Genomic DNA, 43,025 nt, shown 5'->3' on the forward strand with positions numbered 1-43,025 from the left:
AGCTCGCCCTTCACGCACCCCGCGCCTGTTCCCGCACCGGTTGCAGAGGGTGCGGGAGCGTGCACGGGGTGCGGCGTGGGGGCAGGGGTGCGATGGGGCGGGTTCGGGTGTGGCTGTCCTGCAATCTTATTGCGTTGTGATCGGTATCGGGTGGGTGTAATCGGGGCCGGTCGAGTGGCGATATGGGGGCAATGGGGATCGCGACCGGAGGTCGACTGCGATGCGGATGTGCAGGGCGCTGCAGGTGGTGCTGGTGGGTGGCGCGATGGTGGTCGTGGCCGCCTGTGGGGCGAACGGGTCGGAGTCGGTGGGCGGTCGGTCGTCGGCGGCCACCGGGATTTCCCGGACGAGTCTGGAGGCGCACGACGGGGTGACGGTGAGCGGGCTCGCGGTGCCGCCGACTCCCCGGACGGGCGGGCCGATCTCTGTGCGGCCCGCCCCTCCGGGGGAGCCGCCCGCGCCGCCGGATCGGTCCGGCACGGTGATCCTCCGGACGGTCACGCTGTCGGGGATCGCGGTGCCGTATGTTCCCGTCGACCTGCGGCTGGTGCGGCCGTGCGATCCGGCCGGGCACGACATCGCGGAGGGCACGCCGGAGGTGCGTCGCTGGGATGCGACGACGGATGCCAACGGACAGGCCGTCTTCGCGGTTCCGACCGGTTGCTTCCGCTTCGGGATGGATCCGCCGGCGGGCACGAACCCGGTGCCGGAGGGGCTGCACAGCCTGTTCGTCGAGTCACCGCGGCAGACGGTGTACGGGCTGTTGCGATTCCAGGATCCGGCCCCCGACCCGGTCTGCGCCCCGCAGACGATCGTGCACGATCTGGGCGTGGGGCCGCCCTTGGACCGGGCGCCCGCGACGGTCGGTGAATGCGACGGCTACTGGGCGGTCATCGCGTGGGACGTCCCGGGCGACAGTCAGCGCATCGTGCGCCACGGCGACGGCGGCTGGACCACCTACGTCGTCTTCCCCCACGACAGATGCTGGCGCACAGCCGAATCCGATGGTGCACCCGCCGTCCTGCGCAAATACTTCCAAGCCTGCTGAGCGGAACCCACCGTCGCTGTAGATTCCGGCCGAGAGCGTGCCGGAATGACGATGTGGCGTCGGAGGATTATGCCCGGATGGTCAGGCGTTCGACGGCGTCGTGCATGTGGTCGACCAGGAGTTTGCGGGCGCGGCCGGGGGCGCCGGAGCCGATGGCCTCGCGCAGGTCGGTGTGTTCCTGCACCTGGACGAAGACGTCCGGGTACGTGGTTTCCAAGGCGCCCAGGCACATTCGGGTCTCGATGAACAGGGTGCGCGCGGCGCGGGCGAGGCGGGGGCTCCCGGCGCTGTCCACCAGCGCCTCGTGAAAGGCGTGGTCGGCATCGGAAACACCCGCCGGGTCGCCGTTTTCGGCGCAGGCGCGCATCGCGGAGACGCTGGGTTCCAGTGCGTCATAGGCGATCTCGCGACGGCCGTCGAGGATGAGCTCGAGCGCGCCGCCCTCGAGCGCGGTGCGCGACCGGTAGACGTCGAGCACGTCGTCGAGGGTGAGCTCGATGACGAAGATCCCGCGGTGCCGGATGCTGTGCAGCAGCCCCTCGGACACCAGCCGCTGCATCGCCTCGCGCACCGGCCCGCGCGACACGTCGAATTGCGTTGCGAGATCGGCCTCCACCAGCTGGGCACCCGGTTCCAGGGTGCCGCGCATGATGGCCGTGCGCAGCCGGTCGGCAATCATCTCCGCGGTGGATTGCCGATTCACCGGCTCGAATTCAATGACCGGCATGAATCAGCCTTTCCGAGAACAGCTTACCGAGCGCGTCCGAAATCGGCTCGGCCCCGGGCGAATACCCGGCGATCCGGATGCCCTCCCAGATGGTGACCTGGTTCGCGGTGAGCACCGGCTTGCCGAGCGTAGCCTCCAGCTCCGGCAGCACCGATACGGTGTGCATCGCGGTGTCGGGGATCAGCAGCGCCTCGGCGTCCGGATGATCGTTGGCGGCAGCCAGTTTCAGCACCTGCTCGTCGGTCAGCGTGCCCACCTCGGCCGCGGTGTCGATATCCGCTGCCGACATCGACAGCACCCGGATGCCTTCGGCACCGAGGAAATCGACGAACAGCCCCGAGACGTCGTCGGGATAGCTGGCACACACCGCCACCGACGAGATGCCCAGTGCCCGAGCGGCATTGACGAAGGCGAAGCTGGTGCTCGACGCGGGCACCCCGGCCGCCTCGCCCAGCCCGCGCACCTGCTCGCGCGCCCCTTCCGGCCCGTACACGAAGCTGCCCGAGGTGCAGGCCCACACCACCGCGCTCGGCCGGTGCTCGGCGAGCAGTTCGGCGCCGTGGCGCAGCTTCTCGGGGCTGCCGAGGTCGAGCAGTTCGGGGACGGCGTGCAGGTCGGTGCCGTAGATGTGGGCGACCCGCAGGTCCGCGCCGAGCAGCTCGGCCGCACGCGGGAAGTCGTCCTCGGCGGCGTGGTCCGGGTAGATGAAACCGATGGCGGGTGTCTGCATGGTGATTCCCCTAGAAGACGTCCTGGAGCCACTTTCCGGGCCCCATCATGGGTAGTTTCATGCGGCCCAGGCACGCCCACATGGTGAGCTGGTTCGCGGTGAGCACCGGCTTGCCGAGGGCCTGTTCGAGCGGTTCCACGAGGTCGTAGGTGGGCAGGTTGGTGCAGCTGACGAAGATCGCCTGGGACTGCGGGTCGTCGGCGTTGATGATGCGCTCGGCGATGGTGCGGTAGCTGACCTTCCAGATGCCGCCGCCGAGCCCCAGGTGGTCGGAGCGGATGACCTCGCAGCCGACCTCGCCGAGAAATTCGTGCAACTTGCGGGTGAGGATCTCGTCGTAGGGCGTGAGGACCGAGATCCGGCTCAGCTCCAGCTTGCGGATCGCCTCGACCAGCGCGCCGGAGGTGGTCACCGCGTCCGGGGCGCCCGCCGCGCAGATCGCGTCGACCAGTGACTGTTCGTAGTCCAGCCCCTTGATGAAGCTGCCGGAGGAGCACAGGTAGGCGATCACCTCCGGGTCGACGTGCAGCACGTCGCGGGTGGCGGCGGTGAGGTGTGCCGCGTTCGACACCAGCTCCGCCATCGCCACCGAGACCGGCACCGGCTCGTAAGGCGTGCGGGCCAGGTGCAGGCTCACCTCCAGCGGCGCCCATCGCCACAGTTCACGCTCCAGGGCCAGGTCGAACGGCGCGATGATCCCGATGCCCCGCTGTGCCACGGGCCCGTCGATATCGGGAAAATTCAGGTCCACCACGACGGCCCCTCTCGCGTTCAGCCAGGCAATCCTCCGCACACGATCGGATTGTTGACAATCATACGATGCGTTTCTAGCCTGTCAATGTGGTTGAGGGCCAAATAGTCACCGTCCTTCACGATGGCACCAGGCCCGATGCGGGGCTCATGCGACCGGTGGCCGAGCGGGCAACCGTCCGCTACGCCGACTCGCAGGAGCTCCCCGATGCGTTGCGTGGTGCCGACGTGTTGTTCGTGTACGACTTCACCAGTACAGCTGTCCCCGGGGCATGGCCGGCGGCGGACCGGTTGCGTTGGGTGCATGTGGGTGCCACGGGTGTGGACTCGGTGATGTTCGACGAGCTGATCGACAGCGACGTCGTCGTCACCAACACCCGCGGCATCTTCGACATGCCGATCGCCGAGTACGTGCTCGCGCAGATCCTGAACTTCGCCAAGGATCTGCCCGAATCGTGGCGGCTGCAGCAGGAGCATCGGTGGCAGCACCGGGAGTCCGAGCGGCTCGCCCGCGCCACGGTACTCGTCGTGGGCACCGGATCCATCGGCCGGGCCATCGCCCGCATGCTGCGGGCGGTCGGGATGGACGTGCGCGGACTGGGGCGGCGCCCGAGCGCCGACGACCCGGACTTCGGCACGATAGGTACCGATCTGCACGCCGAGCTGCCGGGCGCCGACTATGTCGTCGCCGTGGCGCCGCTCACACCGCAGACGCGCCACCTGTTCGACGCGCGGGCATTTGCCGCCATGAAGCCGCATTCCCGTTTCGTCAATGTCGGTCGTGGGGAACTAGTAGTGACAGACGATCTCGTCGCCGCGCTGCGCAACGGCAGCATCGCGGGTGCGGCGCTCGATGTCGTCGATCCCGAGCCGCTGCCGCCGGGGCACGCGCTGTGGGATCTGCCGAACGTCCAACTCACCCCCCACAATTCCGGTGATGTCGTCGGATGGCGCGGTGATCTCGTCGCCGCGTTCGCCGAAAATTTCCGGAAGTGGATCGACGGTCGGCCACTGGAGAACGTGGTCGACAAGAGGCTGGGGTACGTCCCCAGCTGAAAGGGAATTCAGCCATGGCCCACCCAGATATCGATATCCCCACCGAACCGGCCGCGATGACCGCGGTCGAGCTGGTCACCGCCTATTCGGCCGGCGCGTTGTCGCCCGTCGAGGCGACGCAGGCCGTGCTCGACGCGATCGCCGAGCGCGACGGTGAGCTGAACGCATTCTGTCTGGTGGATCCCGAACGCGCGCTGATGCAGGCCAAGGAGTCCGAGGCGCGCTGGCACTCGGGTCACGTGCAGGGACTGCTGGACGGCGTGCCGATTTCGATCAAGGACATCTTCCTCACCGAGGGCTGGCCGACGCGCCGCGGATCCACCTCCATCGAGCCCGATGTGCCGTGGCCGCTGGACAGTCCGGTCACCGCCCGGCTGCGCGAGGACGGACTGGTGTTCCTGGGCAAGACGACCACGCCGGAGCTGGCGTGGAAGGCGGTCACCGACAGCCCGCTCGCCGGTATCACGCGCAATCCGGTGGACCCGTCCAAGACCTGCGGCGGCTCCTCGGGCGGCAGCGCGGTGGCGGTGGCGGCCGGGATGGGACCGCTCTCCGTCGGCACCGACGGCGGTGGCAGCGTGCGCATTCCGGCGTCGTTCTGCGGTGTCGTCGGATTCAAGCCGACGCACGGGCGGATTCCGCTGTACCCGGCCAGCCCGTTCGGGCCGCTGGCGCATGCGGGGCCGCTGACCCGCACCGTCGAGGACGCGGCGCTGCTGATGGACATTCTGTCGCTGCAGGATCCGCGCGATCCCACGGCGCTGGCGCCCACCATCACCACCTTCCGCGGCCAGCTGCAGCGCGATGTACGCGGGGCGACCGTCGCGTACTCGGCCACCCTCGGCTACGTCGACGTCGATCCCGAGGTGGCGGCCGTGGTGGAGGACGCGGTGCGGCAGCTGGGCGACGCGGGGCTGCGGGTGGTGACCGCCGATCCGGGCTTCAGCGATCCGCTCGAGGCGTTCGAGGACATGTGGGCGGCGGGGGCGGCGACGATGCTGTCCAAGTTCCCCGAGGGCAGCCGCGAGCGTGTCGATCCGGGGCTGGGGGAGGTCTGGGACCGGGGCGCGAGCCTCGATGCCGTCTCGTATCTGGACGCGCGCGGCGTCGCGGCGGAGGTCGGCATCGTGATGGGCGCCTTCCACACCGCCTACGACGTCCTGATCACGCCGACCATGCCGATCCGGCCGTTCGAGGCCGGGCACGACGTGCCCCCGGGCAGCGGGCTGCGCAGTTGGCCGCAGTGGACCCCGTTCACCTACCCGTTCAACCTGACCCAGCAGCCCGCGATCAGCATTCCGGTCGGGACCACGAAGGACGGGCTGCCGGTGGGCCTGCAGATCGTGGGCCCGCGCCACTCCGACGACCTGGTCCTCGCACTGGCCCGGTTCGCGGAAACGGTTCTGGCGGGCTGAGTCCGGCGAGCGCGGCCTACGGCAATGCGTTGGCGATGGTGACCTGGATGTCGCAGATCGTGTTGGGGAGCCAGTCGTAGGCCGCGGCCGAACCGCCGCCCAGCGGTCGATCCGCCTGGTTGCAGACATACCTGCCGCGCTTGTCGTACTGGCTGCAGTAGTTGGCCGTGCATTGCGTGGACAGGCCCTGGTAAACGGGCGTCACGGACGGAGCAGCTTCCGGCGTGCCCTGCGGTGTCATCTCGATGGCGTTCCCGGCCGCGAGGTCGGTCGTGATATCGGCGGTGGCGGCGCCGGTGCCGACGGCGAGCGCTGCCGCGGCGGCGACCGAGACGAATGCGGGTGCGACGAAGCGACGGGCGAGCCGGTGTGCGCGGCGTGAACGGTCGAGAGGGCGTATGTGCATGGCGATTCCACCTCCTGCCGGGCGGCACCCGGCGGCCGAGCCAGTGATCATCGCCGTCCGACTCTAGCCGCCGGAGCGCGTCCGAGGGTGCCTCGAAAACTATTGCGGCCCAATTTGTTCAGAGTCACAGTTGCGCCATGCGCTTCCGGAAATAGTTGGGGGATCCGTGCCGGAAATAGGTGAGGCCTCACCGGGGTGACGGTGAGGCCTCACTGGGAGCAGCTGCGGGTTCAGTCGGATTCCCGTGCGAAGGAGAGGGTTTCGCCCTCCACTCCGCGCAGCCACAGCGTGTTGCAGGCTGCGGCGATATCGGTGAGGCCGTCTTCGATGGTGGCGAAGACGTTGCCGGGGACCCAGCCCTGGTCCCCGTTGATCAGGAGATTGTTGCGGCCGTAGAACAGCGCGAGATCCGTTGCGCCCTGGGCGTGGTGGGCCTCGGAACCGGGCTCGTAGCCGTAGGCCGGGTTGCCGATCTCCCACGGTTCGAAGTCGAACAGGCATACGTCACCGGGAATCGGTGTGACGGTGGGGTTTTCGCGGTGCGGTGCCGCGACGATGCGCGGCACCAGCGTGTATACCTCGTTGCGGGCGTACTTGGCGTGGAAGGCATCGCCCTCCTGCGGCAGCGCGTCCCAGACCGCCGCGCAGGTGAGCGGCGCCTCGGCCTCCAGCAGGCGGGCGCGGCAGCGCACCCCGGCCTTGGTGAGGGTGATCGTGATGTAGCGGGCCATCGGCGTCTCCCTACAGTTCGTCCAGCACGGTGGACCAGATGCCGAGCGCCTCGTCGACCTGGTCGGCGGTCACGATCAGCGGCGGAATCATCCGCACCACATTGCTGTAGGCGCCGCAGGTGAGCAGCAGCAGGCCCTTCTCGTGCGCGAGCCGCTGGGCGGCCGCCGCGGTCGCGGTGTCGGGTTCGCCTGTCGGCGTGGTGAATTCGGTGCCGACCAGCAGGCCCAGGCCGCGCACGTCGCCGACTGCCTTGGTGGCGCGCTCGCGCGCACCGGCGAGCAACTGCCGCCCGCGCTCGGCGGCATTGTCGACGAGCCCTTCGGATTCGATGACGTCGATGGTCGCCAGCGCCGCGGCGCAGGCCACGGCATTGCCGCCGTAGGTGCCGCCCTGCGAGCCCGGCCAGGCCTTCTCCATCAGCTCGCGGGAGGCGGCGATGCCCGACAGCGGGAAGCCGCTGGCCAGGCCCTTCGCGATGGTGATGATGTCCGGGCGGACGTCGAAGTGCTGGTGGCCGAAGAACTTTCCGGTGCGTCCGAAGCCGGTCTGGATCTCGTCGAACACCAGCAGAATGCCGTGCCGGTCCGCGCGCTCGCGCAGGCCCTGGAAGAACCGGGTGTTGCCGGGGATGTACCCGCCCTCGCCGAGCACCGGCTCGACGAAGAACGCCGCGGTCTCGGCGGGGGAGGACATCGTGGTCAGCAGGTAGTCCAGCTCGCGCAGCGCGAAGTCGGTGGCCTGCTCCTCGCTCCAGCCGTACCGGTAGGCGGTCGGGAACGGGGCGACATGCACACCGGCCATCAGCGGGCTGAAGCCCGCGGAGAACCGGGTGCCCGAGGTGGTCATGGTCGCGGCGGCGACGGTGCGGCCGTGGAAACCGCCGTGGAACACCACGACATTCGGCCTGCCGGTGGCCTGGCGGACCAGCCGCAGCGCCGCCTCGATCGCCTCGCTGCCGGAATTGGAGAAGAACAGCGAATCCAGCCCGTCCGGCAGCACATCGCCCAGGCGCTCGGTCAGCGCCAGCAGCGGCTTGTGCATGACGGTCGTGTACTGCGCGTGGATGACGCTGGCGATCTGCTGCTGCGCGGCCTCGACCACGCGCGGGTGGCAGTGCCCGGTGCTGGTGACACCGATACCGGCGGTGAAGTCGAGGTAGCGCCGACCGTCGGTGGCGTAGAGGTAACAGCCCTCGCCGTGGTCGACGGTGATCGGGGTGGCCTGCTTGAGGACGGGGGAGAGTGCCGTCATCGTGATCCGCCTTCCGGAGCGTGGAGGGTGCCGCGATCGGGTCCCGCGCGGATTGTCTATTGTCGGATTGTCGACAATATGAATAACATGGCGGGCGGGCCCACAGCAATGGGCGCCGCGCTCGCGGCGCCCCGGCATCGAGGCGGGGCCGATCACGAACCGACCGCCGGAGCCGGCGGCGACCAAGGTGAGGAGCAGGCGGTGACGCAGATCGACGCGGGCCTGAATCGGGCCGAGACGGACCTGAACCCGGCCGAGCGGGCCGCCATCGACAGCGTGCCCACCGGCCTTTACATCGGCGGGCAGTGGCGCGAGACGGCCGCGACCATGCCGGTCACCGATCCGGCCACGGGGCAGGTGCTGCGCACGGTCGCCGACGCCGGGCCGGAGGACGGCCTCGCCGCGCTGGATGCCGCGGCGGCCGCGCAGGCCGACTGGGCCCGCACCTCGCCCCGCGAGCGCAGCGACATTCTGATGCGCGCGCACCGGATGCTGCTGGAGGAGGCCGACCGGCTGGCGCTGATCGCCACCCTCGAGATGGGCAAGCCGCTCGCAGAGGCGCGGGGCGAAGTGGCCTATGCCGCAGAGTTTTTCCGCTGGTTCGCCGAGGAGGCGGTGCGGCTCGACGGCGGTTACATGACGGCCCCGGCGGGCGGATCGCGGTTCCTGGTGGCCCGGCAGCCCGTGGGCCCGAGCCTGCTGATCACGCCGTGGAACTTCCCGATGGCCATGGCCACCCGCAAGATCGGCCCGGCGCTCGCCGCGGGCTGCACCTGCGTGGTCAAGCCCGCCGAACAGACTCCGCTGTGCACGCTGGCGATCGCCGACATCCTGGGCGCGGCCGGGGTGCCCGCCGGTGTGGTGAACGTGGTCACCACCTCCGACCCGGGCGCGGTGATGACGCCGATGATTCTCGACGAACGCTCGCGCAAGCTGTCGTTCACCGGATCCACCGCCGTCGGCAAGAAGCTGCTCGAGCAGTGCGCGCAGACGGTCATGCGCGCCTCGATGGAGCTGGGTGGCAACGCGCCGTTCATCGTGTTCGACGACGCCGATCTCGACGCCGCGGTCGAGGGCGCGCTGGCGGCGAAGATGCGCAACATCGGACAGGCGTGCACCGCCGCGAACCGGATCTTCGTGCAGCGCAACGTCATCGACGACTTCGCGGAGCGGCTGGCCGGGCGGATGGCGGAGCTGCCGATCGGCCGCGGCACCGAACCCGGCGTGGTCGTCGGGCCGCTGATCGACGACGCCGCCGTGGCGAAGGTGACCGAGCTGGTGGCCGACGCCCGAGCCCGCGGCGCGCGCGTGCTGCTGGGCGGCGAGGCGCTCGACGGACCCGGGAACTTCTACCCCGCAACGGTTCTCGTCGACGTCCCCGACGATGCGCAGATGTGCCACACCGAGATCTTCGGCCCCGTCGCGAGCCTCACCCCCTTCGACACCGAGGACGAGGTGGTCACGCGCGCCAACGACACCCCGTACGGTCTCGTCGGCTACGTCTACACCGAGGGACTGCGCCGCGGACTGCGGGTGTGTGAGGCGCTCGACAGCGGCATGGTCGGCCTGAATCAGGGCGTGGTGTCGAATCCTGCCGCACCGTTCGGCGGTGTGAAGGAGTCCGGACTCGGCCGTGAAGGCGGGCTCACCGGCATCGATGAGTTCCTCGAGTCCAAGTACATCGGCGTGCAGATGTGAGATCGGCAGCGGGCGGCCGGGGCGGCTATCGCTCCGGCTGTTTCGCGCGGGTGGCAACAGCAACAACAGTCGGGGTACGAGGAGTACAGGTGAGCACCTACCGCATAGCGACCATTCCGGGTGACGGCATCGGGGTCGACGTGACCGCGGAGGCGGTCAAGGTGGTGGATGCCGTGCTGCCGGGGGTCGAATGGACCGAATTCGACTGGTCCTGTGAGCAATACCTGCGCACCGGCGCCATGATGCCGCCGGACGGAGTGCGGCAGCTCGCCGGATTCGATGCGATTCTGCTGGGCGCCGTGGGCTTTCCGGGTGTGCCCGACCATATCTCGCTGTGGGGCTTGCTGATTCCGCTGCGGCGGGCCTTCGGACAGTACGTGAATCTGCGTCCGGTGCGGCTGCTGCCGGGCACCGAATCCGCGCTGCGCGGCCGCACCGCCGACGATCTGGACATCCTGATCGTGCGGGAGAACTCCGAGGGTGAGTACTCCGAACTCGGCGGCACCCACAACCCGGGGCGGCCCGAGGAATTCGTGCTCCAGGAATCGGTGTTCACCCGCGTCGGCTGCGAGCGCATCATCCGGTACGCGTTCGAGCGGGCCCGCGAGCGCCACCGCCGCCTGTGCTCGGCCACCAAGTCCAACGGGCTGATCCACTCGATGCCCTACTGGGACAGCATCTTCGAGAGTGTCGCCACCGAGTATCCGGACGTGGAGACGCGCCAGATGCACGTGGACGCGCTGGCGGCCGAGATCGTGCTGCATCCGGAACGGCTGGATGTGATCGTCGGCTCGAACCTGTTCGGCGACATCCTCTCCGACCTCGCCGCCGCGGTCACCGGCGGACTGGGCCTAGCGCCGTCGGGAAATATCAACCCGGCGGGCGACGCCCCCTCGATGTTCGAGGCCGTCCACGGCAGCGCCCCCGATATCGCGGGACAGGGCATCGCCAACCCCGTGGCCCAAATCCTCGCCGCCGCAATGATGCTGGAGCAACTGGGCGAACGCGACGCGGCCGCCGCCGTCGACCGCGCCGTCTGCGAGATCCTCGCGGAAGGCGACGTCCGCACTCCGGATCTCGACGGCACCGGCACCACCACCGAACTCGGCACCGCCATCGCCAAACGCGCCACCGAACTCGCGGGCAACTGAGAATTGCGCCGCCGTTGCCCTTCCCGCGCCCGGGAATGGCCAAGTATGGGTGTGACGCTGAAGAACACTGCGAGCAAGGTGGACTCGGAATGCAGGGTGCAGAGGACTGGATGCCCGACGACGTCGCCGCGATGATGCGGCGAGTTCGGGCGGACGCGGAGAGCTTGCTGTCGGGCGAGGCGCCGTCACCGATGGAGACGGATCTGGCGGTGCTGGTCCGGAGCCTGGCGCACGACTTCGCGGCGAAGACCAGACTGGCCGGTGGGTGGCTGATGCTGCACGACAGCGCCGTATCGCGTGGGAGATCGGCGTCCACGTCGAACGGAACCGTGCTGGACGCGGCGGTGCTCGACGTAGCCGATCTGCTCACGGCCGTCCGCGTCGCGCTCGGGGACACGATCGACGAGGCACAGATCCGCGTGATGCTGCTGTGGTCGAATGCGGACGGCACCTATCAATTCCACTACTGCACCGTCTCGATGCACGACGAGCACGCGGCCGATCTCATGCACCCGGGCGACTCGAAAACCGCGTGGGTCGCCAGGGCGGCACATCACGGCGTCGACATCCACACGATCGAGGGAAGCCTGTTCGACTGACCCCGCGCCCTGGTTCCCGCACCCCGTGCAAGCTCACGCACTCGCTGCGGGCATCGCAGGGGGTGCGGGGATGAACAGGGGGTGCGGGAATTTGGGCCTTGCCGACCGGTGTGGGGTCAGCGAACGGGTTCCTCGATGGGCGAGGTGGGGGCGGGACGGGGGATGAGGATGGTGGCGGCCAGGGCTACGGCGAGGAGGGCGGCGCAGGCGTAGCTGCAGAACTCCAGCCCGGCGGCCATGGCCTCGCGGGCGGCCGTTGCGGCCGAGGCGGTTTCGGGTGCGGAGGCCAGGGCCGGGATGACCGATCCGGCGGTCTCGGTGACGGCGTCGCCGAGGCGGTCCGCGTCCGGGCCGGGCGTTCCGGCGTCGGCGAGGCGGTCGCGCACGCCCGTGCCGAGAGTGCTGAAGAACAGTGTCGTCAGCATCGCGATGCCCAGGGCAGAGCCCAATTCCCGCATGGCGCTCTGGATTCCGGCGGCCTGCCCGGCCGCCGATACCGGCACGTCGGCGAGTACGACGTTGGTGACCTGCGCGGTCGCGAACCCCACGCCGACGCCGTAGACGAACAGTGCGATCGCGATGGCCCACCAGGCGCTGTCGGTCGCCGCGATCACGCCGAGCAGCGCGAGACCGGCCGCCTCCAATACCAGGCCGATCCGCACCTGCCCCATCGCCGACACCGATGCCGCCAGCGGGAAGCTCGCACCGCTCGCGCAGAAACTGCCGACCGCCAGCGCCACGAGTGCCAGGCCGGACTGAAAAGCGCTGTAGCCCAATGCGAATTGCAGCCACAGCGGCAGCACCGCGATGATGCCGAACTCCCCGATGCCGACGATCAGGGTCACCGCATTGCCGTTGCGGAACGACGGGAGCGCGAAGAGCCGGACATCCATCAGCGGTTCGCCGCCGGTGCGCGCCAGTGTCGCCTGCCGCCGCCAGAACAACAGCAGTGCGGCCAGGGAAACTACGAATGCGGCGAGTACGGGCGAAGGGCCAGTGCCCCAAGAGAATCCGCCCAGCTCGAGCGGTCCGGTGGTGAGCAGCCAGCCGTAGTGGCGTCCCTCGATGAGGGCGAACGACAGCAGCCCGAGTCCGATCGCCGACAGCACGGTGCCGACCCCGTCGATCCGGCCCGGCGTGCGCGATGTGGCGGGCAGAAACGCCAGTACGCCCGCCATGATCACCGCGACCAGCGGGATATTGATGCTGAACGCCCACCGCCAGGAGAAGTCGGCGAGCCAGCCGCCCAGCAGCGGGCCCACGGCCGCCGCCGCACCGATGGTCGACCCCCACACGGCGAACGCCTGCCCCCGCGCCTTACCGGTGAACGTGGCGTTCACCAGGGCCAGCGAGGTCGGCAGCAGCATGGCGCCGCCGATGCCCTGCAGAAAGCGCGCCGCGATCAGCACGCCGCCGTTCGGGGCGGCCGCCGCGAGCAGGCTGGTCGCGCCGAAGACGATCAGGCCGAGGACGAACAGCCGCCGCGCCCCGTAGAGATCGGTGAGCCGCCCGGTGAGCAGCAGCAGGGCGGCGAAGACGATCGCATAGGATTCCTGAATCCATTGCGCCTCAACGGATGTGATCGACAGATCGCCGATGATCGGCGCGATGATCACGTTCACGATCGTGATGTCCACGACGATCAGCGCCACGCCGAGCGATACGGCGACGAGCCCGAACCACCGCCACCGCGCAGGTGTATCCACCTCGGAATGCAATGTACCTCCATTGTAAAGTAACTTCATGGTGAAGGTAAATTGGATCGGGGTAAGTTGTCAATCCGGATCGGGCCGGAACGAAGTGGTGGAGACAGTGACGAAGGAGGCGGCGATGCGGAGGGGCGCGCTATGACCGAGCGCGGGCACGAGGTTGCGGCGCGGCGGGAGCGCCTGGTCGAGGAGCTGCGGGCCTACGGCGCGAGCTTCACCGAACTGGGCCGCCGCTTCGCGGAGGTGCTGGGCGTGCACCCCACCGACGCCTTCGCGCTGCTGGAGATCGCCTCGGCCGAGAGTCGCGGCACCCCGCTGTCACCCGCGCTGCTGGGCCGCCGCATCGCGCTCTCGTCGGGCGCGATGACCGCCTCGCTCAACCGCCTCGAGCGGGCCGGATTGGTGTCGCGGACAAGGGAACACAGCGATCGGCGGATCGTCACGCTGCGGGCCGCCGCGAAGGTGGGTCGGGTGGGCGAGGAGTTCTTCGGCCCGATCAACCGGCGGCAGGACGCGGTGCTCGCGGAATACCCGCCCGAGTTGCTCGAGCAGTTCGAAACCTTCGTCGCGCGACTGCGTGAGACGGTCGACGACCACCTCGCGGAGCCCGGTACGGACTGACGGCTCAGTGAATGAGCCAGATGGCATCCGCGGCCGGGCTGCCCAGATCGATGGTGCGGTCGCCGATCCGGATGGCGATGGTGCCCGCGAAATCGCGGCGCTCCACCACCGAGATCGGGGTGTCCAGGGCGATGCCGACCGAGTCGAAGTAGCGCAGCATGGCCGGGTCGAAGTCGGAAATCCTTGCCACGCGACCGGATTCACCGGCCTGGAAGTGACTGAGCTGACGGGCGGGCGGGGTGGGGACGGCCCCGTCGGCCGAGGGGATTGGGTCGCCGTGCGGATCGCGGTCCGGGTGGCCGAGCTTGGCGTCGATGCGCGCCATCAGGGTCTCCGAGACCGCGTGCTCGAGCACCTCGGCCTCGTCGTGCACCTCGTCCCAGCCGTAGCCGAGCTCGTTGACCAGGAACGTCTCGATCAGGCGATGCCTGCGCACCATCGCGACGGCGGCGCGGCGGCCCAGGTCGGTGAGGGTGATCGAACCGTAGCGGGCGTGCTCGACCAGCCCCTGGTCGGCGAGCTTGCGCACCGCCTCGGACACCGTGGACGCCGAGACGCCGATGCGCTCGGCGAGCAGCTTCGTCGACACCTTCTCCTGGGACCACTCCTGGGCGGTCCAGATGACCTTCAGATAGTCCTGGGCGACGGAGGAGAGCACCGGGGCCAGCGTGTCCTCGCTGCTGGTGTCGGCCGCCTCGCTGCCGTTCTCGCCGTCGGATTCCTGTGTCGCGGAGGGATCGACCAGCTCGCGGCGGGTGGCGATGTCTCGTTTTCCGGGCACGTTTCCGAGCTTATGCATACCTTGCCCGCTTTCCCACATCGGCACGCAGGAGGGACAGGGGTGCCGCGCCGACGACCAACGAGTGAACAACCCCACCGCCGGATACTGTCCGTGACCCGGTTTGCGTAGGCTGCCGGGTGTGCAGAGATGGCGAAGTCTCGAGGACATTCCCCCGGACTGGGGCCGGTGCGTGCTCACGATCGGAGTGTTCGACGGAGTGCACCGCGGTCACGCCCAGTTGATCGGCCGCGCCGTGAAATCCGCCGCCGTACGCGGCGTGCCCTCGGTGCTGATGACCTTCGATCCGCATCCCATGGAGGTGGTGCGGCCCGGTTCGCACCCCGCGCAGCTGACCACCCTGACCCGGCGCGCGGACCTGGTCGAGGAACTGGGCGTCGATGTGTTCTGCGTGATGCCGTTCACCCACGAATTCATGAAGCTGACGCCGACCCGCTACGTGCACGACCTGCTGGTCGAGAAGCTGCACGTCACCGAGGTCGTGATCGGCGACAACTTCACCTTCGGCAAGAAGGCCGCGGGCACCGTCGACACCATGCGCGAGCTGGGTGGCCGGTTCGGGTTCGAGGTCGACGGGGTGAAGTTGGTCGGCGAGCACGCGGTCACGTTCTCCTCCACCTACATTCGCGCCTGCGTCGACGCCGGGGATATGGCCGCGGCCGCCGACGCGCTGGGCCGCCCGCACCGGGTGGAGGGCGTGGTCGTGCACGGCGACGGCCGCGGTCGCGAACTCGGCTTCCCGACCGCGAACGTGGCGCCGCCGATGCACGCGGCCATTCCCGCCGACGGCGTCTACGCGGGCTGGTTCACGGTGCTGAGCCCGGGCCAGACCGTCGGCACCACGGTCCCGGGCAAGCGGGCCATGGCGGCCATCTCGGTGGGAACGAACCCGACCTTCTCCGGCCGCACCCGCACCGTCGAGGCCTACGTCCTCGACACCGACATAGACCTCTACGGCCAGCACGTGGCCGTCGACTTCGTCGAGCACGTCCGCGGCATGCGCAAATTCGACTCGATCGACGATTTGATCACCGCGATGGGCCGCGACGTAGACCAGACCCGCAAGATCCTGGCCTCACGGCCCTAGGGGGCCGTGAGGCCAGGAATGCTGAGGTGGCCCCTGCATGCCCGGTCGTCTCAGTACTCCCCGCGCCGGTCGTCTCTGTATTTCCCCGCCTCACGGCCCCTAGGGCCGTGAGGCGGGGATCGCCCTGCATGCCCGGCAATCGCGGTATTCCACGCCTCGGTCGCCACACATTCCGCCTTGGCCGTCCCAGCATTCCCCGCCTCACGGCCCCCTGGGGCCGTGAGGCGGGGATGACGTACCGGGACAATGACCGCGAAGTTGGGGCGTTTTCGCTTGTCCGGGGCGGTCCGGTAGACTCGCTCGTCGGGTTTGCTGCGGTCCGCGGTGGCGCCCGCCCGGGGCTTCCCGGTTCTTCCGAGCGCGGACTGGAAAACAGGAGTGAATTCGTGGCGCTGACCACCGAGCAGAAGAAGGCGATTCTCGCCGACTACGGGGTGCACGAGAAGGACACCGGTTCGCCGGAGGCCCAGATCGCGATGCTGACCAAGCGCATCTCCGATATCACCGAGCACCTGAAGAAGCACAAGCACGATCACCACACCCGCCACGGCTTGATGCAGCTCATCGGTCGTCGCAAGCGCCTGTCGAAGTACCTGCAGGACAAGGACATCGAGCGTTACCGTGCACTGATCGAGCGGCTCGGACTGCGTCGCTGATCTGCTAGCGACACACGATCTGCACAGGCAGTTCGCATGGCAGCCGACGGGGAAGCATAGAATCTCCCCGTCGGCTAGTCGTGTATAGGGGCAGAGGTCCCACACACGACACGACACAGCCGTACGCACCCGTCGCGTGGCGTCGGTCTTCGGTAGTGGCTTTTCGGCACGACTGCCCGGAAGGCTTCGATCGATGACCGCCTCCGCGTCGCCGCTTCCAAGGGGAATTCGGCCGGGTGTGCGCGCTGGTACGCGCCCAAACCGGGTACGGCTGACGACAGCCGGATCGCGCAGACCTGCGCTGGATCCGGCGAGACGAGAGGTTGAGAAGAGTAAATGTCCGACACAGTGAACAGTTCCGCCGTCGAGGTCGAACCCGGCGTATTCGAGTCGGTAGCCCTGATCGATAACGGCAGCTACGGCACCCGCACCATCCGCTTCGAGACCGGCCGCCTGGCCAAGCAGGCCGCCGGTTCCGTCGTCGCCTACCTCGATGACGAGACCATGCTGCTGTCGGCCACCACGGCCCGCAAGCACCCCAAGGATCAGTTCGACTTCTTCCCGCTGACGGTGGACGTCGAGGAGCGCATGTACGCCGCGGGCCGCATCCCCGGCTCGTTCTTCCGGCGCGAGGGCCGCCCCTCCACCGACGCGATCCTGACCTGCCGCCTGATCGACCGCCCGCTGCGCCCGTCCTTCGTCGACGGCCTGCGCAACGAGATCCAGGTCGTGGTGACCGTGATGAGCCTGGATCCGAAGGATCTCTATGACGTGGTCGCCATCAACGCGGCCTCGGCGTCGACGCAGATCTCGGGTCTGCCGTTCTCCGGCCCGATCGGCGGCGTGCGCGTGGCCCTGATCGAGGGCCAGTGGGTGGCGTACCCGACCGTCGAGCAGCTCGAGTCGGCCGTATTCGACATGGTGGTCGCCGGTCGCGTGGTCGACGGTGACGTCGCGATCATGATGGTCGAGGCGGAGGCCACCGACAATGTGATCGCGCTGGTCGAGGGCGGCGCGTCGGCGCCGACGGAAACCGTTGTGGCCGAGGGCCTCGAGGCCGCCAAGCCGTTCATCGCCCGGCTGTGCAAGGCGCAGCAGGACCTGGCGGACAAGGCGGCGAAGCCGACCGAGGAATTCCCGCTGTTCCCGCCCTACCAGGACGACGTGTACACCGCCGTCGAGGGCACCGCGAAGAACCCGCTCGGCGAGGCGCTGTCCATCCCGGGCAAGCAGGAGCGCGAGGAGAAGATCGACGAGATCAAGCTCGAGGTCCTCTCCAGCCTGGCCGAGGACTTCGAGGGCCGCGAGAAGGAGATCGGCGCGGCGTTCCGCTCGGTCACCAAGAAGCTGGTGCGCCAGCGCATCCTGTCCGACGGCTTCCGCATCGACGGCCGCGGCCTGGCCGACATCCGCGCGCTGTCGGCCGAGGTGGCCGTGGTGCCGCGGGCGCACGGTTCGGCGCTGTTCGAGCGCGGCGAGACCCAGATCATGGGCGTCACCACCCTCGACATGGTGAAGATGGCGCAGCAGGTCGACTCGCTCGGCCCGGAGACCTCCAAGCGCTACATGCACCACTACAACTTCCCGCCGTTCTCCACCGGTGAGACCGGCCGCGTCGGCTCGCCGAAGCGGCGCGAGATCGGCCACGGCGCCCTCGCCGAGCGCGCGCTGATCCCGGTGCTGCCCTCGCAGGACGACTTCCCGTACGCCATCCGCCAGGTGTCGGAGGCGCTGGGCTCCAACGGTTCCACCTCGATGGGCTCGGTGTGTGCCTCCACCCTGTCGCTGCTGAATGCCGGTGTGCCGCTGAAGGCTCCGGTGGCCGGTATCGCCATGGGCCTGGTGTCCGACACCGTGGGCGACGAGGTCCGCTACGTGGCGCTGACCGACATCCTCGGCGCCGAGGATGCCTTCGGCGATATGGACTTCAAGGTCGCGGGCACCCCGGAGTTCGTCACCGCGCTGCAGCTGGACACCAAGCTCGACGGCATCCCGTCGAAGGTGCTCGCGGGTGCGCTGAACCAGGCCCGCGACGCGCGCCTGACCATCCTGGACGTGATGGCCGAGGCCATCGCCACCCCGGACGAGATGAGCCCGTACGCGCCGCGCGTCACCGCGATCAAGATCCCGGTCGACAAGATCGGTGAGGTCATCGGACCCAAGGGCAAGATGATCAACCAGATCACCGAGGACACCGGCGCCAACATCTCGATCGAGGACGACGGCACCGTGTTCGTGGGCGCCACCGACGGCCCGTCGGCGCAGGCCGCGATCGACGCCATCAACGCGATCGCCAACCCGCAGATGCCGAAGGTCGGCGAGCGCTTCCTGGGCACGGTCGTCAAGACCACTGCCTTCGGCGCGTTCGTCTCGCTGCTGCCGGGCCGCGACGGCCTGGTGCACATCTCGAAGCTGGGCAACGGCAAGCGGGTCGGCAAGGTCGAGGACGTGGTCAACGTCGGCGACAAGATCCGCGTCGAGATCGCCGATATCGACAACCGGGGCAAGATCTCGCTGGTTCCGGTCGAGGAAGAGGACGCGGCGGCCGCATCGACATCCGATAACACTGCTGCGGTAGAGGCCGGTGCCGAGTAATCATTTCGGTGTGACGAAGAAGAAGTCTGCGCCCCCCTCGCTCCTGACCGAGCAGGGGGGTTCTTCTCTCCGACTTGCTCCCACGGACGCCCCGCTGGCCGATACCGGCGTGCGGCGCACCGTGCTCCCCGGCGGGCTGCGAGTCGTGACCGAGCATGTGCCGGGAGTACGGTCGGCCTCCATCGGGGTGTGGGTCGGCGTGGGATCTCGCGACGAGGGCCCGACGGTGGCCGGTGCCGCGCATTTCCTCGAACATCTGCTGTTCAAGCAGACCCCGACGCGGTCGGCGCTGGATATCGCCCAGGCCATGGACGCGGTCGGCGGCGAGCTGAACGCGTTCACCGCCAAGGAGCAGACCTGCTACTACGCGCACGTGCTGGACGAGGATCTGCCGCTGGCGGTGGACCTGGTGTCGGACGTGGTGCTCAACGGACTGTGCCGGGCCGAGGACGTCGCCGTGGAGCGGCAGGTGGTGCTCGAGGAGATCTCGATGCGCGACGACGATCCGGAGGACATGGTCGGCGACGCGTTCCTCGGCGCGCTGTTCGGTGATCATCCGGTCGGGCGGCCGGTGATCGGGACCGTCGAATCCATCGAGGAGATGACCGCGGCGCAGCTGCGCGGCTTCCATCTGCGGCGGTATCGGCCGGACCGGATGGTGGTCGCGGTGGCGGGCAATGTCGAACACGAGCACACGGTGGAGCTGATCCATCGCGCCTTCGCCGGGCGGCTCGATCCGGCGCGAGACCCGGCACCGCGGCGCGAGGGGCACTTCCGCACGCGCACCCAGCCGCAGCTGCAGCGGATCTACCGCGACAGCGAGCAGGCGCACCTGGTGTTCGGCGTGCGGGCGTTCGGGCGGCACGAGGGCGAGAAGCGCTGGCCGCTGTCGGTGCTGAACACGGTGCTCGGCGGCGGGCTCAGTTCCCGTCTGTTCCAGCGCATCCGGGAGGAGCGGGGGCTGGCGTACTCGGTGTACTCCGGCGTCGACACCTTCGCCGATACGGGCGCGTTCTCGGTGTATCTGGGGTGCCAGCCCGAAAACCTCGGGGAGGTCACCAGTTTGGCGCGCGGGGTGCTGGAAGAGGTTGCCGCGGGCGGGATCACCGATGCCGAATGCGCGCGGGCGAAGGGCTCGCTGCGCGGGGGACTGGTGCTGGGACTGGAGGATTCCGGTTCCCGCATGAACCGCATCGGCCGCAGCGAACTCAGCTACGGCAACCACCGCAGCGTCTCCGACACCCTGACCCGCATCGACGCCGTGACCACCGCCGAGGTGTCGGCCGTGGCACGACGCCTCCTCGCCCGCCCGTTCGCCGCCTCGGTGGCGGGCCCGTACCGCCGCACCCGGGACCTGCCCTCATCAGTGCGGAGGCTGGTGCGCGACTGACCTGTTCGCTTACCTCGAGGTAGGCATCCGACAGGAAAGTGCGTACTTGTCGCGATCCCGGCGTCATCCGAGACTGGCTGTCGTACCAGGCAGAACATCTCGGAAGGGCGGCAGATGACGGAACTCGCACGGACACCGGTGACGGTGCTCGGACTGGGCTCGATGGGGCGGGCGTTCGCGGAAGCGTTTGTCGCGGCGGGGCATTCGACGACGGTGTGGAACCGGACGGCAGCGAAGGCGGAGCCGTTGGTGGCCGCCGGTGCCACGTATCGGGAGTCGATCGCCGATGCCGTGGCGGCGAGTCCGCTGATCATCGCCTGCCTCACCACATTTCGTGCGACGGCCGACAGTCTCGCGCCGGTGGAGACGCTGGCGGGGCGGACGCTTGTCACCCTCAACAGCGGAACACCCGGTGCGGCACGGGAAATGGCGGAGTGGGCCGCCGCTCGCGGCGGCCGTTTCCTCGGCGGCGCGATCAAGAATGTGCCCACGGCCGTCGGGAAGCCGGACACGCTGCTCTACTACGGCGGCGACCGCGCGGTCTTCGACGAGCACGAGCCGACGCTGCGCGTACTCGGCGGCGACACCAGGCATCTCGGCGAGGAACCGGATCTGGCGGCGCTCTACGAATCGGCGGTCGGGGCGACGCTGCTGCCCGCGCTACTGGGATTCCTGCAGGGAGCGGCGGTACTCGCGGCCCGTGGCTACAAGGCGAGCACCATGGTCGACCACGAGGTCAAATGGCTGCAGATGATCGAATCCATCCTCCCCGTCCTCGCCGACGAGATCGACACCGTCGACTACACCAAGCTGGGCTCCTCGGTGAACCTCTTCCACGCGGCCATCGACGACGAGGCCGAGATCGGCGCCGAAACAGCCATCGACATGTCCTGGCACGCCCCGATGCACGACCTACTACGCCGAGCGGTAGCGGAAGGCTATGGGGAGCAGAGCATTACGTCCCTGATCGAACTGCTCCGCAAGCCTGCGTAACCCCCGGCCCCGCATGGCAGTTCCGGCACGCTTGCGGCCGGAATCCACCGCGACCTATGCGGGGATCGGGGTTTCGTGGACGGATCGCCAGAAATAGAGTTGGCCGTCGGTGATCAGGGTTGCGGTTACGCGGCGGCGGGTTGTGGTGTCGGCGTAGCGGTTTTCGGCGACGAAGCGGAGTATCACCAGGGTTGAGGCGCGGGCGATCTCCTCGACATCCGAGATGTCGATCTCCAGGCCGGGCTGGGCATTGCGGGATTTCCAGACGCCGCTCAACAGGGTGTCGCGGTCCACGGCGTCGCCGGTGGTGACCACGGCCGAGAACTTGTCGTCCAGGGCGTTGGCGAACCGGTCGAACACCTTGGGCGGCGCGTCGGTGCCCAGCCATTCGGCGAGGTCGGAGTGCAGCGCCACGACCACGTCGGTCAGCTCGGAGATCGGCGACATCTGGGCAGGCTAAGCGTTCTCGGACCGATTCGCCGCACCCACGACCGCATCGAGCAGGCCGGGCAGCTCCCGATCGACCTCCTCGGCGCGCAGCCGGGCGTAGGTCTGGCCGTCCTCGATGATCTTCTCGGTGAGCCCGGCGTAGCGCAGCGTCTTGAGGTGATGGGTCGCGGTCGACTTGTTGATCGTGTCGTAGAGCAGGCCGCAGCGCATCGCCGTACCGGCATTGGCCAGGCGGCGCACCATCTCCAGGCGCACCGGGTCGTGCAGTGCGTCGAGCACGGCCTGCACCGAGCCGACCGGGAATGCCTCCACGGTGCGTTTGGTTTCCGTCATGATCTACCTCACCGACGGTTTGATGGGAATCGTACCGGCGTTAGGGTTGTTGGGTTCGATCGTAATCAAACCTACCTGATGGAGAGCGAGCGATGGCAGCGACTGTGGCTGTTTCCCCGGTCGAGCGGACGACACAATCCTGGGCCTACGCCTTGATTCTGGTGGCCAGTGGCGTCGCGCTCGGAGTGTCCGGCGCGCCGGCGCCCCTGTACGGCCTCTACCAGCAGGAGTGGCACTTCACACCGCTGACGACCACGATCGTGTTCGCCGTGTACGCGATCGCCGCGCTGGGCGCGGTGCTGGTATCGGGGAAGATCTCCGACGTGGTGGGCCGCAAGCCGGTGCTGCTGGGCGCCCTGGCCACCATGATCGTCGGCCTGGTGGTGTTCCTGCTGGCCGACAATGTCGCGATGTTGCTGGTGGCCAGGGCGCTGCACGGCATAGCGGTCGGTGCGACCGTGGTGTCCGGCGCCGCGGCTCTGTTGGACTTGCGGCCCAAGAACGGCGCGCGCTCCGGGCAGTTGACGGGTGTGGCGTTCAACGTCGGTATGGCCGTGGCGATTCTGGGCTCGGCGCTGCTGGCGCAGTACGTTCCGCACCCGCTGCGCACCCCGTACCTGGTGATCACGGTGCTGTGCGTGCTGATCGGGGTCGGCGTGGTGGTGATGGAGGAGACCCACACCAAGCGCGTCGCCGGGCCCATCCGGATCGCCAAACCGGCTGTGCCGCCGGAGATCCGCGCCGACTTCTGGTTCTCGGCGCTGGGCGTGATGGCGGCCTGGTCGGTGCTGGGCGTGCTGTTGTCGCTGTATCCGACGCTGGCCGCGGAGAAGACCGGCGTGCACAACCTGGTGTTCGGCGGCGCGGTCGTCGCGTCCACCGCGACCGCGGGTGCGCTGGCGCAGCTGTTCGCCACCGGAATTCCGGCCCGGCGCGCGGCCATCGGCGGCGATACCGGCATGGCGGTCGCGCTGGTGCTGACCATTCCGGCGCTGTCGACCCACAACTGGGTGGTGGTGCTGATCGCCGGTGTGCTGCTGGGCGGCACCTTCGGGCTCGGCTTCGGCGGATCGCTGCGCCACCTGTCCAACGTTGTGCCGCAACACAAGCGGGGCGAGACCATGTCGGCGTACTACCTGCTCGCCTACACCTCGATGGCACTGCCGACCATCGTGGCCGGGTGGGCGGCGACCACGTGGGGGATGGGGACGGTGTTCCCGTGGTTCGTGGCGGTGGTCGCCGCGGCGTGCCTGGTGGCTGCGGGTATCGGGGTGCGGGGGAGTCGCGCGGCAGCCCGGGCGAGCGTGGCTGCCTGAAAAGGCCGGGTGGCTGCGGGTATCGGGTGCGGGGGAGTCGGGCCGCGGCGCGGGCGAGCCCGCCCGCCTGAAAAGTTAGGTGGCGTAAGGGAAATCGCCGCCCACCCTGCGGTGGGTGGCGATTTGCCGCTACCATGCGGCTATGTGGCGGCGGGGGCGGTTCGGTCGGCGACTGAGCCAGCGGATGAGACGATCGGCGCTGCTGCTGTCGGTGGTGACGGCAGTGGTGGGCGGTCTGGTGATTGCCGGGTTCGCCTGGTGGGCACTGTGGTTGCTGCTCGGGGCGAAATCCGAGACACCGAATCAGGTCGACCTGACCAAGATCGCGCTGTCGGTGACGGCGGGGATCGGCGGCGCGGTGGCGCTCGTGGTCGCGTATCGCCGCCAGCGTGACAACGAGCGCGGCCGGTTCGCCGAGCTGTTCGGGGCGGCGGCGAAACAATTGGGCGATCCGGATGTGGCGGTGCGGATCGCCGGTGTGTACGCGATGGCCGGTGTCGCAGACGAATTCAGCGCGCGCGGGCGGCGGCAGCAGTGCATCGATGTGCTGTGCGGATATCTGCGGCTGCCCTACGATCCGCGCGAGGGGATGAACCACCTGGTATCGCGGAAGGAGGTTCGGCCGGTGGCCGGGCCCGAACGATCCGCGACCCCGCTCGAGCACAGGGGCGGCATCGAGGTCGAGCGGGCCTATCAGTTCCGGCAGAACGACAGCGAGGTGCGCCGCACGATCGTCGCCGTGATCGTGTCGCATCTGCGGCAGTCGGCCGAAATATCGTGGTCCACCTACAATTTCAACTTCGACGACGCCGTGCTGGAGGATGTCGACTTCCGGTACGCGGTCTTCGCGGGGGCGCATACGCATTTCCGCGGGGCGGTATTCACCGGGACCAGGACCGCGAACTTCGAGCAGGTCGAATTTCTCGGCAAGCACGTCACCTTCCACGCCGCCACCTTCGCCGATGCGGCACTGTTCCGGGGCGCCAAGTTCACCGGGGCCCGCGCGGAGGCGTCGAATCTCGGCCGGGCCGGAACGAGCTTCGCCAACGTGAGCTTCGGCGGGCGGGTGTCGTTCGAGGGCGCCGAATTCGGCGGCCCCCGTCTCCGATTCGACGGCGCGACCTTCTCCGGCGAGCACACCACCTTCGCCGATGCCCGTTTCCACGCCGAGACCACCACCTTCGACGGCGCCACCTTCGACGGCGCCCGGGTCCGGCTCGACGGCGCCGAATTCGATTGTGCCCGTCTCTCGTTCGCCGGAACCCGTTTCTACGGTGCGCGCGCCAGCTTCGACGGCGCCCGGTTGGGCATCCGGGCCCGCTGGCGTCGTACCGGTACCGAGGTGGTCGATTTCTCCGGCGCCGAGTACCACGGCGCCGTCTCCTTCGCCGACGCCTGGTTCGACGGCGGCCGGAGCGATTTCTCCGGCGGCGACTTCTTCGGGGAGATATCCTTCCGCCGCACCAAGTTCGCCGCGCAGGAGACCCGGTTCGATCGGCCCAAGGCATGGGTGGGCGTCGGCGTCGACTGGGACGAGAATCCGCTGCAGCGTCCGCCCCGGGTGACTCCGCTGGCCTGGCCTCCGGTCCCGGCGGAGCTGCCGCCGGTCGCCGCGGACTGATTCCTCAGCTTTCCTTTAGTTTTACGCGGTAACTATTCCGCTACGATCGGCAGCCGTGGCTGACACTGTGGTGCGGGCGGGGAAGCCGTCTGTCGAAGCGCCCGATCGCGGGACGGGGCAACCGAAACTTGCCGGGGGCCGGGCGCGGACGGTCGCGATGCTCTCCGGTCTGCTCGCCGTGGTGCTGGCGGTGCTGGTGCCGTTCCTTCCGGTGCGCATGGAATCCGCATCGGTGACCTGGCCGCAGGCCGGGACCGCGGGCAGCATCGAGTCGCCGCTGACTTCGTATGCGCCGCAGCAGCTGTCGGCCCGGATACCGTGTGCGGCGCTGACCGAGCTGGCCGACGCCGGTGGCGTCGCCGTGTCGACCGTTCCGCGCCAGTCGCCGGATGCCGAGCGCTACGGATTCGTCGTCAAGGTCGTCCCCGATACCGCCGACCGCCCGGGCCGGGTGGATGTGGTCTCCCGCAACACCCTGCTGTGGTCGGCGCCGGTCGAGGCGATTCGCGGGCAGGGGTGTGCGCTGGCGGTCGAGATGTCCGCGGCCGGAACGACGGTCGCGGTCGATGGGGCGACGGTTGCGGCGAACGGGGCGACGGACGCGGCGAACGGGGCGACGGACGCGGCGAATGGGCCCACGGTCGCGGGGAACACCTCCGCTTCCGATCTGCGCCCGCAGGTGGTCGGCGTGTTCACCGACCTCACCGGGGCGGTGCCGGACGGCATGCGGGTGAATATCGACGTCGACTCGCGCTTCTCCACCTCGCCCACCCCGCTGAAGCTCCTCGTGATCGCGCTGTGCCTGCTCGCGACGCTGATCTCGCTGCTGGCGCTGCATCGCCTGGACGGCACGGACGGCCGGGCCACGAGACGCTTTCTGCCGCAGCGGTGGTGGCGGCTGCGGCCCGTCGACGGCGTGGTGTTCGCGGTGCTGCTGGTGTGGCATTTCATCGGCGCGAACACCTCCGACGACGGGTACATCCTCGGAATGGCCCGCGGCGCACGGAGTTCGGGGTTCATGTCGAACTACTACCGGTGGTTCAGCGTCGACGAGGGACCGTTCTACACCCCGTACACCGATGTGATCGCGTGGATGACGCACGTATCGACGGTGAGCCCGTGGGTGCGGCTGCCCACGCTCGCGGTGGCCGTGGTCGCGTGGTGGGTCATCAGCCGCGAGGTGCTGCCCCGGCTCGGCGCGGCGGTGCACACCCGCGCGGTCGTCGTGTGGACCAGCGCGCTGGTGTTCCTGGCGTTCTGGCTGCCCTACAACAACGGCCTGCGTGCGGAACCGTATGTGGCGCTGGGGGTTCTGCTCACCTGGGTGTCGGTCGAACGCGCCCTGGCCACCCGGCGGCTGCTGCCCGCGGCCTTCGCGGTCATCGTCGCGGCGTTCACGCTGACGGTCGCCCCGTCGGGGCTGATCTGTATCGGTGCGCTGCTGGCCGGGGCGCGGGGCATCACCGCGATTCTGATGCAGCGGGCCCGGAGCGTGGGCTATCTGTCGCTGCTGCTGCCGGGCGCCGCGGCCGGGCTGGTGGTGCTGACGGTGGTCTTCGCCGATCGGACCCTGGCGGCGGCGCTGGAGATGTTCCACGTGCACGGGCTGATCGGCCCCGGGGAGTCGTGGTTCTTCGAGTTCCTGCGCTACCAGTATCTGCTGCAGATCAATACGGACGGCTGGCTCACCCGCAGGTTCGGCATGTTCATGATGCTGCTCGGGCTGGTGGTGTGCGTGGCGACCATGCTGCGCCGCGGCGGGCATATCCCCGGAACCGCGGCGGGGCCGTCGCGGCGCATCGTCGGGATCACCTTCGCGGCAATGGTTCTGATGATGTTCTCGCCGACCAAGTGGACCCACCAGTTCGGCGTGTTCGCCGGGCTCGCCGCCTGCGTCGCGGCGTTGACCGCGGTGGCGATCGGTCCCCGAGTCATGGGTCCGCTGCGTAATCGGGCGCTGTTCGCCGCCGCGGTCTTCTTCGCGCTGGCGTTGACGTTCGTGGGCGCCAACGGCTACTGGTATGTCTCGTCGTGGGGAGTTCCCTGGTGGGACAAGGCGCCTACGATCGCGGGTAAGGGATTGTCCACCGCCGCAGCCGGTTTGGCGGTGCTGGCGCTGGCCGCCGCCGGGTGGTTCCACATCCGGCCGCCGCGGCCGCCGCGTGCCGGTTCGGCATCCGATCGGGTGGCGCGGATACCCGTGCTGGCGCTGGTTGCGGCGGGGATGGTGCTGTTCGAGGTGTTGTCGTTCGCCAAAGCGGCGGTGGCGCAGTACCCCTCGTACTCCTTGGCGCAGTCGAACCTGGCCGCGACCTTCTCCGGCGGCTGCGGCATGGCCGACGACGTGCTGGTGGAAACCGATCCGAACGCCTCCATGCTGCGCCCGCTCGACGGTGACGCCGCGACCGCGCTGGCCGGTGCCGGGGCGAGCGGGTTCGACCCGAACGGCGTCGCGCCGGTACTGACCTCCGACGAGGTCGAATCCACCACGGGCAGGGCGAATTCGGTGTCCGACGATCCGGACGAGCTGCGCGACGCCGCCAAATCGGCGGGCTCGCAATCGGATACCTCGCGCGGCACCGGAATCAACGGCAGCGGCGTATCCCTGCCCTTCGGGCTCGATCCCGCCACCACGCCCGTTCTCGGCAGTTACCGCGACGGCAGCCAGGTCCCGGCGGCGCTGACCACCGGCTGGTACCGGCTGCCGGGAGCGAATGACCCGGCGCGCGGGCCGATCCTCTCCGTCGCGGTCGCCGGGCGGATCCGCTCGGTCGATGCCGACGGCGTCGAACATCCCGGCCAGCGCGTGGAAGTCGAATACGGCAGTACACAGCCGGGCGGGGACGTCGTATCCCGCGGCAGTGTGGTGCCGATCGATATCGGGCCCTCGCCGATGTGGCGGAACCTCCGTGTGCCGCTGGATCAATTGCCGGGCGACGCCGATGTGGTGCGGCTGGTGGCCGACGACAAGGACCTCGGCAAGGACCAGTGGCTCGCGGTGACGCCGCCACGCGTTCCCCGGACGCAGACCCTGAGCACGGTGCTGGGCACACAGACGCCGGTGCTGCTCGACTGGTCGGTCGGGTTGAATTTCCCCTGCCAGAACCACCTGCCCACCCACGCGGGCGTCTCCACGCTGCCCGAATACCGGATCCTGCCGGACCGCAACGGCGCCACCATCACCAATATGTGGCAGGGCCACGACGGCGGGGGACCGCTCGGCTGGACTCAGCTGCTGTTCACCGCGCGCGACGTCCCGGCCTACCTGAACAACGACTGGGACCGGGACTGGGGTTCGCTCGAGCGGTTCGTTCCCCTGGTCCCCGGTGCCCAACCTGCCCGGGTCGGCATCGACCATGTCCAACGTTGGGGCACATGGACTCCCGGCCACATAATCACCTCGTACTGAAGGTGAATCACCGGGCCGGGAATCGCAGTATGCGGTCGTCTCCCTCGCGAATGTCGCCGCGGCCGTCGGTATTGGAGGTGGTGAGCCAGAGGGAGCCGTCGGGGGCGACCTCGACAGTGCGGAGGCGGCCGTAGTCTCGAAGTTCCGCCGTGGGCTCGCCCAGCTTGCCGTCCCGCAGTGGCACCGTCCAGAGCCGTTCGCCCCGTAATGCCGCGGCGTACAACGTGTTTGCGGTGATGGCGATGCCGGAGGGGGAGGCTTCCTGCGTCGTCCAGGTGACCAGCGGATTGGTGAAGCGGCCGCCATCGGTGTCGCCGGTGCCCTCGACCTCGGGCCAGCCGTAGTTGCGGCCCGGCTCGATGAGGTTGATCTCGTCGAAGTCGTTCTGGCCGAATTCGGCGGCGTACAGGCGGCCCGCCGGATCCCACGCGAGCCCCTGCACGTTACGGTGGCCGAGGCTGTAGACGGGTGAGCCGGGGATCGGATTGCCCGGCGCCGGAAGGCCGTCGGGTGTGAGGCGCAGGATCTTGCCGTTGGGGCTCGCGGGATCCTGGGAACGGTCCTCCCGTCCGGCGTCGCCGGTCCCGGCGTACAGCATGCCGTCCGGGCCGAAGGCTATCCGGCCCCCATTGTGATTGCCGGACTTGGCGATTCCGCTGAAGATCACCTCCGGCGGGCCGTCGAGCCGGAACCGCACGATCCGGTTGTCGTTCGCGGCGGTGAAATAGGCATAAACATAGCGGTTCTCGGCATGGTCCGGAGGAACCGCCACCCCGAGCAGCCCGCCCTCGCCGCGCGCCACCACATCCGGCATCCGGTACACCTGCTGCGGCGCGGAACCGGGCGAAACCCGCAGGATCGCACCGGAATTGCGCTCCGCCACGAGCGCCGCCCCGTCCGGAAGGAACGCCAGGCCCCAGGGCACCTGGATCCCGCGCGCGATCTCCTCGCCCGCAGTCAGATCCGGAATACCGGACGGACTGCTGGGCCGAGTGGTGGAGACCACAGTCGAATCGGGCCCCTGCTGCGCCGTATCGCCGCACGCCGCGAGACCGGCGAACAGGACCGCGGCGATCACGGTCCGGACGAGGCGATGCCCGCGGACCATCCGAACCGGCTCCGCCGGGCCGACTACGGCACCCGGCCCCTCAACATGTGTCATACCCAATCGTCACCGTCCTGCTCACGGCCGTATGCGGGAATGGCCCGAACTGCGCCTTCGCTCGGCGTCCGAGAATTCTCTCAGAAGGGCGACCCGAGAAGCGCTCGAACGTACGGGTCGGTCGATCGGGCCAGTTGCGCGGTTGAGCCCGCCGCGCGGACCCGGCCCTCGTCCACGATCACCATTCGGTCGGCGAAACCACCGGCCGCCAGCATCCGCACCTCGTTACTGACGACGAGTACCGCCGCACCGGAGTCGGCATAGTCGCGCAACGATTTCCACACCGCGCAAGCCGTTCCCGCGTCGAGGGAATTGGTGGGTCCGTCCGCGATCAGGATGGGTGGCGCGGGCAGCAGCGCCGCGGCGAGGGCCGCGCGCTGGATCTGGCCCGCGGAGTTCTGGCTCGGGAGCAGGTCCGCGGCGTCGGCCGGGTAATACGCTGCGGCGCATGCTCGCTCGACACTCCACGCTCGGTGGTGCCGTGCCAGAGCGCGCAGCTGCGCGCCCACCGTCTCTTCGGATCCGAAGGCGGTCACACCGTCTTGCGGCACGTATCCGACGACGCGGCCACGCAGCGTCTGCCACTGCCGATCGTGGACGACCTCATCGTTGATCCGGACCTGGCCCCGATGTTTCGCCGCGGCGGGCAATTGTCCCGTGAGCGCCGAGGCGATCATGGATTTTCCCGCGCCCGGCGCACCGAGCACCGCGGTGATCCGGCCGGGGCGCACGACGAGATCCACCGCCTCGAGCACCGTTCCGCTCCATCGTCCGGTGTCTATATGGACGGTGAGAGCACGCAGTTCGGCAGTCATGAGTCACCTCTCGTCCGCGAGTCGCGTTCCGGCCGGTGCCGAGGTGTCGACCGGTTCGGTTCCCGCTCGCCTCGAGTGCGGCCGGGTCTTCCGACATGGTGCCAGGACCTCGGTGAGGTGTTGCCTGCCGTCGTGGTAAGGGCCGGTTGCTCGTGTCCGGCAATCCACCGTGGTTGACTGGGCGCATGGGGTCGATCGAGCCGGAATCCACGGGTAGCGGCGGAGTGCGCAGGCGGGTCAGGCGGGCGGTCATGCATCGGCTGCTGCGCCCCGTCGGCGGCACGCGCGTGCGGGGTGGGAAACCGGTTGCGGGCAAACGGATTCTGCTCACCGGGGCGTCGGCCGGGGTCGGGCGGGCGACCGCGGTGCGGCTGGCCGGTGCGGGTGCGGAGCTGATCCTGGTCGCGCGCCGGGGTGACGAACTCGAACAGTTGCGCGACGAGATCGCTTCGTCCGGAGGCAAGGCCGAGATTCGCGTCTGCGATATGTCCGACACCGACCAGGTCGGCGAACTGGTGCGCTGGGTGACCGATACCTATGGCGGCGTGGACGTCCTGATCAACAACGCGGCCCGCTCGATCCGGCGCCCGCTGACCGAATCCCTCGACCGGCTGCACGATTTCCACCGCACCATGGCCGTCAACTACTTCGGCGCTGTGCAGCTCACCCTCGGGCTGCTGCCGGAGATGCTGGCGCGGGGTGCGGGGCATGTCGTCAACGTCGGAACGTGGACGATCGCCGCCGACACGTCGCCGCGGCTGGCGGCCTATCACGCGTCGAAGGCCGCGCTGGCCGGATTCGGCCGCAGCGCCGACGGGGAACTCGCCGCCGACGGCATCGCCTTCACCTCGATCCACTACCCGCTCGTGCACACCGCGATGAGCTCGCCGACCGCCAAATACCGCGCCATGCCGGGTCTCACGACCGAGCAGGCGGCGGAGTGGATGGTAAAGGCGATCGCCGAGCGCCCGGTGCGGATGGTCCCCCGATACGCGGCGATGCTGCGCATCATCGGCCTGTTCTCCCCGCGCACGGTCGACCGCACACTGATGACCCGCGCCTGAACGGCCTGCTCAGCGCAGCCGTCCCCAGCGTCGCACCTGCGGCGGAGGTGCGCCTAGAGCTTGCGGCCCACGGTGATTACGTCCGGAATCAGCCAGCGCGGCAGGGGGCGGTGGATGCGCCGCTGGTCTACGATCTCGAATCCGGCCTCGCGCACCATCTTTCGCACCTCCGACGGTGACGGCGCGTGGTACGGGCTGCGCGTGGTGCGGGTGAGCTGCGCCACCGGACGGTTCACGCGACCGGCGGGATTCACCGTGGACACCGCGACGAGACCGCCGGCCGCGAGCACGCGGGCGAACTCGGCGAGTGCGGCGGGCTGGTCGAAGAAGTGAAAGGCACTGGTCGTGACCACGGCGTCGAGGGTCTCGTCGCCGAAGGGCAGGCGCTCGGCGGGAGCGGACAGCCACGTCACCCGGGCGGAGCGCGCCCGGGCCTGCGCGAGCATCCCGGGGGAGGCGTCGACGCCGAATATCTGGTCCGGTCGCAGTTCGCGCTCGATGCGAGTGGTGAGAATGCCGGTGCCGCAGCCGATATCGGCGATGCGACGGGATCCGGCGGCGCGCAGTTCGCCGATCACCTGATCCTGCGGCGGACGGTAGACGATGTGCTGCAGCAGCGGGCTGTCGTAGGTGCGGGCGATCCGGCCGAAGGAGCCGGTGATCAGGGCGTTGAATCCGCGCGTGGGGGAGGTTGTCTTCATGGGCTCGCCTCATCGATCGGTCTCGGCGTCTGGAGCGATTATGCGCCGGTCGGTGCCGATTCGCGACGGTCTCGGGGAACCGTCCGGGACACCGGGCGGCCCGCAGGCGGTAGCGTCTGACGAATGAGGATTCGCGGTGCTGTGCTGGAACGAATCGGCGATGCGACGCCGTATGCCGAGTCGAAGCCGCTCGTCGTCGACGAGCTGGACCTCGGCGAGCCCGGTCCGGGCGAGCTGCTGGTGCGGATCGAGGCCGCCGGGCTGTGCCACTCGGACCTCTCGGTCGTGGACGGAAACCGGGTGCGGCCGGTGCCGATGCTGCTCGGGCACGAGGCCGCCGGGCGGGTCGAGCAGGTCGGACCCGGCGGCGGCGATATCGAGGTGGGGCAGCGAGTCGTCATGACCTTCCTGCCGCGGTGTGGCGACTGCGAGGGCTGCGCCACCAACGGCCGCACCCCCTGCATCACCGGCAGCATGTCCAACAACACCGGTGAACTGCTCGGCGGCGGGCGACGGCTGCTGCGCCGCGGCGAGCCGGTGCACCACCATCTCGGCGTCTCCGGCTTCGCCACCCACGCCGTGGTGGACCGCCGCTCGGTGGTCCCGGTCGACGACGACGTGCCGCCGGACGTGGCGGCGGTGCTCGGCTGCGCGGTGCTGACCGGCGGTGGGGCGCTGCTGAATTCGGCGCGGCCCGGCCCGGGCGACCGCATCATGGTGGTGGGCCTCGGCGGGGTCGGAATGGCGGCGGTGCTGGTGGCGGCGTCGCTGCGCAAGGACCTCGGCTGCGAGGTGATCGCCGTGGACACCCTGCCCGAGAAGCTGTCGCTGGCAACCGAACTCGGCGCCACGCAGGTCTACACTCCCGCGCAGCTGGCCGAGCAGGGTATTCAGGCGGACGTCGTGGTGGAGGCCGCGGGAAACGTACGGGCCTTCGAAACGGCCGTGGCCGCGACCGGGCCCGGCGGCACGACGGTCACCGTCGGACTGCCCAATCCCGAAGCGCGGGCCAGTATTTCGCCCCTCGGCCTGGTGGCACAGGGCCGGTCCATCGTCGGCAGCTATCTCGGTTCGGCGGTGCCCGCGCGCGATATCCCGGAGTATGTGCGGATGTGGCGCGAGGGCGGACTGCCGGTGGAACGGCTGGTGTCGTCGCGCATCCGGCTCGAGGACATCAACCACGCCATGGACGAACTGGCCGCCGGGCACGGGCTGCGCCAGGTCATCGTCTTCGACTGACCGCGCACCCCACCGTCATTCCGGCACGCTTCAGCCGGAATCCCGCGGTAGATCCCGGCCAAAATCACGCCGGGATGACGAGGATGGGCGCTCACTCGGGTGTCTGCACCGGCGCTGCCTTCCCGTCTTTCCGGCACGTTCCGGGGCTGCCTCACGTCATTTCGGCACACTCCGGCGTTGCCCCACCGTCTCCGGCACCGGCGCACCCCACCGGCTATTCCGGCACGCTTCTCGCCGGAGAAATGCTGTGCCGCAGCAGGAATTCCGTCACCGTGGCGGCGTAGTCGGCCGGGCGGCTGAGTAGCAGGGAGTGGCCGCCGTCGGCGAAGGTGCGGACTTCGCATCCCGGATGCAGATCGATGAGGCGCTGGGTCTGCTCCGGGGTGATCAGCACGTCGTCATCGGCGCGCACGATCAATGTCGGGCCCTGCCAGGTCGGCTCCCGCAGCAGCTCCTCGAGGTTCTCCGCGAGTTCCAATAGTCGCTGGTAGGAGTTGACCGTGCCCTCGCTGCCCGCGAGGTCGGTGGCCGCCTCCACCTGCTCGATCCAGAACTCGGCCTCGTCGGCGTCCTCCCAGGTGGTGCGCAGGGCGGCCCGGATGGAAGCGCGGGTCTGCTCCCACGGCGTGGATCGGGTCGTGACGATCCGCCCGCGCAGGCGCTCGACATCCTCGGGGCCGTACAGACCGGTCGAGGTGAGCGTCAGCGAGCGGATGCGGTCGGGCGCCCGCTGCGCCAGCACCTCGGCGAACATCCCGCCGGCGGACTGGCCGATCACGTGCGCCCGGTCGATGCCCTCGGCGTCGAGGACGGCGAGCAGGCCGTCGGTGAGGTCCGTGCCGCGCGAGACGGTCACCGGGTAGTCGACGGCCACGCTGCGGAAGTGGGGGAACAGCGCGGGCGTCAGATCCAGCCACGCGATCGCGATTCCGGCGCCGCCGGTGAGCAACAGCACCGGATCGCCGGCGCCGCCGCTACGATAGTTCCAAACATGCTGCCCGGCAACGAGTTCGCGGCGGACGTGGTCGCGTTCGAAGGCGGCGGCGCGTTCGTGGATCGAAGTCACGGGGAGACGGTAACCGGAACCGTCCCACATGCGCAATCATGCGCATGTGGCGATGAGTTGGCGATTCGGTGGCGGCGGGCCGTGTGACATGCGACGTCGAGCCGGTGGGGTCGCCGCGGGCGCAACCGCGCAAACAGTAGGCTCGGCGGAGACTGTCGAACGGTATGTGAGGAGTTCAGGGTGGCCACGAACCGGATCCGCGTGGGTGTGCTCGGCGCGCACGGCAAGGTCGGGCAGGCGATCTGCGCGGCGGCCGAGGCGGCCGACGATCTGGAGCTGGTCGCCCGGGTGGACAAGGACGACGCACTGGACGCGTTCGCCGACGCGGGCACCCAGGTGGTCGTCGACTTCACCCATCCCGACGTGGTGATGCCGAATCTGCAGTGGCTGGTGGAGCACGGGATTCACGCCGTGGTCGGCACCACCGGATTCGACGAGGCCCGGCTGGAGCAGGTGCGCGGCTGGCTGGCGGGCAAGCCGGAGGTCGGCGTGCTCATCGCGCCCAACTTCGCCATCGGCGCGGTGCTGTCGATGCGGTTCGCCGAGCAGGCCGCCCGCTGGTTCGACTCGGTGGAGGTGATCGAACTGCATCACCCGAACAAGGCCGACGCGCCGTCCGGCACCGCCTACCGCACGGCGGGCATCATCGCCGAGGCGCGCAAGAACGCCGGGGTGGGGCCGAGCCCCGACGCCACCACCACCGAACTCGACGGCGCCCGCGGCGCGAGCGTGGACGGCGTGCGGGTGCATTCGGTGCGCCTGGCCGGGCTCGTCGCGCATCAGGAGGTGCTGTTCGGCACCCAGGGCGAGACGCTGACCATCCGCCACGACTCGATGGACCGCACCTCCTTCGCGCCCGGCGTGCTGCTCGGCGTGCGGCAGATCGGCGGCCGCCCGGGGCTCACCGTCGGCCTCGATCCGCTGCTGGACCTGTGAGCGAGACCGTGAGCGAGCTTGCGAGTGAACCGATGACACAGGGTGCATCGCGCACGACGGAGCCGAGCGCCGGCGAGGCGGAGGCGTGAGCGATTCCGATACCCGGCGCCAAGTCGCGGTGAAGGTCGGCTTCATCGCGTTCCTGGTGCTGGCGCTGGCGTTCTACTTCGTGCTGCTGGGGCGGATCGCGGTGGAGCTCATAGGTTCCGGCGAGATCGCCGCCGTGGCCATGGGTATCGGGGTGCTGATCCTGCCCGTCCTGGGCGTATGGATCATCGGTACCAGTCTTCGTGCCGCGCTGGCCCATCAGAGGCTGGCTCGCCGGATGCACGACGAGGGCGGCGAACTCGACGTCTCCGATCTGCCGCGCCGCCCGTCCGGCCGCATCGAGAAGGCCGCCGCGGAAGCGCTTTTCGAGCAGGTCCGCACGGAATGGGAGGCGGACCCGGAGAACTGGCGCACCAACTACCGCGCCGCCCGCGCCTACGACTACGCGGGCGACCGCACCCGCGCCCGCGAAACCATGCGCCGCGCAGTCGAACTGGAGCGGCTCGAACGCCACCGCGAGCCCTAGCGCGGCGGGTGCACCTTCGCCCAGTGCTCGGCGATATCGATCCGGCGGGCCAGCCACACCTTGTCGTGCGACTGCACGTAATCCAGGAACCGGCCCAGCGCCGCCGCCCGCGCGGGGCGGCCGATGAGCCTGCAGTGCAGGCCCACCGACAGCATCTTCGGAGACCCCTCGGCGCCCTCGGCGTAGAGCACGTCGAAGGCGTCCTTCAGGTAGGCGAAGAATTCGTCGCCGTTGGCGAAACCGGCGGGCGAGGAGAACCGCATGTCGTTGGCCTCCAACGTGTACGGCACCACCAGATGATCCTGGTCCTGCACGCGAACCCAGTACGGCAGGTCGTCGGCGTAGGAGTCGGAATCGTAGGTGAAGCCGCCGTGCTCGACCACCAGCTCGCGGGTCTGCGGCGAATCCCGCCCGGTATACCAACCGCGCGGCGGTTCACCGAACAGCTCGGTGATGATCCGCACCGCCTCGGCCAGATGCTTGCGCTCGGTCTCCGGATCCACCATCTGATACGAGATCCAGCGCAGCCCGTGACAGGCGATCTCGTAGCCGAGCCGCCGGAACGCCGCCACCGCTTCGGGATTGCGTTCCAGCGCCCGCGCCACCGCGAAGACGGTCAGCGGAATGTCGCGGCTCTCGAACGCCCGCAGCACCCGCCACAGCCCGGCCCGGGAGCCGTACTCGTAGAGCGTTTCCATGCTCAGGTGCCGGTTCGGAAACGCCTGGGCCGGAACGATATCGGAGAGGAAGGTTTCCGAGCCCTCGTCGCCGTCGAGGACGTTGTTCTCGCCGCCCTCCTCGTAGTTGAGCACGAACTGCACGGCGATATTCGCCTCCCCGGGCCAGTGGGGATGCGGCGGATTCGGCCCGTAGCCGACCATATCGCGCGGGTACACATCGAAGGCGCTCATATCACTCCAGCTCGTCCCGCAGCCGGTCGACGGCATCGTCGGCGAGCGCACCGAACAGCGGCTCGGCGAGCAGCCGGTCCCGCGCCGACTCGGTGAGCGTGCCGAAGACCCGCAGCCGGGCGAATCCGCCGTCCGGGAAGACGTCCAGCCGCACCTCGGTGACCGGCTCGGCCGCCTCGATCGGGAATCGGTGCCGGGTGTCGGGCTGTAGATCGGTGCGCGCCAGCAGTTCCACCTCGGTGCCGTCGGCGCGGATGCCGGTCAGGGTGGCCGCGCCGGGGCTGTTGAACAGGAAGTAGGAGGTGTCGACCTCGACCATGGCCGGGATGCCCTCGCCGGTCAGCCGCACCCGCACCCAGTCGTTGCCGCCGTCGCGCCGTCGCGCGGTCTCCCAGCCCTCGCCCATGATGCGGGCGCGGTCGGGCAGCAGCAGGTTCTGCGGCGAGGAGTAGAAGCGGTTGGAGCAGTCGACGACGCGCCCGCCGTTCTCCAGCGCGGCCAGGTCGAACGGGCCCGAACCCAGCAGGCGCAGATCGGGTTTCGCCTCGCCGTGCACGCGCAGCCGGGCCACGCCGCCGTCGGGGAACATCCGCAGCCGCACATGCGTGAAGCGCTGCTCCGACTCGACGGTGAAGGCGTTGGCGGTATCGCCGTCGACCTTGGCGCGGGCGACGATCGTGGTCCACCCGGGCCGGGCCGCGATCTGCTCGGCGGGCGGGTAGCCCTCGATCGCGATCGCCTCCACCGAGACCTCCGGCGGATAGTTGCCCTTGAACCACGCGGTATCGACGATCACGCCGCGGATCACCCCGGGCACGCCGAGCCGCACGATCGCCTCGTCGCAGTCGTCGGAGGTGGGCGCGCCGCCGCCGGATCGCCGTCGGCGCCGGGTCTCCCAGCCGTCGTAGACCTTGCCCTTGTGCCCGAAGGTTTCGGTGGAGAACGTCGACGCCTCGGGGCGGATCAGGTTTTCCTTCTCCGCGAACGACTCGTCGTTGGCCCAGACGACGGCGCCGCCGAGCGAGCGCACGGCGAGATCGGGCAGGAGGGTGAAATCGTTTGGCACGGCGGTCATTTAGTGGGGAGTTTCCTTTCTCGCAAACTGTTCAGCACGTCGACGGTGGCGGCCGGGGCCAGCGCCGTGACGTCCTCGGGTCCGAAGGCGCCGCAGTCGAGCCCGCGCAGGACGACCGTGGCCAGCGCCTGCGCGGTCGCCGGTTCGTCGACGACGGCGCCGCCCTGGCGCTGCAGGTATCGGTCGATGCGCGGCGCCGCGGCCTGCAGGGCGCCCCGGAAGAAGGTGAAGGTCGCCAGCCAGCGGGTGACCAGATGACCGGGATGCATATCCCAGCCCTGGTAGTAGCCGCGCTCCAGGGACCGGGTGACCAGCCGGAAGTGGCGCGAGACGGCCGCGGCCACCTCGTCGTCGGTGCCGACGGGGGCCACCTGGGTGGAGCCGTCGCACACCCACACGCCGGTCTGCGCGGCGGCGGCCTGCATGACCGCCTTGGCATGGTCGGCGACCGGATGTTCCAGCGACTGGAACTGCGGGGAGATCCCGCAGGCGGCGCTGTAATCGTAGGTGCCGTAATGCAATCCGCTGCAGCGTCCGGCGCTGCGGTGGATGGCCTGCGCGACGGTGGCGGTGCCGTCGGCGGCGATCACCGCCTGCGGGCTCTCGATCTGCAGCTCGAAACGCAAAGCGCCGGAAGGCAGTCCGTGCGCCGACTCCAGCGCCTCGCACACCCGCACCGCGAGATCGGCCTGCTCGGCCACGCGGATCTTCGGCACGGTGAACACGAAGCCCTCCGGCACGCCCCCGGCGCCCTCCAGCACCAGGTCGAGGGTCCGCAGCGCGCGTCCGTATTCTGCGGCGGTCAGTCCCTTGATGCGGATGCCCCGGGACGACACGGTCGCGGGGAGGGTGGCCAGCACCTGCCCGGCATGCAGCGCGTCGCGATCCTCGACCTCGTCGCCGCGGGTGCCGTAGCCGTCCTCGAAGTCCAGCCGCAGATCCTGGATCGGCCGCTGCGCCAGGGTATCCCGCACCCGGGCCAGCACGTCCGCCCCGGCCAGCTCGGTCAGCAGATCCGCGTGGCGGTCGGCCAGTTCCGTTGCGGCCGTACCCCATTCGTGCGGCAGCTCCTTCGCGGCATCGGCGCCGGATACATATGCGGTATGGACGGGCTGACCGGCCCGATCGCCGGGGTAGTGGCGTGCGAGGTCGGCATCCACGTCGCGCAGCCGGGCCCCGATGGAGGCCAGGAAGTCCGGCGGCAGGGTCATGATCGCACCTCCTCGGTATTCGGTTCTATTGTGTGCACCCCCATATTCCCGGCGTGTGTGTGCACCCCCATGTTCCCGGCGTGCTTTCGGCCGGGATCCCCGCATTCCTTCGGCCGCCTGTTCACGTGGATTCCGGCCGAAAGCATGCCGGAATTACGGTGAAGTGACTTGCTCACCGGCTCGCCTCGTCGGTGCCGAACTCCGCGAGCAGGCCGGTGTACTGCTTGGGCAGCGGGGCCGCGAATTCACCGTACCCGGACTTGCGCAGACCGAGGGTGACCAGCGACTGCACCGACAGGGTGGCCGCGGCGACCCCGTCGATGACCGGCACTCCGGCCTCGGCGGTCAGGTATTCGCACAGATCCGCCATGCCCGCGCAGCCGAGCACGATCGCGTCGGAACCGTCGGCGGCGACCGCGGCGCGGCAGGCGTCGGCGATCACACCGCGCACCTTCGGATCCTCGAGCTCCAGCACCGGGATGTCGGTGGCGTGGATGCCGAGGCAGAACCGTTGCATGCCATAGCGTTCGGCCAGATCCTCGGCCTGCCCGACCGTGCGGGCCAGGGTGGTGACCACGCTGAAGCCGCGGCCGAGGTGACTCGCGGTGTGCATGGCGGCCTCGGCGATCCCGATCACCGGCCCGCGCGCCAGCTCCCGCGCGGCGTACAGGCCCGGATCGCCGAAGCACGCGATGACGTACCCGTCCGCGCCCTCCACCTCGCCCCGCGCGATCTCGGCGAGCAGCCCCGGCACGGCGAGCGCCTCGTCGTAGTGGCTCTCGATGGAGGCGGGTCCCATACCCGAGGTGACCGACTCCACCACCGTGCCCGGAGCCGCGACGCCCCGGGCACACTGGTCGATCACCGCCGTCATGGCGGCCGTGGTATTCGGGTTGATTACACGAATTCTCATGATCCTCAACGGGTTTCGAAGTGAACAGCGGGTAGGCGGTAGCGGCCGCGAGTGGCCAGCACCGGGTAGAGCAGCAGGCCCAGCGCACAGCCGATGAACCAGGAGTACTGGGCGGCGGTGTGCATGCCGGTGAGTCGCCCGGCCGTGATCACCGGGAACATGGCGGCGACGGCCCCGATCACGGTCACGACGATCGCGGCGGGGTTGTATCCCTTGCGATACCAGTAGGTCCCGCGCTCGGACATCGTGAACAGGTCGTCGACCACCACGCGCTGCTTGCGTACCAGGTAGTAGTCGGCGATCAGCACGCCGAACAGCGGTCCGACGAAGGCGCCCAGCGTTTCCAGCGTGTAGTGGATGACGTCGGGATTGTTGTAGAGATTCCACGGCGTGATGACCAGCGAGCCGACGGCGGCGATCATGCCGCCGACCCGCCAGCTGATCCTCTGCGGATCGACGTTGGAGAAGTCGAAGGCGGGAGAGACGAAGTTCGCGACGATATTGATTCCGATGGTCGCGATGGTGAATGTCAACGCGCCCAGCACGATCGCGAACGTGCTGTCGATGCGGGCGACGGTCGCGACCGGATCGGTGATGAGCTCGCCGTACACCGGGATCGTCAGCGATGCCGTGATCACCACCAGCAGCGAGAACACCAGGAAGTTCACCGGCAGCCCGAGCAGATTGGCCCGCTTGACCGCGGTGAAAGACCTTGCGTAGCGGGAGAAGTCGCCGAAGTTCAGCATCGGGGCGGAGAAGTAGGACACCACCAGCGCGATCGCGCCCAGCATCACCGGCACCGACGACCAGCCGGTCTTGGTGACCCCGCCCAGATTCAGGTCGATCGCGCCCCATCCGGCCTTGGCGATGAGATACCCGCACAGCGCGAACATCACGACATACACTGCGGGACCGCAGAAGTCGATGAACTTGCGAATGGATTCCATGCCGCGCCAGAACACGCAGGCCTGCAGCACCCAGAGCAGCAGGTAGCTGCCCCAGCCCAGCGCCGACAGCCCGAGGAACCCGTAGTCGCCGACCACCGCGTAGGGGGCCAGGTCCGGGAACAGCTTGATCAGCACCACATCCAGCGCGGCCGAGGCCAGGAACGTCTGGATGCCGTACCAGGCGACGGCGATCGTGCCGCGGATGATGGCGGGAATATTGGCGCCCAGCACGCCGAACGCGGCGCGGGAGATCACCGGGTACGGCACGCCTGTGCGCTGGCTGGGCTTGGCGACCAGATTGCAGAAGAAGTAGACGATGCCGATGCCCACCACCAGCGCGACCAGCACCTGCCAGCTGGCCAGGCCGAGCGCGAACAGGCTGCCCGCGGTGACGTAGCCGCCGACGCTGTGCACGTCCGACATCCAGAACGCGAAGATGTTGTAGACGCCCCAGGTCTGTTTCCGCAGCGGAGCCAGATCGTCGTTGGTCAGACGCGGGTCGTAGTCGGGATTCGAAGCGCCCAGGTGGGCCGGAGCTGCCGCCGCCGTGTCCGCGGATGTGCTGGGGGCCCGGCCTGTGTCGCGGCCGGTGGCGAGTGCCGGTGCGTCGGTCTCGGTCATGTCGCACATCCGATCGATCTGTCCCGCGGCGGCGGGTGAAACGTGATTCGGACGACCGTAGCGAGCCGGTATTGCCTGCTTGTTGCGAGAACTATATATCTTCCGGGGTGGCGGGCTCGGCGAAAAGTCCGGTATCGGTCGGCAACCCGGAGACCACGTGGTTGAGCCGGGAATGGTGCTGTTCGGTCGCCGTCAGCAGCGACTCGGCATCCCCGGCCAGGAACGCCGCGAGCTGACGGCTGTGGTCGGCGTGCAGTATGGCCCGTTCGCCGGCGCTCACGTGCACCATCGGCTGCACCGGTTCGGTGATGTTCCACGCGTATTCGAGCATGTGCACCAGCCGCGGCATGCCGGACGGGCGGGTCAGGGCGAGGTGGAAGGTGCGGGTTTCGCGGTGGTAGGCGGCCGGATCCTCCTCGAGCACGGCCTGTTCCAGCCGGGCGTGCGCCTCGGTGGCGAGGCGGTGGTCCTCTTCGCCCGCGCGCCGCACCGCGGCCGCCAGCGCCGCCGACTCCAATTGCTCCCGCACCACATACAGCTCGCGCAGCTCCGCCGCGGTCAGCCGGGTCACCGTGTAGCCGAAGTTCGGGCGGTGCTCGACCAGGCCCTCACCGATGAGCGTTTGCAGCGACTCCCGCACAGGGATGGCACTGACGTCGAAGCGCTGGGCGAATTCGCGCAGCGGCAGCCCGGTGCCCGGCGGCAGGCTGCCCTGCAGGATCAGCCGCCGCAGCTCGGCCAGGATCTCCTGCTGGGAGTAGCCGCGCCGGGGGTCGGCGGGCGGCGTCAGCTCGGGTAGCCGGGGGAGTCGAGATCGCGAGGGCATCTCGGTACGGTAGCCGCCCGCGTGCCGGTCGTGGCCATGGCGAGCGGCGCGAGGTTTCGAAAGGATCACGATCCATTCAATTCTCGGCTCGCGCGTGTCGTTTGCCGCGAGATTGCCTGGCCTCGCTAGCATTCACGTTATGAAAAGGTGGGGTCCATTGGAAAGTAAGCGAATTGTTCGTGTTATTTCTCCACTGCTGGCTGCGGGCGGAGTGACCTTCGGTCTATCCCTGGCCTTCCTGAACGGCCCGGCCGCCGTAGGCCACGATGCCGAACCCAAGTCTTCGGACAGCCAGGCCGTGCAGGGCGAGCTGCGGCTGGCGAGCGGATCCGAGGGCGCGGCGTCGCAATCGGTTCCGCCGGGCCGGGCGGCCGCGCCTCCGTACGCTCCGGTACCCCCGGCGGGCGCCGCGCCCGCCCCGG

Annotated in this window: 40 protein-coding genes; 20 read left to right on the forward strand and 20 right to left on the reverse strand. The window is 69.3% G+C overall.

The window, feature by feature from the left end; translation table 11 throughout:
* The first annotated feature begins 220 nt into the window (after positions 1-220).
* Positions 221-1,048, forward strand: coding sequence for a hypothetical protein (locus NM1_RS36265; RefSeq protein WP_068031026.1), 828 nt, complete (start codon positions 221-223; stop codon positions 1,046-1,048).
* 67 nt (positions 1,049-1,115) lie between these two features.
* Here NM1_RS36265 and NM1_RS36270 read toward each other — a convergent pair whose 3' ends face one another.
* The 3 genes from NM1_RS36270 to NM1_RS36280 are packed head-to-tail and all read right to left on the reverse strand — an operon-like array spanning position 1,116 to position 3,256.
* On the reverse strand, positions 1,116-1,775 hold the full coding sequence (locus tag NM1_RS36270; protein ID WP_068031028.1) for a GntR family transcriptional regulator: 660 nt from the start codon (positions 1,773-1,775) through the stop codon (positions 1,116-1,118).
* Positions 1,762-2,505, reverse strand: coding sequence for a maleate cis-trans isomerase family protein (locus NM1_RS36275; protein ID WP_068031031.1), 744 nt, complete (start codon positions 2,503-2,505; stop codon positions 1,762-1,764). The genes NM1_RS36270 and NM1_RS36275 overlap by 14 nt, the downstream gene beginning before the upstream one ends.
* 10 nt (positions 2,506-2,515) lie before the next feature.
* Positions 2,516-3,256 (reverse strand): maleate cis-trans isomerase family protein, encoded by a 741-nt coding sequence (locus NM1_RS36280; protein WP_068031117.1) that lies wholly within the window; start codon positions 3,254-3,256, stop codon positions 2,516-2,518.
* Positions 3,257-3,345: 89 nt separating this feature from the next.
* Between NM1_RS36280 and NM1_RS36285 the strand changes: the two genes are divergently transcribed.
* Together NM1_RS36285 and NM1_RS36290 are read left to right on the forward strand one after the other, a co-directional pair.
* Entirely contained in the window at positions 3,346-4,311 is a 966-nt protein-coding gene (locus NM1_RS36285) for a D-2-hydroxyacid dehydrogenase (protein WP_373864092.1), read from the forward strand.
* A gap of 14 nt (positions 4,312-4,325) precedes the next feature.
* Positions 4,326-5,726, forward strand: a complete 1,401-nt coding sequence (locus NM1_RS36290) for an amidase (protein ID WP_084520376.1) — start codon at positions 4,326-4,328, stop codon at positions 5,724-5,726.
* A gap of 16 nt (positions 5,727-5,742) precedes the next feature.
* Here NM1_RS36290 and NM1_RS36295 read toward each other — a convergent pair whose 3' ends face one another.
* The 3 genes from NM1_RS36295 to NM1_RS36305 all read right to left on the reverse strand — a co-directional run bounded on the left by NM1_RS36295 (position 5,743) and on the right by NM1_RS36305 (position 8,115).
* Positions 5,743-6,132, reverse strand: a complete 390-nt coding sequence (locus NM1_RS36295) for a hypothetical protein (protein ID WP_068031039.1) — start codon at positions 6,130-6,132, stop codon at positions 5,743-5,745.
* A 230-nt stretch (positions 6,133-6,362) separates the two neighbouring features.
* Positions 6,363-6,863 (reverse strand): DUF3830 family protein, encoded by a 501-nt coding sequence (locus NM1_RS36300; protein WP_068031041.1) that lies wholly within the window; start codon positions 6,861-6,863, stop codon positions 6,363-6,365.
* Between the two features lie 10 nt (positions 6,864-6,873).
* Complete coding sequence (locus NM1_RS36305; protein ID WP_068031043.1) at positions 6,874-8,115, reverse strand: aspartate aminotransferase family protein; 1,242 nt, start codon at positions 8,113-8,115, stop codon at positions 6,874-6,876.
* Positions 8,116-8,193: 78 nt separating this feature from the next.
* Here NM1_RS36305 and NM1_RS36310 point away from each other — a divergent pair, with 78 nt between their 5' ends.
* The 3 genes from NM1_RS36310 to NM1_RS36320 all read left to right on the forward strand — a co-directional run bounded on the left by NM1_RS36310 (position 8,194) and on the right by NM1_RS36320 (position 11,563).
* Complete coding sequence (locus tag NM1_RS36310; RefSeq protein ID WP_255286263.1) at positions 8,194-9,813, forward strand: NAD-dependent succinate-semialdehyde dehydrogenase; 1,620 nt, start codon at positions 8,194-8,196, stop codon at positions 9,811-9,813.
* 89 nt (positions 9,814-9,902) lie between these two features.
* A complete protein-coding gene (locus NM1_RS36315) occupies positions 9,903-10,964 on the forward strand; it encodes a tartrate dehydrogenase (RefSeq protein ID WP_068031046.1) in 1,062 nt (353 codons plus the stop codon).
* A gap of 89 nt (positions 10,965-11,053) precedes the next feature.
* Positions 11,054-11,563, forward strand: a complete 510-nt coding sequence (locus tag NM1_RS36320) for a hypothetical protein (RefSeq protein WP_068031049.1) — start codon at positions 11,054-11,056, stop codon at positions 11,561-11,563.
* Positions 11,564-11,679: 116 nt separating this feature from the next.
* Here NM1_RS36320 and NM1_RS36325 read toward each other — a convergent pair whose 3' ends face one another.
* Positions 11,680-13,269, reverse strand: a complete 1,590-nt coding sequence (locus NM1_RS36325; protein WP_246011750.1) for an MFS transporter — start codon at positions 13,267-13,269, stop codon at positions 11,680-11,682.
* Positions 13,270-13,410: 141 nt separating this feature from the next.
* Between NM1_RS36325 and NM1_RS36330 the strand changes: the two genes are divergently transcribed.
* Positions 13,411-13,893, forward strand: a complete 483-nt coding sequence (locus tag NM1_RS36330) for a MarR family winged helix-turn-helix transcriptional regulator (protein ID WP_068031055.1) — start codon at positions 13,411-13,413, stop codon at positions 13,891-13,893.
* Between the two features lie 4 nt (positions 13,894-13,897).
* Here NM1_RS36330 and NM1_RS36335 read toward each other — a convergent pair whose 3' ends face one another.
* Positions 13,898-14,692, reverse strand: a complete 795-nt coding sequence (locus NM1_RS36335) for a metal-dependent transcriptional regulator (protein WP_084520378.1) — start codon at positions 14,690-14,692, stop codon at positions 13,898-13,900.
* Between the two features lie 121 nt (positions 14,693-14,813).
* Here NM1_RS36335 and NM1_RS36340 point away from each other — a divergent pair, with 121 nt between their 5' ends.
* The 5 genes from NM1_RS36340 (at position 14,814) to NM1_RS36360 (ending at position 21,413) form a co-directional block, all read left to right on the forward strand.
* Positions 14,814-15,779: a bifunctional riboflavin kinase/FAD synthetase gene (locus NM1_RS36340; protein WP_068031058.1), complete on the forward strand. Its 966-nt coding sequence runs from the start codon at positions 14,814-14,816 to the stop codon at positions 15,777-15,779.
* A gap of 386 nt (positions 15,780-16,165) precedes the next feature.
* Positions 16,166-16,435 (forward strand): 30S ribosomal protein S15, encoded by a 270-nt coding sequence (rpsO, locus tag NM1_RS36345; protein ID WP_068031061.1) that lies wholly within the window; start codon positions 16,166-16,168, stop codon positions 16,433-16,435.
* Between the two features lie 336 nt (positions 16,436-16,771).
* Positions 16,772-19,030: a polyribonucleotide nucleotidyltransferase gene (locus NM1_RS36350; protein ID WP_068031065.1), complete on the forward strand. Its 2,259-nt coding sequence runs from the start codon at positions 16,772-16,774 to the stop codon at positions 19,028-19,030.
* 43 nt (positions 19,031-19,073) lie between these two features.
* Positions 19,074-20,420 carry a M16 family metallopeptidase gene (locus NM1_RS36355; RefSeq protein WP_068031125.1) on the forward strand — a complete coding sequence of 449 codons (1,347 nt, stop codon included), beginning with the start codon at positions 19,074-19,076 and terminating at the stop codon, positions 20,418-20,420.
* 114 nt (positions 20,421-20,534) lie between these two features.
* Positions 20,535-21,413, forward strand: coding sequence for an NAD(P)-dependent oxidoreductase (locus NM1_RS36360; RefSeq protein WP_068031068.1), 879 nt, complete (start codon positions 20,535-20,537; stop codon positions 21,411-21,413).
* Positions 21,414-21,467: 54 nt separating this feature from the next.
* Here the strand turns inward: NM1_RS36360 and NM1_RS36365 are convergent, their stop codons facing one another.
* Entirely contained in the window at positions 21,468-21,860 is a 393-nt protein-coding gene (locus NM1_RS36365) for a hypothetical protein (protein ID WP_068031071.1), read from the reverse strand.
* A 9-nt stretch (positions 21,861-21,869) separates the two neighbouring features.
* Positions 21,870-22,196, reverse strand: coding sequence for an ArsR/SmtB family transcription factor (locus NM1_RS36370; RefSeq protein ID WP_068031075.1), 327 nt, complete (start codon positions 22,194-22,196; stop codon positions 21,870-21,872).
* A 92-nt stretch (positions 22,197-22,288) separates the two neighbouring features.
* Here NM1_RS36370 and NM1_RS36375 point away from each other — a divergent pair, with 92 nt between their 5' ends.
* From NM1_RS36375 to NM1_RS36385, 3 genes are all read left to right on the forward strand, one after another.
* Positions 22,289-23,512 (forward strand): MFS transporter, encoded by a 1,224-nt coding sequence (locus tag NM1_RS36375; protein WP_068031079.1) that lies wholly within the window; start codon positions 22,289-22,291, stop codon positions 23,510-23,512.
* A gap of 184 nt (positions 23,513-23,696) precedes the next feature.
* Positions 23,697-25,133 carry a pentapeptide repeat-containing protein gene (locus NM1_RS36380; protein WP_246011749.1) on the forward strand — a complete coding sequence of 479 codons (1,437 nt, stop codon included), beginning with the start codon at positions 23,697-23,699 and terminating at the stop codon, positions 25,131-25,133.
* Positions 25,134-25,188: 55 nt separating this feature from the next.
* A complete protein-coding gene (locus NM1_RS36385) occupies positions 25,189-28,542 on the forward strand; it encodes an arabinosyltransferase domain-containing protein (protein ID WP_084520380.1) in 3,354 nt (1,117 codons plus the stop codon).
* Between the two features lie 7 nt (positions 28,543-28,549).
* On the opposite strand, the gene NM1_RS36390 is transcribed toward NM1_RS36385, so the two are convergent.
* A complete protein-coding gene (locus NM1_RS36390; protein ID WP_068031086.1) occupies positions 28,550-29,650 on the reverse strand; it encodes a PQQ-dependent sugar dehydrogenase in 1,101 nt (366 codons plus the stop codon).
* A gap of 134 nt (positions 29,651-29,784) precedes the next feature.
* Positions 29,785-30,519, reverse strand: coding sequence for an ATP-binding cassette domain-containing protein (locus NM1_RS36395; RefSeq protein WP_068031089.1), 735 nt, complete (start codon positions 30,517-30,519; stop codon positions 29,785-29,787).
* Positions 30,520-30,704: 185 nt separating this feature from the next.
* Here NM1_RS36395 and NM1_RS36400 point away from each other — a divergent pair, with 185 nt between their 5' ends.
* Positions 30,705-31,583: an SDR family NAD(P)-dependent oxidoreductase gene (locus NM1_RS36400; protein WP_246011747.1), complete on the forward strand. Its 879-nt coding sequence runs from the start codon at positions 30,705-30,707 to the stop codon at positions 31,581-31,583.
* Positions 31,584-31,636: 53 nt separating this feature from the next.
* Here NM1_RS36400 and NM1_RS36405 read toward each other — a convergent pair whose 3' ends face one another.
* Positions 31,637-32,284 (reverse strand): class I SAM-dependent methyltransferase, encoded by a 648-nt coding sequence (locus tag NM1_RS36405; protein ID WP_068031091.1) that lies wholly within the window; start codon positions 32,282-32,284, stop codon positions 31,637-31,639.
* A gap of 123 nt (positions 32,285-32,407) precedes the next feature.
* On the opposite strand from NM1_RS36405, the gene NM1_RS36410 reads away from it, so the two are divergent.
* Complete coding sequence (locus tag NM1_RS36410; RefSeq protein WP_068031094.1) at positions 32,408-33,523, forward strand: alcohol dehydrogenase catalytic domain-containing protein; 1,116 nt, start codon at positions 32,408-32,410, stop codon at positions 33,521-33,523.
* A 214-nt stretch (positions 33,524-33,737) separates the two neighbouring features.
* Here NM1_RS36410 and NM1_RS36415 read toward each other — a convergent pair whose 3' ends face one another.
* Positions 33,738-34,589 (reverse strand): alpha/beta fold hydrolase, encoded by an 852-nt coding sequence (locus NM1_RS36415; protein WP_169814385.1) that lies wholly within the window; start codon positions 34,587-34,589, stop codon positions 33,738-33,740.
* A gap of 180 nt (positions 34,590-34,769) precedes the next feature.
* On the opposite strand from NM1_RS36415, the gene dapB reads away from it, so the two are divergent.
* Both dapB and NM1_RS36425 read left to right on the forward strand, forming a co-directional pair.
* Positions 34,770-35,525 carry a 4-hydroxy-tetrahydrodipicolinate reductase gene (gene dapB, locus NM1_RS36420; protein WP_169814386.1) on the forward strand — a complete coding sequence of 252 codons (756 nt, stop codon included), beginning with the start codon at positions 34,770-34,772 and terminating at the stop codon, positions 35,523-35,525.
* Between the two features lie 85 nt (positions 35,526-35,610).
* Positions 35,611-36,099 carry a hypothetical protein gene (locus tag NM1_RS36425; protein WP_068031099.1) on the forward strand — a complete coding sequence of 163 codons (489 nt, stop codon included), beginning with the start codon at positions 35,611-35,613 and terminating at the stop codon, positions 36,097-36,099.
* On the opposite strand, the gene puuE is transcribed toward NM1_RS36425, so the two are convergent.
* From puuE to NM1_RS36455, 6 genes are all read right to left on the reverse strand, one after another.
* Complete coding sequence (gene puuE, locus NM1_RS36430; RefSeq protein ID WP_068031101.1) at positions 36,096-37,010, reverse strand: allantoinase PuuE; 915 nt, start codon at positions 37,008-37,010, stop codon at positions 36,096-36,098. The two genes, NM1_RS36425 and puuE, sit on opposite strands and share 4 nt — an antisense overlap.
* A 1-nt stretch (position 37,011) precedes the next feature.
* Positions 37,012-38,085 carry an allantoicase gene (gene alc / locus NM1_RS36435; protein WP_084520381.1) on the reverse strand — a complete coding sequence of 358 codons (1,074 nt, stop codon included), beginning with the start codon at positions 38,083-38,085 and terminating at the stop codon, positions 37,012-37,014.
* Entirely contained in the window at positions 38,082-39,296 is a 1,215-nt protein-coding gene (locus NM1_RS36440) for a DUF6986 family protein (protein ID WP_068031104.1), read from the reverse strand. Before NM1_RS36440 ends, alc begins: the two co-directional genes overlap by 4 nt.
* Before the next feature lie 172 nt (positions 39,297-39,468).
* Positions 39,469-40,209 carry an aspartate/glutamate racemase family protein gene (locus NM1_RS36445; protein ID WP_068031107.1) on the reverse strand — a complete coding sequence of 247 codons (741 nt, stop codon included), beginning with the start codon at positions 40,207-40,209 and terminating at the stop codon, positions 39,469-39,471.
* 5 nt (positions 40,210-40,214) lie between these two features.
* Positions 40,215-41,777 carry an NCS1 family nucleobase:cation symporter-1 gene (locus NM1_RS36450; RefSeq protein ID WP_068031110.1) on the reverse strand — a complete coding sequence of 521 codons (1,563 nt, stop codon included), beginning with the start codon at positions 41,775-41,777 and terminating at the stop codon, positions 40,215-40,217.
* 91 nt (positions 41,778-41,868) lie between these two features.
* Positions 41,869-42,603 (reverse strand): GntR family transcriptional regulator, encoded by a 735-nt coding sequence (locus tag NM1_RS36455; RefSeq protein ID WP_068031114.1) that lies wholly within the window; start codon positions 42,601-42,603, stop codon positions 41,869-41,871.
* A 211-nt stretch (positions 42,604-42,814) separates the two neighbouring features.
* Between NM1_RS36455 and NM1_RS43645 the strand changes: the two genes are divergently transcribed.
* A partial coding sequence (locus NM1_RS43645; protein ID WP_218022186.1) for a hypothetical protein occupies positions 42,815-43,025 on the forward strand: 211 nt, incomplete at its 3' end.

The sequence above is a fragment of the Nocardia mexicana NBRC 108244 genome (genome assembly GCF_001613165.1).
Classification (GTDB): Bacteria; Actinomycetota; Actinomycetes; order Mycobacteriales; family Mycobacteriaceae; genus Nocardia; species Nocardia mexicana.

What these genes read in the sequence shown, in the direction of transcription:
- NM1_RS36265 (WP_068031026.1), top strand. Translation starts at nt 221, where the DNA reads ATGCGGATGTGCAGGGCGCTGCAGGTGGTGCTGGTGGGTGGCGCGATG.
- NM1_RS36270 (WP_068031028.1), bottom strand. Translation starts at nt 1,775, where the DNA reads ATGCCGGTCATTGAATTCGAGCCGGTGAATCGGCAATCCACCGCGGAG.
- NM1_RS36275 (WP_068031031.1), bottom strand. Translation starts at nt 2,505, where the DNA reads ATGCAGACACCCGCCATCGGTTTCATCTACCCGGACCACGCCGCCGAG.
- NM1_RS36290 (WP_084520376.1), top strand. Translation starts at nt 4,326, where the DNA reads ATGGCCCACCCAGATATCGATATCCCCACCGAACCGGCCGCGATGACC.
- NM1_RS36295 (WP_068031039.1), bottom strand. Translation starts at nt 6,132, where the DNA reads ATGCACATACGCCCTCTCGACCGTTCACGCCGCGCACACCGGCTCGCC.
- NM1_RS36300 (WP_068031041.1), bottom strand. Translation starts at nt 6,863, where the DNA reads ATGGCCCGCTACATCACGATCACCCTCACCAAGGCCGGGGTGCGCTGC.
- NM1_RS36305 (WP_068031043.1), bottom strand. Translation starts at nt 8,115, where the DNA reads ATGACGGCACTCTCCCCCGTCCTCAAGCAGGCCACCCCGATCACCGTC.
- NM1_RS36310 (WP_255286263.1), top strand. Translation starts at nt 8,194, where the DNA reads ATGAATAACATGGCGGGCGGGCCCACAGCAATGGGCGCCGCGCTCGCG.
- NM1_RS36320 (WP_068031049.1), top strand. Translation starts at nt 11,054, where the DNA reads ATGCAGGGTGCAGAGGACTGGATGCCCGACGACGTCGCCGCGATGATG.
- NM1_RS36330 (WP_068031055.1), top strand. Translation starts at nt 13,411, where the DNA reads ATGACCGAGCGCGGGCACGAGGTTGCGGCGCGGCGGGAGCGCCTGGTC.
- NM1_RS36335 (WP_084520378.1), bottom strand. Translation starts at nt 14,692, where the DNA reads ATGCATAAGCTCGGAAACGTGCCCGGAAAACGAGACATCGCCACCCGC.
- NM1_RS36350 (WP_068031065.1), top strand. Translation starts at nt 16,772, where the DNA reads ATGTCCGACACAGTGAACAGTTCCGCCGTCGAGGTCGAACCCGGCGTA.
- NM1_RS36360 (WP_068031068.1), top strand. Translation starts at nt 20,535, where the DNA reads ATGACGGAACTCGCACGGACACCGGTGACGGTGCTCGGACTGGGCTCG.
- NM1_RS36365 (WP_068031071.1), bottom strand. Translation starts at nt 21,860, where the DNA reads ATGTCGCCGATCTCCGAGCTGACCGACGTGGTCGTGGCGCTGCACTCC.
- NM1_RS36370 (WP_068031075.1), bottom strand. Translation starts at nt 22,196, where the DNA reads ATGACGGAAACCAAACGCACCGTGGAGGCATTCCCGGTCGGCTCGGTG.
- NM1_RS36375 (WP_068031079.1), top strand. Translation starts at nt 22,289, where the DNA reads ATGGCAGCGACTGTGGCTGTTTCCCCGGTCGAGCGGACGACACAATCC.
- NM1_RS36380 (WP_246011749.1), top strand. Translation starts at nt 23,697, where the DNA reads ATGAGACGATCGGCGCTGCTGCTGTCGGTGGTGACGGCAGTGGTGGGC.
- NM1_RS36390 (WP_068031086.1), bottom strand. Translation starts at nt 29,650, where the DNA reads ATGGTCCGCGGGCATCGCCTCGTCCGGACCGTGATCGCCGCGGTCCTG.
- NM1_RS36395 (WP_068031089.1), bottom strand. Translation starts at nt 30,519, where the DNA reads ATGACTGCCGAACTGCGTGCTCTCACCGTCCATATAGACACCGGACGA.
- NM1_RS36400 (WP_246011747.1), top strand. Translation starts at nt 30,705, where the DNA reads ATGGGGTCGATCGAGCCGGAATCCACGGGTAGCGGCGGAGTGCGCAGG.
- NM1_RS36405 (WP_068031091.1), bottom strand. Translation starts at nt 32,284, where the DNA reads ATGAAGACAACCTCCCCCACGCGCGGATTCAACGCCCTGATCACCGGC.
- NM1_RS36410 (WP_068031094.1), top strand. Translation starts at nt 32,408, where the DNA reads ATGAGGATTCGCGGTGCTGTGCTGGAACGAATCGGCGATGCGACGCCG.
- puuE (WP_068031101.1), bottom strand. Translation starts at nt 37,010, where the DNA reads ATGAGCGCCTTCGATGTGTACCCGCGCGATATGGTCGGCTACGGGCCG.
- alc (WP_084520381.1), bottom strand. Translation starts at nt 38,085, where the DNA reads ATGACCGCCGTGCCAAACGATTTCACCCTCCTGCCCGATCTCGCCGTG.
- NM1_RS36440 (WP_068031104.1), bottom strand. Translation starts at nt 39,296, where the DNA reads ATGACCCTGCCGCCGGACTTCCTGGCCTCCATCGGGGCCCGGCTGCGC.
- NM1_RS36445 (WP_068031107.1), bottom strand. Translation starts at nt 40,209, where the DNA reads ATGAGAATTCGTGTAATCAACCCGAATACCACGGCCGCCATGACGGCG.
- NM1_RS36450 (WP_068031110.1), bottom strand. Translation starts at nt 41,777, where the DNA reads ATGACCGAGACCGACGCACCGGCACTCGCCACCGGCCGCGACACAGGC.
- NM1_RS36455 (WP_068031114.1), bottom strand. Translation starts at nt 42,603, where the DNA reads ATGCCCTCGCGATCTCGACTCCCCCGGCTACCCGAGCTGACGCCGCCC.